Annotated in this window: 58 protein-coding genes and 3 tRNA genes (1 of these 61 cut by a window edge); 28 read left to right on the top strand and 33 right to left on the bottom strand. The window is 72.5% G+C overall.

Annotated elements, in window-relative coordinates; genetic code table 11:
* The 3 genes in view from hutH to ACFWYW_RS51780 are tightly spaced (at most 36 nt apart) and all read right to left on the bottom strand, a layout consistent with a single transcriptional unit that may run on beyond the window.
* Positions 1-128 carry the 5' portion of a histidine ammonia-lyase gene (hutH, locus tag ACFWYW_RS51790; protein ID WP_379617245.1) on the bottom strand. Its footprint begins 1423 nt before the window's first position, so 128 of the gene's 1551 nt are visible here — the first part of the coding sequence; the start codon lies at positions 126-128; its stop codon lies off the left edge, out of view.
* A 16-nt stretch (positions 129-144) separates the two neighbouring features.
* The gene (locus ACFWYW_RS51785; RefSeq protein ID WP_379617243.1) at positions 145-858 is read right to left on the bottom strand and encodes an ArsR/SmtB family transcription factor; all 714 of its coding nucleotides are present in this window, start codon (positions 856-858) and stop codon (positions 145-147) included.
* A 36-nt stretch (positions 859-894) separates the two neighbouring features.
* Positions 895-1659 (bottom strand): class I SAM-dependent methyltransferase, encoded by a 765-nt coding sequence (locus ACFWYW_RS51780; protein ID WP_379617241.1) that lies wholly within the window; start codon positions 1657-1659, stop codon positions 895-897.
* Positions 1660-1766: 107 nt separating this feature from the next.
* Between ACFWYW_RS51780 and ACFWYW_RS51775 the strand changes: the two genes are divergently transcribed.
* From ACFWYW_RS51775 to ACFWYW_RS51760, 4 genes are all read left to right on the top strand, one after another.
* Positions 1767-2294, top strand: coding sequence for a CGNR zinc finger domain-containing protein (locus ACFWYW_RS51775; RefSeq protein WP_379617239.1), 528 nt, complete (start codon positions 1767-1769; stop codon positions 2292-2294).
* Positions 2295-2353: 59 nt separating this feature from the next.
* Positions 2354-2425 (top strand) — tRNA-Gly (locus tag ACFWYW_RS51770).
* A gap of 15 nt (positions 2426-2440) precedes the next feature.
* A tRNA-Cys gene (locus ACFWYW_RS51765) sits at positions 2441-2514 on the top strand.
* An 11-nt stretch (positions 2515-2525) separates the two neighbouring features.
* Positions 2526-2600 (top strand) — tRNA-Val (locus tag ACFWYW_RS51760).
* A 50-nt stretch (positions 2601-2650) separates the two neighbouring features.
* Here ACFWYW_RS51760 and ACFWYW_RS51755 read toward each other — a convergent pair.
* From ACFWYW_RS51755 to ACFWYW_RS51745, 3 genes are all read right to left on the bottom strand, one after another.
* Complete coding sequence (locus ACFWYW_RS51755; protein ID WP_379617237.1) at positions 2651-3613, bottom strand: cation diffusion facilitator family transporter; 963 nt, start codon at positions 3611-3613, stop codon at positions 2651-2653.
* A gap of 107 nt (positions 3614-3720) precedes the next feature.
* Positions 3721-4191, bottom strand: coding sequence for an SRPBCC family protein (locus tag ACFWYW_RS51750; RefSeq protein ID WP_379617235.1), 471 nt, complete (start codon positions 4189-4191; stop codon positions 3721-3723).
* 47 nt (positions 4192-4238) lie between these two features.
* A complete protein-coding gene (locus ACFWYW_RS51745; protein ID WP_379617233.1) occupies positions 4239-4658 on the bottom strand; it encodes a MerR family transcriptional regulator in 420 nt (139 codons plus the stop codon).
* Between the two features lie 28 nt (positions 4659-4686).
* On the opposite strand from ACFWYW_RS51745, the gene ACFWYW_RS51740 reads away from it, so the two are divergent.
* The 4 genes from ACFWYW_RS51740 (at position 4687) to ACFWYW_RS51725 (ending at position 9513) form a co-directional block, all read left to right on the top strand.
* Complete coding sequence (locus tag ACFWYW_RS51740; RefSeq protein WP_379617231.1) at positions 4687-5622, top strand: NAD(P)/FAD-dependent oxidoreductase; 936 nt, start codon at positions 4687-4689, stop codon at positions 5620-5622.
* A 5-nt stretch (positions 5623-5627) separates the two neighbouring features.
* Positions 5628-6950 carry an MFS transporter gene (locus tag ACFWYW_RS51735; RefSeq protein WP_379617229.1) on the top strand — a complete coding sequence of 441 codons (1323 nt, stop codon included), beginning with the start codon at positions 5628-5630 and terminating at the stop codon, positions 6948-6950.
* Between the two features lie 260 nt (positions 6951-7210).
* Positions 7211-8095, top strand: a complete 885-nt coding sequence (locus ACFWYW_RS51730) for a sulfotransferase family protein (RefSeq protein WP_379617227.1) — start codon at positions 7211-7213, stop codon at positions 8093-8095.
* Between the two features lie 62 nt (positions 8096-8157).
* Complete coding sequence (locus ACFWYW_RS51725) at positions 8158-9513, top strand: arylsulfatase (RefSeq protein ID WP_379617225.1); 1356 nt, start codon at positions 8158-8160, stop codon at positions 9511-9513.
* 67 nt (positions 9514-9580) lie between these two features.
* Here ACFWYW_RS51725 and ACFWYW_RS51720 read toward each other — a convergent pair whose 3' ends face one another.
* Positions 9581-10339 carry a helix-turn-helix domain-containing protein gene (locus ACFWYW_RS51720; protein WP_379617223.1) on the bottom strand — a complete coding sequence of 253 codons (759 nt, stop codon included), beginning with the start codon at positions 10337-10339 and terminating at the stop codon, positions 9581-9583.
* A gap of 70 nt (positions 10340-10409) precedes the next feature.
* On the opposite strand from ACFWYW_RS51720, the gene ACFWYW_RS51715 reads away from it, so the two are divergent.
* Both ACFWYW_RS51715 and ACFWYW_RS51710 read left to right on the top strand, forming a co-directional pair.
* On the top strand, positions 10410-11216 hold the full coding sequence (locus tag ACFWYW_RS51715; protein ID WP_379617221.1) for a phytanoyl-CoA dioxygenase family protein: 807 nt from the start codon (positions 10410-10412) through the stop codon (positions 11214-11216).
* Entirely contained in the window at positions 11213-11476 is a 264-nt protein-coding gene (locus ACFWYW_RS51710) for a hypothetical protein (protein WP_184962033.1), read from the top strand. The genes ACFWYW_RS51715 and ACFWYW_RS51710 overlap by 4 nt, the downstream gene beginning before the upstream one ends.
* Here ACFWYW_RS51710 and ACFWYW_RS51705 read toward each other — a convergent pair.
* Positions 11465-12727, bottom strand: a complete 1263-nt coding sequence (locus ACFWYW_RS51705) for a phytase (protein ID WP_379617277.1) — start codon at positions 12725-12727, stop codon at positions 11465-11467. The two genes, ACFWYW_RS51710 and ACFWYW_RS51705, sit on opposite strands and share 12 nt — an antisense overlap.
* Before the next feature lie 5 nt (positions 12728-12732).
* Positions 12733-13872 carry an ROK family transcriptional regulator gene (locus ACFWYW_RS51700; RefSeq protein WP_379617218.1) on the bottom strand — a complete coding sequence of 380 codons (1140 nt, stop codon included), beginning with the start codon at positions 13870-13872 and terminating at the stop codon, positions 12733-12735.
* A gap of 105 nt (positions 13873-13977) precedes the next feature.
* Between ACFWYW_RS51700 and ACFWYW_RS51695 the strand changes: the two genes are divergently transcribed.
* From ACFWYW_RS51695 to ACFWYW_RS51675, 5 genes are read left to right on the top strand one after another with little or no spacing between them, the layout of a single operon-like run.
* The gene (locus ACFWYW_RS51695) at positions 13978-14706 is read left to right on the top strand and encodes an amino acid ABC transporter ATP-binding protein (RefSeq protein ID WP_379617216.1); all 729 of its coding nucleotides are present in this window, start codon (positions 13978-13980) and stop codon (positions 14704-14706) included.
* Positions 14707-14723: 17 nt separating this feature from the next.
* Positions 14724-15641 (top strand): glutamate ABC transporter substrate-binding protein, encoded by a 918-nt coding sequence (locus ACFWYW_RS51690; protein WP_379617214.1) that lies wholly within the window; start codon positions 14724-14726, stop codon positions 15639-15641.
* Positions 15641-16285, top strand: a complete 645-nt coding sequence (locus tag ACFWYW_RS51685; protein WP_379617212.1) for an amino acid ABC transporter permease — start codon at positions 15641-15643, stop codon at positions 16283-16285. The genes ACFWYW_RS51690 and ACFWYW_RS51685 overlap by 1 nt, the downstream gene beginning before the upstream one ends.
* Entirely contained in the window at positions 16282-17079 is a 798-nt protein-coding gene (locus ACFWYW_RS51680) for an amino acid ABC transporter permease (protein WP_379617210.1), read from the top strand. Before ACFWYW_RS51685 ends, ACFWYW_RS51680 begins: the two co-directional genes overlap by 4 nt.
* Positions 17072-18013 carry an asparaginase gene (locus ACFWYW_RS51675; protein WP_379617208.1) on the top strand — a complete coding sequence of 314 codons (942 nt, stop codon included), beginning with the start codon at positions 17072-17074 and terminating at the stop codon, positions 18011-18013. Before ACFWYW_RS51680 ends, ACFWYW_RS51675 begins: the two co-directional genes overlap by 8 nt.
* Positions 18014-18035: 22 nt before the next feature.
* On the opposite strand, the gene ACFWYW_RS51670 is transcribed toward ACFWYW_RS51675, so the two are convergent.
* Positions 18036-18944, bottom strand: coding sequence for a PHP domain-containing protein (locus ACFWYW_RS51670; RefSeq protein WP_379617206.1), 909 nt, complete (start codon positions 18942-18944; stop codon positions 18036-18038).
* 83 nt (positions 18945-19027) lie between these two features.
* On the opposite strand from ACFWYW_RS51670, the gene ACFWYW_RS51665 reads away from it, so the two are divergent.
* The 3 genes from ACFWYW_RS51665 to ACFWYW_RS51655 are packed head-to-tail and all read left to right on the top strand — an operon-like array spanning position 19028 to position 21836.
* Complete coding sequence (locus ACFWYW_RS51665; RefSeq protein ID WP_379617204.1) at positions 19028-20125, top strand: LLM class flavin-dependent oxidoreductase; 1098 nt, start codon at positions 19028-19030, stop codon at positions 20123-20125.
* 35 nt (positions 20126-20160) lie between these two features.
* Positions 20161-21237: an LLM class flavin-dependent oxidoreductase gene (locus ACFWYW_RS51660; protein WP_379617275.1), complete on the top strand. Its 1077-nt coding sequence runs from the start codon at positions 20161-20163 to the stop codon at positions 21235-21237.
* A complete protein-coding gene (locus tag ACFWYW_RS51655; protein WP_379617202.1) occupies positions 21234-21836 on the top strand; it encodes a CE1759 family FMN reductase in 603 nt (200 codons plus the stop codon). Before ACFWYW_RS51660 ends, ACFWYW_RS51655 begins: the two co-directional genes overlap by 4 nt.
* Before the next feature lie 126 nt (positions 21837-21962).
* On the opposite strand, the gene ACFWYW_RS51650 is transcribed toward ACFWYW_RS51655, so the two are convergent.
* The 6 genes from ACFWYW_RS51650 to ACFWYW_RS51625 are packed head-to-tail and all read right to left on the bottom strand — an operon-like array spanning position 21963 to position 26792.
* Positions 21963-22871 (bottom strand): SGNH/GDSL hydrolase family protein, encoded by a 909-nt coding sequence (locus ACFWYW_RS51650; protein ID WP_379617200.1) that lies wholly within the window; start codon positions 22869-22871, stop codon positions 21963-21965.
* 37 nt (positions 22872-22908) lie between these two features.
* The gene (locus ACFWYW_RS51645) at positions 22909-23595 is read right to left on the bottom strand and encodes a type 1 glutamine amidotransferase (RefSeq protein ID WP_379617199.1); all 687 of its coding nucleotides are present in this window, start codon (positions 23593-23595) and stop codon (positions 22909-22911) included.
* On the bottom strand, positions 23588-23995 hold the full coding sequence (locus ACFWYW_RS51640) for a DUF5655 domain-containing protein (RefSeq protein WP_379617197.1): 408 nt from the start codon (positions 23993-23995) through the stop codon (positions 23588-23590). Before ACFWYW_RS51640 ends, ACFWYW_RS51645 begins: the two co-directional genes overlap by 8 nt.
* Positions 23992-24654: a hypothetical protein gene (locus ACFWYW_RS51635; protein WP_379617195.1), complete on the bottom strand. Its 663-nt coding sequence runs from the start codon at positions 24652-24654 to the stop codon at positions 23992-23994. The genes ACFWYW_RS51640 and ACFWYW_RS51635 overlap by 4 nt, the downstream gene beginning before the upstream one ends.
* Before the next feature lie 53 nt (positions 24655-24707).
* On the bottom strand, positions 24708-25445 hold the full coding sequence (locus tag ACFWYW_RS51630; RefSeq protein WP_379617193.1) for a sulfite exporter TauE/SafE family protein: 738 nt from the start codon (positions 25443-25445) through the stop codon (positions 24708-24710).
* A gap of 45 nt (positions 25446-25490) precedes the next feature.
* Entirely contained in the window at positions 25491-26792 is a 1302-nt protein-coding gene (locus ACFWYW_RS51625) for an ABC1 kinase family protein (protein ID WP_379617191.1), read from the bottom strand.
* A 71-nt stretch (positions 26793-26863) separates the two neighbouring features.
* Between ACFWYW_RS51625 and ACFWYW_RS51620 the strand changes: the two genes are divergently transcribed.
* On the top strand, positions 26864-29599 hold the full coding sequence (locus ACFWYW_RS51620) for a hypothetical protein (protein ID WP_379617189.1): 2736 nt from the start codon (positions 26864-26866) through the stop codon (positions 29597-29599).
* Here ACFWYW_RS51620 and ACFWYW_RS51615 read toward each other — a convergent pair.
* Positions 29596-30075 carry a DUF488 family protein gene (locus ACFWYW_RS51615; protein WP_379617273.1) on the bottom strand — a complete coding sequence of 160 codons (480 nt, stop codon included), beginning with the start codon at positions 30073-30075 and terminating at the stop codon, positions 29596-29598. The two genes, ACFWYW_RS51620 and ACFWYW_RS51615, sit on opposite strands and share 4 nt — an antisense overlap.
* Positions 30076-30152: 77 nt before the next feature.
* Positions 30153-30548, bottom strand: a complete 396-nt coding sequence (locus tag ACFWYW_RS51610; RefSeq protein ID WP_379617271.1) for a RidA family protein — start codon at positions 30546-30548, stop codon at positions 30153-30155.
* Between the two features lie 126 nt (positions 30549-30674).
* Here ACFWYW_RS51610 and ACFWYW_RS51605 point away from each other — a divergent pair, with 126 nt between their 5' ends.
* The gene (locus ACFWYW_RS51605; RefSeq protein ID WP_379617187.1) at positions 30675-31649 is read left to right on the top strand and encodes a helix-turn-helix transcriptional regulator; all 975 of its coding nucleotides are present in this window, start codon (positions 30675-30677) and stop codon (positions 31647-31649) included.
* Here ACFWYW_RS51605 and ACFWYW_RS51600 read toward each other — a convergent pair.
* On the bottom strand, positions 31641-32900 hold the full coding sequence (locus ACFWYW_RS51600) for an FAD-dependent oxidoreductase (protein ID WP_379617185.1): 1260 nt from the start codon (positions 32898-32900) through the stop codon (positions 31641-31643). The genes ACFWYW_RS51605 and ACFWYW_RS51600 overlap by 9 nt on opposite strands.
* A 349-nt stretch (positions 32901-33249) precedes the next feature.
* On the opposite strand from ACFWYW_RS51600, the gene ACFWYW_RS51595 reads away from it, so the two are divergent.
* From ACFWYW_RS51595 to ACFWYW_RS51585, 3 genes are all read left to right on the top strand, one after another.
* Complete coding sequence (locus ACFWYW_RS51595) at positions 33250-34044, top strand: Cof-type HAD-IIB family hydrolase (RefSeq protein ID WP_379617183.1); 795 nt, start codon at positions 33250-33252, stop codon at positions 34042-34044.
* 108 nt (positions 34045-34152) lie between these two features.
* The gene (locus ACFWYW_RS51590; RefSeq protein ID WP_379617181.1) at positions 34153-34545 is read left to right on the top strand and encodes a hypothetical protein; all 393 of its coding nucleotides are present in this window, start codon (positions 34153-34155) and stop codon (positions 34543-34545) included.
* An 18-nt stretch (positions 34546-34563) separates the two neighbouring features.
* Positions 34564-35652, top strand: a complete 1089-nt coding sequence (locus tag ACFWYW_RS51585; RefSeq protein ID WP_379617179.1) for an alpha/beta hydrolase — start codon at positions 34564-34566, stop codon at positions 35650-35652.
* Between the two features lie 10 nt (positions 35653-35662).
* Here the strand turns inward: ACFWYW_RS51585 and ACFWYW_RS51580 are convergent, their stop codons facing one another.
* Positions 35663-36133 carry a DUF2283 domain-containing protein gene (locus ACFWYW_RS51580; protein ID WP_379617177.1) on the bottom strand — a complete coding sequence of 157 codons (471 nt, stop codon included), beginning with the start codon at positions 36131-36133 and terminating at the stop codon, positions 35663-35665.
* A 134-nt stretch (positions 36134-36267) separates the two neighbouring features.
* Here ACFWYW_RS51580 and pyrF point away from each other — a divergent pair, with 134 nt between their 5' ends.
* Positions 36268-37074, top strand: a complete 807-nt coding sequence (gene pyrF / locus ACFWYW_RS51575) for an orotidine-5'-phosphate decarboxylase (RefSeq protein ID WP_379617175.1) — start codon at positions 36268-36270, stop codon at positions 37072-37074.
* Between the two features lie 12 nt (positions 37075-37086).
* Here pyrF and ACFWYW_RS51570 read toward each other — a convergent pair whose 3' ends face one another.
* Positions 37087-37614, bottom strand: coding sequence for a helix-turn-helix domain-containing protein (locus tag ACFWYW_RS51570; RefSeq protein WP_379617173.1), 528 nt, complete (start codon positions 37612-37614; stop codon positions 37087-37089).
* 100 nt (positions 37615-37714) lie between these two features.
* Between ACFWYW_RS51570 and ACFWYW_RS51565 the strand changes: the two genes are divergently transcribed.
* The gene (locus ACFWYW_RS51565) at positions 37715-38641 is read left to right on the top strand and encodes an alpha/beta hydrolase family protein (RefSeq protein ID WP_379617171.1); all 927 of its coding nucleotides are present in this window, start codon (positions 37715-37717) and stop codon (positions 38639-38641) included.
* Positions 38642-38646: 5 nt separating this feature from the next.
* On the opposite strand, the gene rbsK is transcribed toward ACFWYW_RS51565, so the two are convergent.
* From rbsK to ACFWYW_RS51515, 10 genes are all read right to left on the bottom strand, one after another.
* Positions 38647-39534, bottom strand: coding sequence for a ribokinase (gene rbsK / locus ACFWYW_RS51560; protein ID WP_379617169.1), 888 nt, complete (start codon positions 39532-39534; stop codon positions 38647-38649).
* Complete coding sequence (locus tag ACFWYW_RS51555; RefSeq protein WP_379617167.1) at positions 39531-40874, bottom strand: ADP-ribosylglycohydrolase family protein; 1344 nt, start codon at positions 40872-40874, stop codon at positions 39531-39533. The genes rbsK and ACFWYW_RS51555 overlap by 4 nt, the downstream gene beginning before the upstream one ends.
* A complete protein-coding gene (locus ACFWYW_RS51550) occupies positions 40871-42010 on the bottom strand; it encodes an ADP-ribosylglycohydrolase family protein (RefSeq protein WP_379641337.1) in 1140 nt (379 codons plus the stop codon). The genes ACFWYW_RS51555 and ACFWYW_RS51550 overlap by 4 nt, the downstream gene beginning before the upstream one ends.
* Positions 42007-42975 (bottom strand): ADP-ribosylglycohydrolase family protein, encoded by a 969-nt coding sequence (locus ACFWYW_RS51545; RefSeq protein ID WP_379617163.1) that lies wholly within the window; start codon positions 42973-42975, stop codon positions 42007-42009. The genes ACFWYW_RS51550 and ACFWYW_RS51545 overlap by 4 nt, the downstream gene beginning before the upstream one ends.
* Before the next feature lie 6 nt (positions 42976-42981).
* Entirely contained in the window at positions 42982-43977 is a 996-nt protein-coding gene (locus ACFWYW_RS51540; RefSeq protein WP_379617161.1) for an ADP-ribosylglycohydrolase family protein, read from the bottom strand.
* Positions 43974-45290 (bottom strand): ABC transporter substrate-binding protein, encoded by a 1317-nt coding sequence (locus ACFWYW_RS51535; RefSeq protein WP_379617159.1) that lies wholly within the window; start codon positions 45288-45290, stop codon positions 43974-43976. The genes ACFWYW_RS51540 and ACFWYW_RS51535 overlap by 4 nt, the downstream gene beginning before the upstream one ends.
* 9 nt (positions 45291-45299) lie before the next feature.
* Positions 45300-46118, bottom strand: a complete 819-nt coding sequence (locus ACFWYW_RS51530) for a carbohydrate ABC transporter permease (RefSeq protein ID WP_379617157.1) — start codon at positions 46116-46118, stop codon at positions 45300-45302.
* Positions 46115-47029 (bottom strand): carbohydrate ABC transporter permease, encoded by a 915-nt coding sequence (locus ACFWYW_RS51525; RefSeq protein WP_379617155.1) that lies wholly within the window; start codon positions 47027-47029, stop codon positions 46115-46117. The genes ACFWYW_RS51530 and ACFWYW_RS51525 overlap by 4 nt, the downstream gene beginning before the upstream one ends.
* Positions 47026-48129, bottom strand: coding sequence for a LacI family DNA-binding transcriptional regulator (locus tag ACFWYW_RS51520; RefSeq protein ID WP_379617153.1), 1104 nt, complete (start codon positions 48127-48129; stop codon positions 47026-47028). The genes ACFWYW_RS51525 and ACFWYW_RS51520 overlap by 4 nt, the downstream gene beginning before the upstream one ends.
* 752 nt (positions 48130-48881) lie before the next feature.
* A complete protein-coding gene (locus ACFWYW_RS51515) occupies positions 48882-50102 on the bottom strand; it encodes an MFS transporter (protein WP_379617269.1) in 1221 nt (406 codons plus the stop codon).
* Between the two features lie 52 nt (positions 50103-50154).
* Here ACFWYW_RS51515 and ACFWYW_RS51510 point away from each other — a divergent pair, with 52 nt between their 5' ends.
* A complete protein-coding gene (locus ACFWYW_RS51510) occupies positions 50155-51357 on the top strand; it encodes an ROK family protein (RefSeq protein ID WP_379617151.1) in 1203 nt (400 codons plus the stop codon).
* Here ACFWYW_RS51510 and ACFWYW_RS51505 read toward each other — a convergent pair.
* Positions 51326-52156, bottom strand: a complete 831-nt coding sequence (locus tag ACFWYW_RS51505) for an alpha/beta fold hydrolase (RefSeq protein WP_379617149.1) — start codon at positions 52154-52156, stop codon at positions 51326-51328. The two genes, ACFWYW_RS51510 and ACFWYW_RS51505, sit on opposite strands and share 32 nt — an antisense overlap.
* Positions 52153-52695, bottom strand: a complete 543-nt coding sequence (locus ACFWYW_RS51500) for a PadR family transcriptional regulator (protein ID WP_379617147.1) — start codon at positions 52693-52695, stop codon at positions 52153-52155. The genes ACFWYW_RS51505 and ACFWYW_RS51500 overlap by 4 nt, the downstream gene beginning before the upstream one ends.
* 195 nt (positions 52696-52890) lie before the next feature.
* Between ACFWYW_RS51500 and ACFWYW_RS51495 the strand changes: the two genes are divergently transcribed.
* Positions 52891-53295: a heme-binding protein gene (locus ACFWYW_RS51495; RefSeq protein ID WP_379617145.1), complete on the top strand. Its 405-nt coding sequence runs from the start codon at positions 52891-52893 to the stop codon at positions 53293-53295.
* 95 nt (positions 53296-53390) lie between these two features.
* On the top strand, positions 53391-53696 hold the full coding sequence (mihF, locus tag ACFWYW_RS51490) for an integration host factor, actinobacterial type (protein WP_184962109.1): 306 nt from the start codon (positions 53391-53393) through the stop codon (positions 53694-53696).
* The last annotated feature ends 44 nt before the right edge of the window (positions 53697-53740 follow it).

Genomic DNA, 53740 nt, shown 5'->3' with positions numbered 1-53740 from the left:
CGGGCCGCGGAGATCGCCGCGATCGCGTCGTCGGTCAGGCGTACGGCGGCGCCGTCACGGGCCACGCGGATGACGTCCTCGAAGCTCAGCGGCTCCGGGCCGACGTTCACGACTACGTTGTCGCGCATGCTGCCACTCTCTCGTTTAAGGGTGTTGGGTAACCGGCGTATGCGATGTTAGCTCCTTACCATCAAACAACTCCCTTCTGCCCTCTTCTGTCACGGTCACCGCGCGGGGGATGCTCCCGCGGGCGATCCAGCCCCGCTCGAACAACACGTCGGTCAGCGCGGCGCCGAGCGCTCCGCCCAGGTGGGCCCGCCGTTCCGTCCAGTCGAGGCAGTCGGGCGCGAACCTCCTGCGTGTCCTGCGCACCGCGTCCACGTCCACGCCGAGCAGCTTGAGCGCCCGCTCCCCCGCCGCGGTGAGCTCGCCGCCGTCGAGGTGCCCGTCGGCGCGCAACCGGTCCAGCAGCGCCACGCCCGCCCGTCCGGCCAGGTGGTCGTAGCACGTGCGGGCCTCCTCCAGCAGCCGCGCCTGGCGTGACTGCCGCAGCGACCGTACGGCGGGCCGCGCGCTGACCCGGGCCAGCACCTCCAGGACCTCGGCCACGTCGTGCCCGGCCAGGCGGTAGTAGCGGTGGCGGCCCTGGCTGACCACCTCCACGAGGCGGCCCTCCAGCAGCTTGGCCAGATGGGAACTGGCGGTGGCGGCGCTCACGCCGGCCAGCCTGGCCAGTTCCCCGGCCGCAAGGGCTCGGCCGTCGAGCAGCGCGTTGAGCATGGCGGCCCTGGTCGGGTCGGCGATGAGCGCGGCGACCGGTGCGATGTCGGCGTCGCGGGTGAGATGTTCTGCGGCCATGATGCGACGCTAACCCACCGACGTTTCGGCCCCGGTCTAAGCATCGGTGCTTTTCACCGCGCACAGGAGACGGTTGTTGCCGCGCTGCCACAGCGTTCCCACCTCGGCGAACCCGGCCGTGCGCAGGGCCCGCGCGTGCGTGGACAGGAGCTCGGACTCCTCCCCGTTGTGCGTGGTGCCCTGGTCGTGGCGGGCGGTGTTGAGCTCGGCCAGATCGGGGTCGGCGACGACGGCGCGCCACCACTCCTGCCAGTCCTCGGGCCGGTTCTCGCGGAAGCGGCGCTCGGTCTCCTTCTCGTGGATCGCGCGCTCCAACTCGGCCAGGGCGGGGGTGGCGTCGTCGCTGTTGAGGTGGTCACCGTTGAGGAGCACGCCGCCCGGCCGCAGTACCCGGTGCACCTCGGCGTAGACGCCGGCCAACTCGGAGCCGGTGATCCAGTGCAGCGCGGTCGTGCTGACCGCGGCGTCCGCGGGGCGGTCCAGGCCGAGCCCGTCGCTCCAGCCCCGGGCCCGCAGGTCCCGGGAGACGAAGGTCAGTCGCGGGTACGCGGCGCGGCCCAGGCCCAGCAGGAGCGGGTCGGCGTCGATGGAGATCACCGTGGCCTTGGGCAGGCGCTCAAGCAGGCGGGCCGAGAGCGAGCCGGGGCCGCAGCCGAGGTCCAGCACAAGGGGGTCGGGACGGCCGAGGGACTCAACGGCGTCGATCAGCGCGGTGAAGCGCTCCTCGCGGTCGGGCAGGTATCCGGCCTGCTGCAGGTCCCAGCGGTCGATCCATTGACGGGCGGCGTCATAGGTAAGCACAACCGGCTCCTTGTAACTGTCGTCTACACTTTGGATAGTCACAAACTAATCGAGAGGTTGTAACCGGTCAAGTGAACTTCAACAGTCACACGGACAGTGTCACGCGGGTGACGGTGAGCTTCGTCAACGCGCTGACGCCCGGCATGCGGCGAGGACGTCCCTTCACGCCCGCCGTCCTGGACGAGGCCGCCACGGCCGGCGCCCGCGAGGTCTATCCGGCCCACCGGCCGTTCACCGCCCCGGAGGCGGAGGAGCTGGCGGGCGTGGCCGTACGGCTGCGCGCGGTCTTCGAAGCGGTGGCCGCCGAGGACAACGACACCGCCGCCGCCCGGCTCAACCGCCTGCTCGACGACCACAACGCCCGCCCCCGCCTCGACCGCCACGACGGCGAGCCGTGGCACCTGCACTTCCACGGCCCCGGCGGCACCGTGGCCGGCGACTGGGGCGCCAGTTGCTCGACGGCGCTGGCGATCGTGCTGGGCAGCGAGTTCGCCGACCGGCTCGGCGTGTGCACGGCGCCCGCCTGCGACCGCGTCTACGTGGACGTCTCCCGCAACGGCACCAAGCGCTTCTGCTCGACCGCGTGCCAGAACCGGGTGAAGACGGCCGCTTTCCGGGCCAGGGCGAAGAACTGAGTTGGGGGAGAGGGGGAAGATTCGCTACAGTTCTCTCGTCGCCGCCGATCGCGGCGGACGCGGAAGTGGCTCAGTGGTAGAGCATCACCTTGCCAAGGTGAGGGTCGCGGGTTCAAATCCCGTCTTCCGCTCTAGGCTTTCGGCTCGGTGGAGTGGCCGAGAGGCGAGGCAGCGGCCTGCAAAGCCGTCCACACGGGTTCGAATCCCGTCTCCACCTCCAGTTGAATACCCGGACGATTAGCTCAGCGGGAGAGCGCTTCCCTGACACGGAAGAGGTCACTGGTTCAATCCCAGTATCGTCCACCAGCATTTTCCGGTCAGGCCAGCCCTGCGGGACAAGGCTCGGCCGAGCGCTTTCACCGGTGGGTGATCAAGGGCGCGTGGTGGTCGGTGTCGGGTGGGCCGTCGGGGTCGGCGTGGACCGTTGCGGCCCTCAGGCGGGGCAGGTCGTGGATGAGGCGGTGTTCGGCCTCCACCGCCACCGCGTGGGCTTCGATCAGGGTCAGGTCGTGGCTGACCCTGATGTCCACCTCGGCGCGTAGCGTGTGGCCGATCCAGCGCAGGCGGACCGCGCCCACGCCTTTCACGCCGGGTACCGCGGTCAGGATCTGCTCGGCCTGGGTGATGAGGGCGGGGTCCACGGCGTCCATCAGGCGGTGGTAGATCTCCCTGGCGGCGTCGCGCAGGACGAAGCAGATCGCGACCGTGATGAGCAGGCCGACGATCGGGTCGGCCAGGGGGAAGCCCAGGGCGGCGCCTCCCGCGCTCAGCAGGACGGCCAGGGAGGTGAAGCCGTCGGTACGGGCGTGCAGGCCGTCGGCCACCAGCGCGGCCGAGCCGATCTCGCGGCCCACCCTGATGCGGTAGCGGGCCACCCACTCGTTGCCGATGAAGCCCACGATGCCGGCGGCGGCCACCAGGCCCAGGGCGCGGATGTCTTCGGGGGTGATCAGGCGTTTGATGGCCTCATAGGCGGCCAGTGCGGCTGAGGCGGCGATCAGGGTGACGATGATGATGCCGGCCAGGTCCTCGGCGCGGCCGTAACCGTAGGTGAAGCGGCGGGTGGCGGCGCGGCGGCCCAGGGAGAACGCGATCGCCAGCGGGACGGCGGTCAGGGCGTCGGCGAAGTTGTGCAGGGTGTCGCCGAGCAGGGCCACCGAACCCGACAGCGCGACGATGACGGCCTGGATGAGGGCGGTGACCATGAGGACCGCGAAGGAGATGGCCAGCACCCGCATGCCACGGCTGCTGGACTCCAGGGCCGCGTCGGTTCTGCCGGCGGTGTCGTGGCTGTGGGGTTTGAGGAGGCTGCCCAGCATCGACCGGGCGTGTCCGTGGCCGTGGGGCGGGGGGCCGGGGTGCGTCATCGTGTCCCCTCTCGGTGGCCCCCGCATTATATATATTCATGTACGCATGTAACAACGGATCAGGGCGGAGCCGGGTGGTGGTCGGAGACGGCGTTGAGTTCGATGCCGTGCTCCAGCAGGGCCTTCAGCGCGCACAACACCGTGGTGAAGCCGCCGACGGTGTCGTTGACCCACTGGATGGTGTCATCGCCAGAGCCCTGGAAACCGGTCTCGGTGACCTCGACGAACGTGCCGTCGGCGAGTGGGGTGAAGCGCATCTCCACCGTGGTCGGCTGCTCGTAGTTGCCCCACTCGAACCGGATCAGGCTCCCCTCCTGCACCGCCTTGACCCAGACCTGGACGCTCGCGCCGTACGTCTCCCACTCCCAGCGCAACTCCGCCCCCGGAAGCATGGGGCCGCTGCTCTTGGAGTACCACAGGCGCGTGGTGACGGCCGGGTCGGCGAAGGCCCGGAACGCCGTCTCGGCGGGCGCGCGGACGATCATGCACGCGTACGCGGCGGGGGCCTGGGTGAGCTGGAGAGTCTGCATGGCCAGGAGTGTGCCCCCATGGACCTGCTCGCCGTACCCCGGCACGTTCAAGAATTGCCCACGCAGTCGGAGAGGCCGACCGCGGTTTCCACCATGCGCCGGTAGTCCGGGCATTGGGTGAAGTCCTCCGCGCCGCATTCCATGAGGTGTTCGATCAGCCGCTTGGACGTCGTGATCTCCGCGAGCCGCCGCTCCAGGTCCGCGTGGTGCCGCTGGAGCAGCGTCCGGCGTTCGGCTCGGCCGGTGGCCGACAGGACCTCGCCGATCTGGTCGAGGCTCATGCCGCCGCCCTTGGCGCGGATGATCGTCATGACGCGGATGACGTGGTCACGGGTGTAGCGGCGGCGGCCGTTCACGCGGGCGGCCGGGGTCAGCAGGCCCATCGCCTCCCAGTGCCGCAGGACGTGCGTCCCGAGACCGAAGCGGTCGGCCAGTTCCCCGATGCGCATGTCCTCGCTTGACTTCATGTTGACATTAACTTGCAGACTTTCCCGCATGTCAACCAACGACGTCGTCATCATCGGCGGCGGACCGGCCGGGCTGGCCGCCGCCCTCACCCTCGGGCGGGCGCACCGCCGCGTGCTCCTGCTCGACGCCGGGCACGGCCGCAACGCCCCGGCCGAGGCCGTTCACAACTTCCTGACCAGGGACGGCACGCCGCCGGCCGAGTTGCGCGAGCTCGCCCGCGAGGAGCTGTCGGCCTACCCGTCGGTCGAGATCCGGGAGGAGACGGTCACCGATGTCCGTCCCGGCTTCCGGGTGGAGCTGTCGGGAGGGGGAACGGCGGGCGCGCGCCGGCTCCTCCTGGCGACCGGTCTGTCCGACGACCTTCCCGGCCCGCCCGGTGTCGAGGCGCTGTGGGGGCGATCGGCCTTCCACTGCCCGTACTGCCACGGGTGGGAGGTCACGGGCAGGCCGGTCGCGGTGATCGGGGCCTCCCCCGCCCGGGTACGGCTGGCGCTGCAACTGAGCCGCTTCGCCGACGTGGCCCTGTGCACCGGCCGGGAACCGCTCGACCCGGCCTCGCGGGCGAAGCTCCTGGCCCAGGGCGTCGCTGTGAGGGACGAGCGGATCGCCCGCCTGGAGTCGGCCGGCGGCAGGCTGGAGCGGATCGTGTTCGAGGACGGCCCGCCGCTGCCCCGGCAGGCGGTGTTCGTGGTCAACGTGCCGCGCAGGCCCAGGACGGACCTGGCCGCCCGGCTGGGCTGCGCCACGTTCACCGACGGCTGCGTGGAGGTGAACGAGTTCGGCCGGACCAGCGTCCCGGGCGTCTACGCGGCGGGCGACACGGCGCGCAGGGCCACCGTCCCGGTCCCGCTGGCGGCGGTCATAGCCGCGGCGGCCAGCGGAACCGTCGCCGCCGCGGCCATCGACCAGGACCTGCTGAGCACCGACTTCGGCCTGCCCGCGTTCGCGGGCCCGAAGGGCTGAGCGCGATGTCCGTGAACCTGACCAGGAAGGCGATGGCCACCGTCGGCCTGCTCCTGGGCATGCTGCTCTCGGTCCTGGACCAGACCGTGGTGGCCATAGCGCTGCCCGCCATCACCGGAGACCTGGGCGGCATGGACACGATCGGCTGGATCGTCACCTCCTACGTCCTGGCCTCGACCGCGACCGGCGCCCTCTACGGCCGCGTCAGCGACCGCTTCGGCCGGCGCACGGTGTTCCTGGTCGCGCTGGCCGTCTTCGCCGCCGGTTCCGCGCTGTCCGGCCTGGCCCAGACGACGCCCCAGCTGATAGCTGCCAGGACGCTCCAGGGCATCGGGGCCGGCGCGTTGTTCGTGATCCCGGCGGTGGCCCTGTCCGAGCTGTATCCACGTCACCTGCGCAGCCGCGTCCAGGGCTTCACCGGCGGCGTGTTCGCCCTGGCCAGCGTGGGCGGCCCGCTGGCGGGCGGCCTGATCACCGACGCCGCGGGCTGGCGCTGGATCTTCTACGTCAACCTGCCGCTCGCCGCAGTCGCCATGGCCCTGACCGGGTACGCGCTGCGCCTGCCCAAGCCGGATGCCGCGGGCAGGCTCGACCTCGCCGGAGCGCTGCTGATCGCGGGCACCGCCGTCAGCCTGCTGCTGGTGACCGAGTCGCCCGCGGGCGCGGGGGCGGCCTTCGCGGTGCTGCTGACGCTGTCGGTGTGGTGGCAGCGCCGCGCGCCCGACCCGATACTGCCTCCCCGGCTGTTCGCCGTCCCGGTGCTGCGCGTGGTCCTGCCCGCCACCGCCCTGCTCGGCGCGCTGCTCGGCGGCTCGCTCGTCTACCTGCCCACGTTCGTGCAGGCCGCCTACGGGGTGGGTGCGACCGCGGCGGGGCTGGCGCTCACGCCGTACGTCCTGACGTTCACGGCGGTGTCGTTCGTGGCGGGCGCCCGGGTGGGGACCCGGTTCAAGCCGTTCCTGCTGGCCGGGGCCTTGATCGTGGTCCTGGGGTTCGTCCTGCTGAGCCGGATGGAACCCGGCACGCCCTATGCGCTGCTGGCCGTCACGCTCGGCGTGCTCGGCGCCGGGTTCGGGCTGCTGATGCAGAACCTGGTGGTCGTCGCGCAGAACGCCGCGGCCCCCGCCGACCTGGCCGCCACCACCTCGGCCACGATGACCGCGCGCGGCCTCGGCCTCTCGCTCGGCGTGGCCGTCTTCGGCGCCCTGCTCACCCGCGGGCTCGGGAGCAGCCCGCAGGCGACGGCCGCGGCCGTCCCCGAGGCTCTGGCCTGGGGGATACCCGCCGCCGTCGTCCTGGTCGCGCTCCTCGCGTTCCTGCCCCGCTAGATGTGCCGGAGGAACTCCGCCGTGTCCAGCAACCAGATCAGCCCCCACATCGCCACGACCCACAGATGACCGGATCCCCGCCCGGACCCACCCCAGGTCCGCATGTCCACCAGCCCCCTCGACGGTGCTATGCCGCCCAGTGTGCGCGCCTTTCCCCCCAAAGCGCGGCATGTCAGGAAAAGTGGTGAATGGCGGCAAGCCGAACACGTTCTCAGCCGGGGTTAACGCGTGGTTAACCGGCTCCCTCTACGGTGCCGGGCATGAACTGGAAGTACCGAGCGAACGCCACGCTCGAAGGCCTCACCGGGTACACGCTCTCGCGGGCCACCCGCGTGCCCCGCCCGGTGCCCCCGCCGAAGCCGCACCCCGCGCTGGTACGGCTGCCGGACGACGAGGTCAGGGGCCCCGCCGACCCGGCGCACGACCGGCTGCTGCGGGCTCCGGTCTTCCTGTTCTCGTCGGTGCGCTCGGGCTCGACGCTGCTGCGGGTCCTGCTCAACAGCCACTCGCTGATCCACTCCCCGATCGAGACACACTTCCGCCGCGTGACGGCCGGCTTCCCCACCGATCCGGTACGGCAGGCCGTGGCCGCCCTCGGCCACACCCACAGCGACGTGGAGCACCTGATCTGGGACCGCCTCCTGCACCGGGAGCTGGCCCGCAGCGGCAAGCGGATCATGGTGGAGAAGACGCCGAGCAACGTCTTCGCCTGGCGGCGCATCGCCACCTGCTGGCCGGACGCCCGCTTCCTGTTCCTGCTGCGCCACCCGATGTCGATCGCGCAGTCCTGGCACGAGGCCGACCCGGACAACCGGCCGATGGACGAGGCGGTCAGCCGTACCCTCAACTACATGGTCTACCTGCAGGAGGCCCGCGAGCACCTGCCCGGTCTGACCGTCACCTACGAGGACCTGGTCGCCGAGCCGGGCCCGGTGCTGCGCAAGGTCTGCGACTTCCTGGAGGTCGCATGGGAGCCCGCCATGCTGGAGTACGGCTCGCGCGACCACGGCGGTTTCGTCAAGGGCATCGGCGACTGGCGGGACAAGATCCGCACCGGCAGCGTGGTGGAGGGACGGCCGCTGCCGGCGCCGGACGAGGTTCCCGAGAAGCTCTGGGAGATCTGCCGCCGGTGGCGCTACCTGTGAGTTCGCCCGTGGTTCACGGGTCGTTGGCCCGGCGTTCCCCCACGGCCTCCAAGGTGTGCGACATGATCTCCGGGCCCTCTCGCCGCACCCTGCTCACCGGCGCCATGGCCGCCCCCTTCCTGGGCGGCCCGGCCACTCACGCGAGCGCCGGACCGCCCGCGCGGCCGAACGTGGTGGTGGTCCTCGCCGACGACCTGGGCTGGGGCGAGGTCGGCTTCCAGGGGCAGCGCACGATCGCGACCCCGCACCTGGACCGGCTGGCGGCCGAGGGCGTGCGCTTCGAGGCGGCCTACTCGGGCGCGCCCCTGTGCGCGCCCTCGCGCTGCGCGCTGCTCACTGGGCTGCACGCCGGGCACGGAACGGTCAGGGAGAACCCGGAGGGCGGCCCCCAGCGCTCGCTCACCGACGCCGACCTGACGTTCGGCGGGGTGATGCGGCTGGCCGGGTACGACACCGCGTGCATCGGCAAGTGGGGCTTCGGCCCCGACCTGCCCGGCCAGCCGTCGCACCCCAACGAGCGGGGTTTCGGGGAGTTCTTCGGCTTCATCGGGCACCGGGCCGCGCACCGCTACTACCCGCAGCGGCTCTGGCACAACGACCGCACCGTGCCCTTGAACGGACGTTCCTATGCGCCCGACCTGTTCAGGGAGCGGGCCGTGCGCTTCATCAAGAAGGAGCGCGAGCGGCCGTTCCTGCTCTACTTCCCGACCACGCTGCCGCACTCGCCGAGCGTGGTGCCCGGCGGCGACGCGGGGCCGTACGAGGACCGGCCGTGGACCGGCCCGAACCGGCGGCACGCGGCGCAGGTCGGCCGCCTGGACGCGGACGTGGCCGCCCTGGTGCGGGCGCTGCGCGACAGCGGGCAGGCCGAGCGCACGGTGGTGCTGTTCACCAGCGACAACGGGCCGCACAGCGAGAAGGGCGTGACGCCCGCGCTGTTCGACTCCAACGGTCCCTTCCGCGGCGACAAGCGCGACCTGTACGAAGGCGGCATCCGGGTGCCGATGATCGCCTGGTCGCCGGGGGTGAAGGCGCGGGTGGAGCGGCGGCCGGTGGCGTTCTGGGACGTGCTGCCGACGCTGGCCGACCTCGCCGGGATGCCGGTGCCCGAGGGGCTGGACGGGGTGTCGCTGCGCGGCGCGCTGACCGGGGCGGGGGTGCCGAAGCGGCGGCAGCTGATCTGGAACCGGCCGCGCAAGATCCAGGCGATCCGGCGGGGGCGGTGGAAGGTGGTCAGGTTCGCGCCGGGCATCGCGGGGGCGGGGCCGGGCGGGCGGGTGGAGCTGTACGACCTGCGGGAGGATCCGGGCGAGCGGCGCGACCTCGCGGCCTCGCGGCCCGGCCTGGTCGCGGACCTGCTGGCCCGACTCGACGGCGCGATCGGGCCGGACCCGCGCCGGCCGTACGCACCGCTCTAGAACGCACCGCACAGGGACGCGCCGCCCTAGGACGCGCCGCTCAGGGACGCACCCACGCAGGGAGGTGTCAGCCCGACTGGCGGATGGCGCGGGGGGCGGCGCCGAGTTCGCGGCGGCAGGCCTTGTTGAAGGCCTGCAGGTCGGCCAGGCCCACGGCGGCGGCCACCGCCGGGATCGGCAGCGTGGTCTCGCGCAGCAGGTGACGGGCCTGCTCCAGGCGGCGGCGCCGGATGTAGGCGACGACGGTGTCGCCGGTCTCGGCGCGGAACAGCCGGGTCAGGTGGTTGTGCGAGATGCCCGCGGCGCCCGCCACCTCGGGCACGGTCAGCGGCTGGGCCAGGTGTGACTCGATGTGCGCGATGGCCAGCCGCACCGCGGCGTGCGGGCCCTCCGACTCGGCCAGGCGGGCCACCCGCCACAGCACCGTCCAGGCCGCGGCGGCGGCCATCGCGGGCGTCGCGGGAGCGGCGGTGATCGCCTGGCGCAGCAGGTCGCGCAGGAACGGGGTGTCGGCGCCGGCGTCCTGCATCAGCGGCACCGTCACCGGCGCGCCCTCCTCGGGCAGGCGCAGGTGGGCGTAGAGGTGCTCGGAGCGGCCCTCGTAGAAGTACTGGACGAGCTCGCCGGGCGGGATCAGGCTCACCCGGCCCGGCCGGATCTCGTGGGTGCGGCCGCCGACGGTCAGCCGGGCGGAGTAGGAGTACAGGTGCAGCTGCCACAGGCCGCGCAGGCGGAAGATGTCGCGGCGGCGGCCGACCCCGTGCACGCCCACCCCCGCGTTGGCCACCTCGGGCGGCGCGCCGAGGTGGGGGGTCACACGGTCCATGGTGAGAATCTACCAGTAATGGTGAGCCAGACCCACGAACGAGCAGGGCCTGTGATCCTACGGTTGACGTATGGAAACCACTCTTCTCACCTCGGTGGAGGTGGCGCGGTTCGTGGCCCAGGGGTTCCTGAGGCTGGACTCCGCGGTGCCGGAGGAGCTCAACGCGGAGGCGATCGGCGTGCTCTCCGCGGGCATCCCCCCGGTCCCGTACGGCACGCCGCTGCCGCTGGCCTTCCCCGAGGGCTCGTTCGCCCGCCGCCTGGTCGAGGTCCCCCGGGTGGCCGGCGCACTGCGCAGCCTGGTCGGGCCCGACCCCACCGTCGACCACCACGCCGTGCACGTGCGCGAGCCCCAGGGCGGCAGCGCCCAGCCGCTGCACGGCGACGCCATCATCGACACCCGCACCGACGCTTTCGACGTGCAGCTCATGTACTTCCCGCACGAGGTGAGCGCGGCCATGGGCGGGACGTTGCTGGTGCCGGGCAGCCACCTGCGGCGGACCAACGAGAGCGACACCGGCCGCTACCAGAACCTGCGCGGCCAGATCAGGCTGACCTGCCCGGCGGGCACCGTGCTGCTGCTGCACCACGGCATCTGGCACGGCGGGCGGCGCAACGACAGCGACGAGCGGCGTTACATGTTCAAGATCCGCTTCAACCCCACCGTGCGGCAGGTGCGTCTGTGGGACACCGCCGACCTGGACGACCCGGCCGTGCCGGCGGAGTTGTCCACCCGCTTCCCCTGGTACGAGCCCGCGACGGGCCGGCTGGAGGTCTACAACCGGGTCGCGATGTGGCGTGCGATGACCGGCTTCGACGGATTCGACGTCGACCACTGGGCCACCCGTGTCAGCAACCGCCCCCGGAGGATCGCGTGAAGCAGCAGGTTCTGGTTCTGTACCTGGCCACCTCGGCCCTGGACGCGCCCGTGGTCGGCTGGGCGTCCTACGACGGCACCGGGCGCACCACCCCGACGACGGGCGACGGCGACGAGCCGCCCTACGACAGCGGGGTGGCGGCCCTGCGGGACGGCTGGCGGCTGTTCCAGGCCTCCCAGCTCATCCCGCCCTATCCCGGGCACGAGTACGACACGTCGTTCCTCAAGCACGAGTTCTTCTTCGAGAAGCTAGCGGACTAGCCGCGCGTCCCAGGGGACGAACTTGAAGTTGGTGTTCTCCCGCTCGCCGTCCACCGGGGTGTTCTGCCCGTCGTGGACGACCAGCAGGCCCTCGCGGAACCGGCCGAGCGGCTCGCCGACCACCATCGCGCCGTCGCTGTGCTCGGTGGCGTCGATGCCCCGGCCGGTTCCGACCCGGAACGAGCCGAGGTAGGCGTTGCGGCCCTCGCGGCGGTAGGCGGCGAAGGTGTTGTCGCCCTGGCTGGAGGCCAGCAGGTAGCCGGCGCCGCCCTTGCCGTACCAGATGGTCAGGCCCTCGGCGTCGGCGGCCAGGTGCTCGCCGCCGTGGCCGCGGTCCTCGCCGGGCAGGCACTCCTCGGTCTTGGGGTCGTAGGTGTCCTGCCGGCCGTACTCCTTGACCTTGTCGACCAGGACGGGCTCGCCGGACAGGTCGGCGGGCAGCCGCCAGATGCCGACGTCCTCCTGCGCGGCGTAGAGCACGTCCCGGCCGTGGTCGACGACCATGCCCTCGACCTGGGCCAGCTCGCCGGGCTCGCCGCACGGCCGCCAGCGGGAGCCGTCGGGCAGCTCGAACGCGCGGGGCAGGTCGAGGGTGCGCACCAGCCTGTAGCTCACCTTGCCGCGGCGCTCGGTCAGCCTGGCCAGCCCGATCCGGGTCTGGTGGCGGCGGCTGACCAGCGCGTAGTCGCCGCCGCCGTCCTGCCAGGTGGCCAGGCCGTAGGCGGTGCGGGCCTCGTTGACCTCCTTCTGCTCCTTGTTGAAGACGTACGGCGCCGCCGGGTCGCTCACGTCGGCCAGTCGCAGCGTGACCGGGTCGATGGCGTAGAAGCGGAGCTGGTCGCGGCCCCGGTCGGAGACGACGGCCAGGTCCCTGCCGTGGAAGCCGTAGACGAGGTCGACGTTGTTGAAGCGGCCGGGCTCGTCGTCCTTGCCCGGCGCGGGCGGGGCGGCGATGTGCTGGAGCTGCCTGCCGTCGAGGTCGTAGACGTAGAGGCCGCCTTCCTTGGCGGTGGCGATCACCAGGCTGCGCGCGGAGTTCTTCTTGTTGACCCAGATGGCGGGGTCGTCGCCGTTGGCGTTGCCGCCGGCCGCGTCGTCGAACAGGGCCGGCGTCTCGGCGAGCGGGGTCGCCCGCGGCGGGTCGGCGGCCAGCGCGGGCGCCGCGCTGACGGCGACCAGCGCGAGGCTGAGCAGGAGGGTTCCATGCGCGGAGTGTGGCGCTCGCGCGGGAACGGCCGGTGAACGGCGGATGACGGCTAGAGGACGGCGTCGAGCAGGAGCGCTCCACCGCCCAGCAACGCCGCGTCCTGGCCGGCACGGGCGGGGGCGATCTCCAGTTCGCGGGTGGCCAGCGGCAGGCAGCGCTCGTAGACGGCGGCCCTGATCGAGGCGATGAGCGGCTCGGCCGCGGCCAGGCTGCCGCCGACGGCGATCACGTCGGGGTTGAAGAAGTTGACCAGGACGGTGAGCACCTCGCCGATCATGCGCCCGGCGGTGCGGACGAGGCTCGTGGCCTCGGGTACCGCGTCGTCCACCAGGCCGACGATGTCGGCGGGCCGCTCGACGGCGATGCCCGCCTCGGCCAGGGCCGCCTGGAGCGCGGCGCCGCTGGCGTAGGCCTCCAGGCAGTCGCGGTGGCCGCAGGCGCAGACGATCGAGGAGTCGGTGCGGACCCTGACATGGCTGATGTCACCGGCGGCGCCCCTGCCGCGGTGCAGGCGGCCGTTGACGACGACGCCGCAGCCGATGCCGGTCCCGGCCTTGAGGACCATGAGGTTGTCGGCGCCTGGCCAGGAGCGGGCCTCGCCGACGGCCATGAGGTTGGCGTCGTTCTCGACCAGGACGGGCAGGTCGTAGCGGGCGCGCAGGTGGTCGGCGACGGGGAAGTTGTTCCAGCCGGGCATCCGCGAGGGGCCGACCACGCGTCCCGTCGCGGGGTCGACGGGGCCGGGGATGCCGGTGCCGACGCCGCGCAGCGGGACTCCGGGCGGCGCGTGCGTCTCCAGGAGGTCGTCGAAGGCGTCGGCCAGCCAGTCGAGGACCGCTTCCGGCCCAGCTGTTATGTCGGCTTCACGCTCCTGTACGGCCAGCGGCGTCCCACTGAGGTCGAGCAGGCCGAGCCGTACGTGATGGGCCCCGAGGTCGGCGACGGTGAGCACGCCCGCGCTCGGCGACAGCCTGAGCCGGCGGGGACGGCGCCCGCCCCGCGAGGTGCCCGAGCCCTCCTCGACGAGCAGCCCGGCGTCGCGCAGCTCCTCCACGCGCAGCGACACGCTGGAGGCCGCGAGGCCCGACAGGCGCGCCAGTTCCGCGCGTGATTCGGCCTGCCCGGTGGCGACGAGCCGCAGCAGGTCCCCCTGCGCCCCCGTCACCGGCAGTCGCTCTTTGCCAGACATGTGGAGATGAATACCACGGTTCGGCTTTGTTCGACAACGTGTTGACTTCGCATGAAATCATCTATTACGGTCCGCTCTATCTTCGATATCGAAGGAAGTAGCTGGATGATTCGGGCAAGAGGGCTGAACAAGTGGTTCGGCGAGCACCACGTGCTGCGGGACGTCGACCTCGACGTCGCGCGGGGCGAGGTCGTCGTGGTGGTCGGCCCGTCCGGGTCCGGCAAGTCGACGCTGTGCCGCTGCCTCAACCGGCTGGAGACCGTCCAGCGGGGCGAGGTCGTCATCGACGGCGTGCCCGCGCCCCTGGAGGGCCGCGAGCTGGCGAAGCTGCGGGCCGACGTGGGGATGGTGTTCCAGTCCTTCAACCTCTTCCAGCATATGAGCGTGCTGGACAACGTCATGCTCGCTCCGGTGAAGGTGCGCGGCGTGAGCCGTACCGACGCCGAGAAGAGCGCGCGTGAACTGCTGGAGCGCGTCGGCATCGGCGCGCAGGCGGACAAGCTGCCCGCCCAGTTGTCCGGCGGCCAGCAGCAGCGCGCGGCCATCGCCCGCGCGCTGGCCATGAGGCCCAAGGTCATGCTCTTCGACGAGCCCACCTCGGCGCTCGACCCCGAGATGGTCGGCGAGGTGCTCGACGTCATGACCGGGCTGGCGGCCGACGGGATGACCATGGTCGTGGTCACCCACGAGATGGGCTTCGCGCGCAAGGCCGCCGACCGTGTGGTGTTCATGGCCGACGGCCAGATCGTCGAACAGGGCGCTCCCGCGGCGTTCTTCGACTCCCCGCAGACGGACCGGGCCAGGGACTTCCTGGCCAAAGTACTGACTCACTAACGCAAGGGATGGTGTCCATGAGAAAGATGGTCGCTGTCGTCGCCGTGTCGCTGCTCGGCCTGGCCGCGTGTTCCAGCACCGGTGGCGGCTCGAACCCAGCCGTACCCGGGGAGGCCAAGCCCGCCGCGAGCGGCCTGCTCGCGAAGGCGCCCGTCGCCGACGCCGCCGCGATCGTGCCCGGCTCGACGATGGACAAGATCAAGAAGCGCGGCGAGCTGCTCGTCGGCGGTTCCCTCGACGCGCCGCTGCTGTCGCAGCAGAACCCGGTCAACGGCGAGGTCGAGGGCTTCGACGCCTCGATGGGCAAGGCGCTGGCCAAGTACATCATCGGCGAGCCCAAGGTGAAGATCGTCAACTCGGCGTCGGAGACGCGTGAGGCTCTGATCGGCAACGGCACCGTGGACGTGGTCTTCCAGACGTACACGATCACGCCGGAGCGGGCCAAGCAGGTCGCGTTCGCCGGGCCGTACTACACCTCCGGGCTGTCGATCGCGGTCAAGAAGGGCACCACCGGCATCGCCAAGCCCGAGGACCTCAACGGCAAGAAGGTCATCGCGGGCGCCAACACCCCGGCCATCGCGGCCATCAAGAAGCTGGCGCCGCAGGCCGAGATCATCACGTTCGGCTCCGACCCCGAGTGCATGCAGGCGCTCAAGCAGGACCGGGGCGTGGCCTACGTCCAGGACGAGACCCTGCTGGCGGCCAACGCGCAGAAGGACCCGACCGTCCAGGTGATCGGCAACCCCTTCACCGAGGACCCCTACGGCATCGGCCTCAAGCACGGCGACGAGCAGTTCAAGAAGTTCGTCAACGACTGGCTGAAGAAGATGCAGGACGCCGGGGTCTGGCAGCAGGCGTGGAAGGACTCCCTCGGCACCGTCGTCAAGGGTGAGGCCCCCGCGCCGCCGGCGATCGGCTCGGTGCCGGGTTCCTGATGTCCGTCCTCCTGGACTACCTGCCGGAGTTGTGGCAGGGCCTCCTCGTGACGCTCCAGCTCACCGTCGCGTCGTTCGTCGGCGCGGCGGTGCTCGGGGTGCTGGTCACGGCGATGCGGGTGAGCCCGGTTCCCGTGTTGCGGGCGCTGGGCACCGCCTACGTCGAGACATTTCAGAATCTGCCGTTGCTTGTGCTTCTTGTCCTGGTCTTCTTCGGACTGCCGGAGATCGGGATCCAGGGGCCGCCGATGGCGACCGCGATCGTGGTGATCGCCGTCTACCAGGCCGCGTACATGGCCGAGGCACTGCGGTCCGGCGTCAACTCCGTGTCCAAGGGCCAGGCTGAGGCGGCCCGCGCGCTCGGGCTGACCTTCGGCCAGTCGCTGCGGCTGGTCATCCTGCCCCAGGCGCTGCGCACGGTCGTGCAGCCGCTCGGCAACCTCACCATCCAGCTCATCATGTCCACCGCGCTGGCCGGGGCGATCAGCGTCGTCGACCTGACCGAGGCGGCCAAGCGGGTCAACCTCCAGGAGGCCCAGCCCATCGCGATCTTCGTGGGCTCCGGCCTCGCCTACGCGGCCATCGCCGCGGCGGTCGGCTTCGTCACCGGACGGCTGGAGCGGCGGCTGGTGATCGTGCGATGAGCACCGTCCTGTTCGACGAGCCGGGACCGCGCGCCAAGCGGCGGATCCGGATCGCCACCGTCCTCGGCGTGCTGGCCACGCTGGCGCTGGCCGCCCTGGCCGTGCGCCAGTTCGCCGCCAACGGGCAGCTCGCGGCCGAACGCTGGCAGCCGTACGCCACCTGGCCCATGTGGCGGTACCTGCTCGACGGCCTGTGGTCGACGGCGCTCTCGGCCGTCGTCGCGGCGGCCCTGTCGATGGCGCTGGGACTGCTGCTCGCGGTCGGCAGGCTGTCCTCGCGCCGATGGCTGCGCGGGCCCGCCACCGCCTACATCGAGGTCGTGCGGACCATCCCCGCGCTACTCCTCGTCTACGTGGTGCTGTTCGCGCTGCCCAAGTACGGCCTGGACCTGCCGCTGTTCTGGAAGCTCGTGGTCCCGCTCACGGTCTCCAACGCCGCCGCCTTCGCCGAGATCTTCCGCGCCGGCATCCTGTCCATCGAACGCGGCCAGACCGAGGCGGGCCTGGCCGTCGGCCTCACCCGCGGCCAGACCCTGCGGATGATCGTGCTGCCCCAGGCGGCCCGCCGCGTCCTGCCGTCCATCGTCAGCCAGTCCGTCGGCCTGCTGAAGGACACCTCGCTCGGCTTCATCGTCAGCTACGGCGAGCTGTTCTACTCGGGCAAGGTCCTCGTTGCCTACAACGGCCTGCTCATCCAGACCTACATCGTGATCGCGCTCATCTACCTCGTGGTCAACGCCTCCCTGTCCAAGCTCGCCAGGGTTCTGGAGCGAAGGAGTTCCGCACGTGCCTGATTTTCCCGCACTCGCCGAGGTCGTCCGCTCCGGCTTCGTGGAAAGCGTCCACTACGGCAGCGCCGTCGGCCTCGGCCCCGACGGCCGTCCCGAGGTCGTGCTCGGGCCGGTGGACGCGCCGGTGCTGCCGCGTTCCTCGGCGAAGCCGTTCCAGGCGCTGGCCTGCCTGACCTCGGGCGCGGCCCTGCCGGGCGCGCGCCTGGCCATCGCCGCGGGCAGCCACACCGGCGAGGACTTCCACGTGCGGCTCGTCACCGAGCTTCTCGAGGAGTACGGCCTGCGCCCCGCCGACCTGCTCTGTCCCGAGGACTGGCCGGAGGACGAGGCGACCCGGCTGCGCCTGATCCGCGAGGGCGGCGCCAAGACCCGCGAGCGCATGAACTGCTCCGGCAAGCACGCCGCCATGCTGGCCGCCTCGGTGGCCAACGGCTGGGACACCGCCTCCTACCTCTCCCCCGGCCACCCGCTCCAGCTCGCGGTCCGCGCCGCCGTCGAGGAACTGTCCGGGGAGAAGGCCACGGCGGTGGCCGTGGACGGGTGCGGGGCGCCGCTGTTCGGCATGTCGCTGGCCGGGCTGGCCCGCGCGGTGCGGGCCCTGCTCCTGGCCGCGCCCGGCACCGCGCCCCGGCAGGTGGCCGACGCGATGCGCGAGCACCCCGAGTACGTGGGCGGGACTGGGCACCAGAACACCGACCTGATGCGCGCGCTGCCCGGAGCCGTGGTGAAGGGCGGCGCGGAGGGCGTCCTGGTCGCGGCGCTCCCGTCGGGGCACACGGCCGCGGTCAAGGTCATCGACGGCAGCCCGCGGGCCACGTCGGCGATCGCCGTGTCGGTGCTGGCGCGGATGGGGTGCGACGTGTCGGGGGCGGAGTCCTTCACCCGGATCCCGGTCTACGGCGGCGGAAAGCCGGTCGGCGAGATCCACGCCCTCTGAACCGGCTCTCGACCGGCGCCGCTCAGGGGGACCCGGTAGCCGTCCGGGGAGCGCTCGGCGTCGTCCCAGGGGCACTCGGCGCCGTCCCAGGAGCGCTCGGCGTCGTCCCGGAGTTCGTGGCCGCGGCGCGGAGGGTCTCGTAGGCCTCCTCGGTCGTGCTCTCGCGGCCCAGACGGTGGCCGGTCAGGTCGCCGTGGTCGTCGCTGGAGCCGGTCACCACCAGCCCGAGGTCGGCGGCGAGGCCGCGCAGCTGTGTGCGGGCCTCGTCGTCGTGGTCCGGGTGGTCGGCCTCCAGGCCGGTCAGCCCGGACGCCGCCAGCTCGGCGATCCAGGCGTCCGGCATCTCGTGGCCGCGCCTCGGGTGGGCGAGGACCGCCGCGCCTCCGGCGGCCCGGACCAGGGCCACCGCGCGGGCCGGGTCGGGGGCGTAGCGGGTCACGTGGGCGCGGCCGCCCGTACCGATCCATTCCGGGGTGAAGGCGCCGGCGGGAGTGGCCACCACGCCCAGCGTGGCCAGCACCCGCGCGATGTGCGGGCGCCCGACCACGCCTCCGTCCGCCACGGCCGTGACCATGTCCATCGTGATCGGCACGCCCAGCTCGGCCAGCCGCCCGACCATGGCCGCCGCCCGGCCGTCGCGCGCCTGCCTGATCAGCTCGCACTCGCGGACCAGCGCGTCGTTCCCGGGGTCGAACCAGTACGCCAGCAGGTGCACGCTGCGCCCGTCGCGGCGGCACGACATCTCCATGCCGGGTACCAGCAGCAGGCCCGCCTCGCGCGCGGCGCGCCCGGCCGCCGCGTGCCCGGCCGTGGTGTCGTGGTCGGTCAGCGCCAGCACGTCGACTCCGGCCGCGCGCGCCCGCCGTACCACCTCCTGGGGCGGCGAGGTGCCGTCGGAGGCGTCGCTGTGGCTGTGCAGATCGATGCGCATGACCTGATTGTGGCGGACGGGAATAAGGCGGGAGAGGCCCGCGCTAAAGTCACCAAAATGGATCGTCAAGATTGGTGACTAAAATGCAGTTCGGCATTTTCAGCGTGGGCGACGTGACGGCGGACCCGAACACGGGCCGCACGCCCACCGAGTACGAGCGGATCAAGGCAATCACCCAGATCGCGGTGAAGGCCGAAGAGGTGGGGCTGGACGTCTTCGCGATCGGCGAGCACCACAACCCGCCCTTCATCCCGTCGTCGCCGACGACGCTGCTGGCCCATGTCGCGGCGCGGACGTCGCGGCTGGTGCTGTCCACGTCGACCACGCTGATCACCACCAACGACCCGGTGAAGATCGCGGAGGACTACGCGATGCTCCAGCACCTGGCCGACGGCCGGGTGGATCTGATGATGGGGCGGGGCAACACCGGCCCCGTCTATCCGTGGTTCGGCCAGGACATCCGGCAGGGGATCCCGCTCGCGATCGAGAACTACGCGCTGCTGCACAAGCTCTGGCGCGAGGACGTCGTGGACTGGCAGGGGCGCTTCCGCACGCCGCTCCAGGGCTTCACCTCCACCCCGCGTCCCCTGGACGGCGTCCCGCCGTTCGTGTGGCATGGCTCGATCCGCTCGCCGGAGATCGCCGAGCAGGCCGCGTACTACGGCGACGGCTTCTTCGCCAACAACATCTTCTGGCCGAAGGAGCACTTCCAGCGCCTGATCAGCCTGTACCGCGACCGCTTCGAGCACTACGGGCACGGCACCCGCGAGCAGGCCATCGTCGGGCTCGGCGGGCAGGTCCACGTCGCGGCGAGGTCGCAGGACGCGATCGCGGAGTTCCGCCCCTACTTCGACAACCACCCGGTGATGGGGCACGGCCCGTCGCTGGAGGAGTACATGGCCGAGACGCCGCTGACCGTCGGCAGCCCGCAGGAGGTCATCGACAAGACCCTGACCTTCCGCGACTCGTTCGGCGACTACCAGCGGCAACTGTTCATCGTGGACGGCGGAGGCCTCCCGCTGCCCAAGGTGATGGAGCAGTTGGAGATCCTTGGGGAGCGGATCGTGCCGGTGCTGCGCAAGGAGTTCGCGATCGGCCGGCCCGCGAACGTGCCCGGCGCGCCCACCCACGCCTCGCTCCTGGGGAATAAGGGGCTGGCCATCGGCGCTCAACGGCAGTAGAGTTGAACGTTCAATAGTCAAGGTTGGTGATGAAAGTGCAGTTCGGCATCTTCAGTGTGGGCGACGTGACGACCGACCCGACAGACGGCCGGACTCCCACCGAGCATGAGCGCATCAAGGCGATGGTCGCGATAGCGCTGAAGGCGGAGGAGGCCGGGCTCGACGTCTTCGCGACGGGCGAGCACCACAACCCGCCGTTCGTGCCCTCCTCCCCCACGACCATGCTCGGCTACATCGCCGCGCGGACCTCGCGGCTGATCCTCTCGACCGCGACCACGCTCATCACCACCAACGACCCGGTGAAGATCGCCGAAGACTACGCGATGCTCCAGCACCTGGCCGACGGCCGGGTGGACCTGATGATGGGGCGGGGCAACACCGGCCCCGTCTACCCGTGGTTCGGCCAGGACATCCGCCAGGGCGTCCCGCTCGCGATCGAGAACTACGCCCTGCTCCACAAGCTCTGGCGCGAGGACGTCGTCGACTGGAAGGGCCGCTTCCGCACCCCCCTCCAGGGCTTCACCTCCACCCCGCGCCCCCTGGACGGCATCCCGCCGTTCGTGTGGCACGGCTCCATCCGCACCCCGGAGATCGCCGAGCAGGCCGCGTACTACGGCGACGGCTTCTTCGCCAACAACATCTTCTGGCCCAAAGAGCACTTCCAGCGCCTCATCAAGCTCTACCGGGAGCGGTACGCCCACTACGGCCACGGCACGCCGGAACAGGCGATCGTCGGGCTCGGCGGGCAGGTGTTCATGCGGGCCAGGTCACAGGACGCCGTACGCGAGTTCCGTCCCTACTTCGACAACGCCCCCGTCTACGGCCACGGCCCCTCCCTGGAGGAGTTCACGGCCGAGACGCCGCTGACCGTCGGCAGCCCGCAGGAGGTCATCGACAAGACCCTGACCTTCCGCGACTCGTTCGGCGACTACCAGCGCCAGCTGTTCCTCATGGACCACGCCGGCCTGCCGCTGAAGACCGTGCTGGAGCAGATCGACATCCTCGGCGAGGAGGTCGTGCCCGTGCTGCGCAAGGAGTTCGCGATCGGCCGGCCCGCCGGCGTCCCCGACGCGCCCACCCATCTGTCCCGACTTGGAGAGAAGAACTCATGAAGCTCGCCGCCGTCTCGGCCGGACTCACCCAGCCGTCCTCCACCCGCCTGCTGACCGACCGGCTGGTGGAGGCCACCGTGCGCGCCGTGGGCGAGGAGGTCAACGTCGAGGAGGTCGAGGTCGAGGTCGTCGAGCTGCGCGACCTGGCCACCGAGATCGCCAACAACTTCGTCACCGGCTTCGCGGGGCGGGCGTTGCGTACCGCGCAGGAGGCGGTCACCTCGGCCGACGGCCTGATCGCGGTCACCCCGATCTTCACCGCCTCCTACAGCGGGTTGTTCAAGTCGTTCTTCGACGTCCTGGACCCCGAGGCGCTGGAGGGCAAGCCGACGCTGATCGCGGCCACGGGCGGCACGCCCCGGCACTCGCTGGCGCTGGAGCACGCGTTGCGGCCGATGTTCGCCTACCTGCACGCGGTCGTCGCCCCGACCGCCGTGTACGCGGCGGCCGAGGACTGGGGCAACGACGACGGCCTGCCCGACCGGATCCGGCGCGCCGCCACGGAGCTGTCCGGCCTCATGAGCCACCGCGCCCCGGCCCGCGAGGAGCGTCTGGTCCCCTTCGCCGAACAGCTCGCCGCCCTCACCCGCGAGCCCTGACCGCCCGCGCCCACCCGGTCGCGGGCGCGGGCCTCGAAGACACACCTCGGGTACGGCGGCGCGAGCCGTACCCGCTCAGAGGTCCGCAGGTTGACCCTCCGGTACGGCGGCGCGAGCCGTACCCGCTCAGACGTCCGCGGGTTTGACCAGGTTGTAGACGACGCGCGCCTGGTGGTCGGCGCCCCGCTGGTTGGGGTGGAAGGGGATGACGGGGCCGAGCGGGTCGGTGGACAGCGGGAGCAGGCCCTCGACCCACCGGACCCCGGGGCGGCGGCAGACGTCGTGGCCGCGGCTGGTGGTGTAGGTGTCGGCCAGGCGTACGCCGGTGGTCCTGGCCACGCGGGTCAGCATGGCGTTGAGCTCGCGGAGCTTGGCCGACAGCCAGTCCATGTCGAGGTCGGTGATCTGGACGTAGGGGTAGCAGCCGCCGACGTCGGGCAAGCCGGCGAGGTAGTCGACGAGGAGGATCTCGGCGCGGGGCGAGCGCTGCTTGATGCCGTTGACGGCCGCCACGACCTTGGGCTCCGTTGCACGGATATTTCCGGACATGCGGTCAACGCCGTCCACCACCCACCGCTTCTTGCACGGCGCCCCGAACGGCGCGGGCAGCGTGCCGCCGGGCAGCGTCAGCGTGGGCAGCAGGCTGATGCAGTCGCCGACCGCCGCGGCCAGCCCCGCGTCGTTGCCGCCGATGCCCAGCGTCACCAGGTCGGTGGTGGCGCTCAGCCGGTCGAACTGCGGCCGGTTCACCCCGTCGATCAGGCCCCTGATCCGCGTGACGTCGTGGGACCTGGTCATGTGGTCGGTGGTCGCCCCGGCGCACGTCGCGTCGCGGAACACGGTGACGCCGAGGGCGGCGGCGACCTGCTTGGGATAGTTCTTGGAGCTCTGCACGCACCCGCTCGGCACGTGCTTGGTCGTGAGGTGGACGATGGAGACGTCGGCGCTCCACGAGTCGCCCAGCGCGACGTACTCGCGGACACCGGAGGCGGGCGCCGTGACCAGGCCCGCCACGAGGATCAGAGGTAGCAGCACCCGCCCATTGTGACGGTCACCCTATGCATCTGTCCGGTTACTGTACGGATACCAGCGTGGCGAACCGGGTGGCCACCGTGTGCCAGATCGGCGTGGAGACGGGCTCGTCGGCGACCGCCCTCGCGTACACCTCGCCGGGGTCGAAGCCGTCCACCTCCCACTGCCTGATCCGCTCGGGCAGCACCTCGGGGTGGAACTGCACACCCCACGCCCGGTCTCCTACCCGAAAGGCCTGGTAGGGGCAGCGTTCCGTGGAGGCCAGCCACGCCGCGCCGGGCGGCAGGGCGGTGACGGCGTCCACGTGGTGCTCGATCGCGGGCACCACCTCCGGCAGTTCGTGGAAGAGCGGGTCGGCCGCGGCCTCGGGGCGGATCGTCACGGGGGTGCTGCCGTTCTCGGGCGCGCCGGCGTCGGCCGTCACCACCCCGCCCGCCACGTGCGCGAGCAACTGCCCGCCCAGGCAGATCCCGAAGTACGGCACCGCCCGCTCGATCGCCTGCACCGCCAGCTTGCGGGTCCGGGCCAGCCAGGGCGCGCGGGCGTCGTCGTCGGGTAGGTAGCCGCCGCCCAGCACGACCATCGCGTCGTGCTCCAGCGTCTCGGGCAGCGCCGCGCCCTCGTGAGCGTGCACGACCTCCGGCCGCAACCCCGACGCGGCCAGCCAGTCGCCGAACCGGCCGGGGCCGCCGCTCCGGCTGTTCTGCACGATCAGGACGTCACGCATCGTAGGCCTCCGCCATCCACTCGAGAATCTGCCCGTCCACGTCCTCGGGGCGGGTGAACTTGAAGAAGTGCGCGTAGCGGCCGGAGCCCATGGCGAAGCTCCGCGCCAGCAGGGGGTGCGCGATCAGCCGGGCGAGGGTGATCTCCACCTGCAGACTGCGCGCCTTGGGGCGGATCTCGGCGAACTTGCGCTCGGCCTTCAGGAACACCCCGACCCCGACCGCGTCCTCGTGCAGCGGGCCGAGCGGGCCCAGCGGCTCGACCAGGCGATCGTAGATCTCCCGGTAGGCCTCGGGCCACGGCGCGAACACCGCGTCGACGGTGACCCCGGGCACGCACACGTGCGACTGCCGCTCACGTCCGAACTCACGGTCGCAGCGGGGGCAGGCCCATCTGGTCATTCGCGGTGCATCGGACGCGTGGCGTCCTCGCCGCCCGGGGGCTGCTGGGGCTGGAAGACCGAGCCGGGCTCCTGGCCTGGCGGCCGCTGGAAGGCCGACGGCTGCTGCTCCTGCGGCTGGAAGGCCGAGGGCTGGCGTTCCTGCGGCTGGAAGGCCGGGGGCTGCTGGTAGGACTGCTCTGGGCCGGCCGCGGGCTGGTAGGCGCCCGGTCCGTACGGCCCCGCCGTACCGTGGGCTGCGTGCGCGGCCCGCCGCGGTCCCCGCCAGCGCGAGGGGAAGAACGACGCCACGAGCATCCCCACGCCGAGCGTCAGGAGGATGCCGGTGTACATCAGCGTGTTCAGCCCCCGGCTGAACATGCCGGGCAGGAAGTCGGGCAGCAGCCGCATCCGGAGCGACATCTCCAGGATCGGGAAGAGGCCGACGACGGTGTACATGAGCCCGCCGATGAGCGTGGCGACCGGCGAGATCCGCGAGCTGAACAGGAAGGCCACGACCACGCCCGCGGCCGCCATCACCGCGAGCCCGGTCCACGGGGGCGTGAAGGTCCGCATGGCGTGGGTGAACCCGTCCAGGCCGAACGCGAGCACCACCACCAGCAACGGCGCCAGCAGGAGCCCCGCCACTACTCCGAGTCCGTGCCGCGCACCGTTAGACATCTCTGACCCCCGTTCCGGTTAGTGCCATAACCTACCCCGTTGTCCGGCGCCGGTCACGGGGAGGTGTAGGTGTCGTAGCCGAGCTTGGCGGCCACCGCGAGCCCGCACGCGGCGGCGAGATAGCGCAGGCTCTGGCCGGGCAGCCGCCTGGCGATCTTGGGCCCGACCCACCCGCCCAGCAGGAACCCGGCGGCCAGCGGGCCCACCGCGACCCAGTCCACCGGCCCGAACACCGCGAACCCGATCGCCGCCACCGCGTTCGCCAGCCCGGTCAGGACGTTCTTCACCGCGTTGACCTTGGCCGCGGGATGGTCGAGGACGGCCGAGAGGATCGCGAACATGAGAATCCCGCCCGCCGCCCCGAAGTAGCCGACGTAGACGGCGACGGCGTACATGGCCAGCTTGGCCATCACCCCGTGCTCGTGGAGCCTGCTCGCGGTGGGCGGGCGGACCAGCACCAGCGAGGCGCCGGCGATGAGCCACGGCATGATCAGCTCGAACGTCCTGGCCGGGGTGACGAGCAGCAGGGCCGCCCCGGAGGCGCCGCCCAGCGCGGTCAGCCACCCCAGCCGCAGCACCCTGGCGCCCTCGCCGCGCAGCTCGGGGCGGGACCCGGCGGCGGCGCCGACGCCGGTGAAGAGCAGGGCCACGGTGTTGGTGACGTTGGCGGTCAGCGGCGGCAGGCCGAAGGCGAGCAGGGCCGGGTAGGAGACGACCGAGGCGAGGCTGACGACCGTGCTGACGATTCCGGCGGCGATCCCCACCCCGAGCAGTCCCAGCACCTCGATCACCCCCGACATGCTAGGAGGTGGCCGCCGGCTCGCCCGCGCCGGGGGTCAGGAGGTGAAGCCGGGGATCCAGCGTTCGGCCTCCGCGCGGAAGGGGGCGGTGGCCTCCAGCTGGCTCAGCAGGCCGTAGCCGGCGGTCAGCACGCGGAAGCTCATCACGTAGTCGGGCGGCACGTTGAGCGTGCGGAAGATGCTGGTGCCGTCGCCCAGCATGTACAGGCCGCGCTCACGCATCCAGTCGCGGGTGAAGGTGAACGACTCGGCGGCGATCGGCTCGGCGTACGGGCGCACGAAGGAGCCCAGGGCCTCCAGGTCGATCTCGGCGCCGTCGCGGATGACGCCCTCCTCGCGGAAGACCCGGGCGACGCCTTCGATGTCGTCGGCGGCGCCGTACCGGAGCATGGGTCCGACGGCGGGCGGGTGGCCGTCGGGATAGGCCTTCACGGCGCCGAAGTCCAGCACCCCGAGGCGCCCGTCGGGGGTGACGCGGAAGTTTCCGGGGTGCGGGTCGCCGTGCAGGTAGCCGCAGCGGACCGGCGCGGAGAAGGAGAAGCGGACCAGGCGCAGCGCCGCGCGGTCGCGGACCTCCTGCGGGCCGTCGGCGATGATCCGGGCGAGCGGGATGCCGTCGAGCCACTCGGTGACGATCACGTGCTCCGAGGCGGCCACGACGGGCGGGACGGCGATGTCGGGGTCTTCGGCGTACTCGGTGGCGAAGGCGTGCCAGGCCTCGGCCTCCTTGCCGTAGTCGAGCTCCTCGGCGACGCGTTCCTGGAGTTCCTGGACGAAGGAGCGCACGTCGAGGCCGGGCAGCAGGATGCCGAAGAGCTTGGCGACCCGGCCGAGCTGCTTGAGGTCGCCGCGCAGGGCCTTGGCGGCGCCGGGGTACTGGACCTTGACGGCCACGGGCCGGCCGTCGGACCACAGGGCCCGGTGCACCTGGCCGATGGAGGCGCTGGCGGCGGGTTCGTCGTCGAAGGCGGCGAAGTGCGCGCGCCAGTCGTCGCCGAAGTCCTCGGCCAGGACCTTGTGCACGGTGGCGGCGGGCATGGGCGGCGCGGAGTCCTGCAGCTTGGTGAGCGCGGCCCGGTAGGGGCCGATGACGGCGGGCGGCAGCGCCGACTCCAGCACCGACAGGAGCTGCCCGATCTTCATGGCGCCGCCCTTGAGCTCGCCGAGCACCTTGAACAGCTGCTCGGCGGTGCGCGCCTGCACCTCGGCCGCGATGAGCTCGGCCGGTCTGCCGAGCGCGCGCTTGCCGAGACCGAGCGCGGTACGGCCCGCGTATCCGAGAGGAAGGGCGGCGAGCTTCGCCGTCCGGGCCACCGCCGACTGCGGAAGATCAGACATGTCCTTATCTTTTGGACTCAATGCCAATAAGGCAACGTGACAGTCGCCACATCGGATGCAACCCTCAATGCATGGAGGAATTGATCACGGCGCTGACCGAGGGAAACAGTGGTCTCATCGCGGTCGTGCCGGAGATCGACGGCCTGGAGGGCGCCGGTGTCACCACCGCCGCCACGAGGGCCTGCGAGGATCCCCGCGTACGCGCCCGCTTCCCCGGCGGCATCGCCTGGCTGACCGTGGGCGCCGACCCCCGCCAGTCGCTCGGCGACCAGCTGCTGGAGCGGGCACTGGAGGTCAGCGGCGGCGCCGACCCGGCCGACTGGATCGAGGTGCTGCTGACCGCCGACGAGCTGACCGCCGCGCCGGGCGACGGGCTGGTCGTGCTGGACGGCGTGCGCGCGCCGCACGTGTCCATGCTGGCGATGATCGTCGCCCACCGCGCCAGCGTCCTGGTCACCGCGCGCACCGCCCGCGGCCTGCCCGGCAGCGCGACGGTCGTGCGGCTTCCGGTACGGCGCTGGCCGCTCCTCGACCGGCTCGCCGCGGCGCTCAAGACCCGCCCCGCCCGCGAACCCGACCTGCGCGAGCCCGCCTCCCGCGAGAGCGCGGTGCACGAGCTGCTCGACGCCGGACTGGTGCGGGCGGAGCTGCCCGACAGCGTCGCCCGCCTGCTGGAGCTGGGCGCGTTCGCCACCGACCGCAACATCCCGACCGGCCTGGCCCGGCTGCTGTGGGCGCGTACCGCCGAGCTGAGCCCGATCGAGTCGGACCTGACGCTGGCCGGGCTGAGCGCGCTCGGCCTGCTCGCCGAGGCCCCCGACCGCGAGGTGCTGCTCGTGCCCGACGTGGTGCGCGGCTACCTGCGCGCCGCGCTCGGCCCGGACGGGCTGCGCCGCGTCAACCGGGCCCTGGTCGAGGCCATCGACCGGGGCGCCGACGGCGAGGCCGCCCACGAGGACATCGCGTACGTGCTCGCCCGGCTGCCCGGCCACCTCCGGCAGGCCGGCATGAACGTGGCCGAGCTGGTCTGCGACGGCGGCTGGATCGCGACCAAGCTGCAGAGCTTCGGCGTGGCCGCCGTCGAACAGGATCTGGAGCTGGCCGCGACGCCGCTGGCGGGGCGGCTGCGCCGTACGCTGGCGCAGAGCGCGCTGGTGCTGGCCAGGACCGAGCACGCCGCGCCCGCCGCGCCCACGGCGGCGGCCACTCTCGCCGGGCGGCTGTTCGCGGTGCCGGCGACCGCGCGGGAGATCGCCGCGCTGCTCAGCGGCTCGGGCTCGCCGTGGCTGGAGTGCCTGTGGGCGCCGCCGGACCTGCCGCCGCCCGCGCTGCGCCGGATCATGGGCGCCCGCGGCGAGGAGCGCTACGGCGTGGCGATCAGCCCCTGCGGCGACTGGATCGTCACCGCCGACGAGATCTGCACCGCGACGATGTGGAACCTGGACGGCACCGTCCGCACCGTGCTGACCGGCCACGAGGACGACGTCACCTGCGTGGCCGTCGCCCCCGACGGCACGTGGCTGGCGACCGGCAGCGACGACGGCACCGTGCGCTTATGGGCCCCTGACGGCACCCAGCGGCAGGTGCTCGAAGGCCACGACGACCCGGTCAGGCACGTGGTGATCGCGCCGGACGGCTCCTGGCTGGCCTCGTGCGCCGAGGACCTGATCGCGTGGGCGCCGGACGGCCGCCTGCTGTGGCGGGCGGCGACGGCCGAGGACGGGCCGGCGCCCGTGATCACCCCCGACAGCGGCACGCTCGCCTGCCGCGAGAGCACCTGGACCCGCGACGGCCTGCCCGCGGCCGGCACGGCTCCCCCACCCGCCGACCCGCTGGCGGACGTGCGGGCCGCCGAGCACTTCGACCGGCTCGGCGTCACCGGCGTCGCCTTCGCCCCCGACCGCAGCTGGCTGGCCAGCGTCAGCCTCGACGGCAGCATCCGCCTGTGGGACGCCGCCCCCGGCCTGCCCGCGCCCGACGAGCACCTGCGCCGCCGCCCGCTGCGCGCGATCGCCGCCGTGGCCGACGGCAGCGCCCTGGTCACGGCGGGCGGCGCACCCGGCCTGACGCTCTGGGACGAGGAGGGCAGCGCGCGGCGCACGCTGCACGAGCGGGTCACGTTCACCGCCGTGGCGAGCTCCGAGGACGGCGCCCTGCTCGCCGCCACCGACGACGAGGGACTGCTGTGGCTGCTGGACCGCCACGGACAACCCCTCCATCGCGTACGGCTGCGCGGCCCCGCCCGCTCCGTGGCCATGGCGCCGGACGGTTCCTGGCTGGCCACCGCCGCGCGGGACGCGGTGCAGTTCTGGCGGCCCGACGGGCAGCTGAGCGCCGAGACCTCGATGAAGGATCCCGGCCACCTGGCCATGGCGCCGGGCGGCGCGTGGGTGGCGGCGGGCGGCGAGTCCGTGCTGCTGCTCGACCCGGCGGGCCGCAGGATCGCCCCCGTGCTGACCCCCGGCTCCCCGGTGACCGGCCTGGCCGTCGCGCCCGGCGGCGCCTGGGTGGCCGCCTCCTCCACCAACGGCGCCATCCGGCGCTGGGACCGTACCGGCCGCCTGCGCGACGAACTGGAGGAGCAGACCGCCGCGGTGGGGCTGGCGGCGGGGCCGTTCGGGTCCTGGCTGGCCACGGCGACCGAGGACGCGGCCGTGCGGGTGTGGGACGTGCGCGCCGGCCGGTGCGTGGCCGCCATCCACCTCGACGCCGAGCTGACCGGGTGCGCGTGGACGCCGGGCGGCACCCGCCTGTACGCGGTGGGCCCCGCGGGCCTGTACGGCTTCCGCCTCCACCTGCCCCGCTAAGGCTCCGGGAGCAGGTGGCCGACCGTGACGTGGTGCCGCTCGGCCAGCCGCCGGGCGATCAGCGAGCGGTGGCAGGCCACGGCGTCGCGCTCGACGCAGAGCAGCGCCGCCGTCCCGCCGCCGGCCAGCTCCGACACGATCGGCGTGAGGTCGGCCCGGTCGAGGATCTCGGTGGTGTAGCGGCGGGTGTACTCGGCGGCGAGTTCGCGGCGCGAGCGCTTGCCGACCCCTTGGCGCTCGTCCTCGGCGTATTGGAGGTGGCGCAGCTCGGTGGTCGGCGCGAGCTCCCGGTGGTGCTCGTAGCCGATCCCGGCATCGGCGAGGGCCGCCTGCAGCCGCCGGGAGTTGGCCCAGGCGTACTCGGGGCCGCGCACGCCGCGCCGCTGGCGTACGTCGAGCAGCAGGCGGACGTCCGCCCGCCGCAGCCGCCGCAGGAAGGACTCGCCGTCGAAGCCGTAGACGCCGACCGTCACCATTCTGAGCACCGGACAATCACCCGCCTTCCCGTTTCTGGTGCCGCCTCCGGCCGTCCTGCCGGAGGCGGCGGGCCGTGTCACGCGACGGCGGTTCCCTCAAGCTCGACCAGCAGGTCGGGGACCGCCAGCCGGGTCACCCCGAGCATCGTGGTGGACGGTGCCACCCGGGCGGCGCCCAGCCGCCCCGCCAGCACGCCGTAGTGCTGGAAGAGCCGGTCGACGTCGGTGGTGTAGACGTTGAGCCGGACCAGGTTCGCGAGGGACATGCCGGCCTCGCCGAGCACGGCCTCCAGGTTGTCGAGGCTCAGCGCCAGCTGGGCCGCCATGTCATCGGCGTGCTGGGGCTTGCCGTCGGCGCTCATCGCGGTCTGCCCGGAGCAGTACAGGGTCCTGGTCTGCCCGGAGACGACCTCGCCCTGGTTGTAGCCCAGCTCCGTCGACCACGCCCACGGGTTGACCGCCGTTCGCTCGATTGCCATATCCGCTCCATTCGCTTCGTTTCATCACATGCGCCGATCGGCTCGGTGGCCGTCGTCGTGCTCATCAGCCTCCCGGCAAATCACGACATCCTCTGTCGCGTATTCCTGTTAAGTTTTCGTATGCGCGCCGACCGGTTGGTCTCGCTGGTCCTGCTGCTGCGGCAGCACGGCCGGCTGTCCGCGGTCGCGCTCGCCCGCGAGCTGGAGGTCTCGACCCGCACCGTGCTGCGCGACATCGAGGCGCTGTCCGCGGCCGGGGTCCCGGTCTACGCCGAACGCGGCCGGCACGGGGGCTTCGCGTTGCTGCCCGGTTTCCGTACCGAGCTCACCGGGCTGAACCACGACGAGGCCCTCGCCCTGCTGGTCGCCGGATCTCGGCGCGGCGCGCAGGCGTTCGGCCTCGGTTCCGCGCTCGCGTCGGCGATGCTCAAGGTGGTCGACGCGCTGCCCGACAGCTATCGCGACACCGCCGCCGGGGCGGCCGAGCGCCTGCTCATCGACCCGGAGACCGACCTACTCTCGCGCCGCCTCGTCGACGAGGAGGTGCCCGACGCGATCGCGGCCGAGGTCCTGCGCGCCGTGTTCGCCGGGCACAAGCTGCGGATCCATTACGCGGCCGTGGGCCAGACCCCGGAATGGCGCACGGTGGACCCGATCGGCCTGGTCACCGTCCGCGACCGGGGCTACCTGCTGGCCACGAAGTCCGGCGCGGACCGCACGTACCGGCTGTCGCGGGTCCTGGCCGCCAAGGAGCTCGACGAGCCCGCGCAGCGACCGGACCGGGTCGACCTGGACCGGGCCTGGCAGGAGCGCAGCACGCGGTTCCGGGCCGGCGGCGACCAGGTCGCCGTGCTGGTCCGGCTGAACCCGGCTCGGCGGGAGGACCTGGTGGGCACCGCGCTGGCCGTCCTGTCCGAGGAGAGCGGCGCGGACGGCCGGCTGCTCATGGAGGTGACCTTCCAAGATCGGAGACACGCCGAGTGGGCGCTGTGGCAGCTCAGCACGAGCGCCGAAGCCCTGACCCCGCAGTGGCTGCGCGACTCGCTGCGCGAGCGTGCCACCGCGATCGCCACCCGCTACGGAACGTCAGCCTGAGCGGGACCGCAGGCGGCGTACCAGAAGTGCCGACAGGGCCGCGGCGCCCAGAGCCGCGCCGGCGGCGAGCCCGCGCTGGCGCGCCACCCAGCGCTCCACCTGCGAGTACGGCGTGGTGGAGAAGGAGACCAGCTCATAACGGGAGACGTAGCGGCCCGGCAGCGCCCGCTCCAGCACGTGTTCGAGGCGCTTGCCGGCCAGGAACGCCTTCGAGCCGACCTTGTCGCGCATCTCCACGAAGTTGTCCAGCGCGAGGCGGGCGATGACGTCGGTGTCCGCCCGGCGGCGTTCGAAGCGGTCCAGGGCGGCCGGGAAGTCGTCGCCGGTCTCGTCCAGGCACCGGTCGAGCTCGACGCAGTCCTCGAAGCCGCAGTTGGCGCCCTGGCCGTAGAAGGGGACGATCGCGTGGGCGGCGTCGCCGATCAGGCCCACGGTGCTCCCGCCGACGCGGGCGTGCCAGGGCGCGCAGCGCATCGTGACCAGGTGGCCCACCGGGTTGGCGCGGAAGCCGGACACGAGCGCGGGCAGGTGGGCGTCGGGGTAGTGCTCGGCGAAGTACGCCTCGATCTGTTCGGCTGTGCGCAGGCGGGCGAAGATCTCGTGCGGCCAGAACAGCGTGCAGGTGAACGAGCGGTCCGGGTTCGGCAGCGCGATCATCATCGAGCGGCCGCGCGGCCAGATGTGCAGCGCTCCGGGCTCCATCGCCCAGTCGCCGTCGCGCGGCGGGATGGACAGCTCCTTGTAGCCGTAGTCGAGGTAGGACTGGCTGAAGTCCACGCCCGGCAGCGCCCGCAGCTTCGCGCGGACCGCGCTGTGGGCGCCGTCCGCGCCGATCACCACCGCGCCCGGCGGCAGGTCCGCCTCCACCCGGTGGCCGAAGGTGACGGTGACGCCGTCGTGCTTCTCGGCCGCGTCGAGGAGCTTGTGGTTGAGGTCGGCGCGGCTGATGGAGTTGATGGCGTGGGTGCCGGCGGCGCTGTAGGGCTGGAAGGTGAGCGAACCGTCCACGGCGTGCATCATCCGGCCCGGCATCGGAATCGCCCGCGCGAGCACCTCCCCCTCCAGCCCGAGGCGGCGAAGCGCGTCGATGCCCCGTTCGGAGATCGCCAGATTGATCGAACGCCCCCGGTCCGCGCCCTCGACCCGCGGGTCCGGGCGGCGCTCGTAGACGGTGACCCGGTGGCCTCGGCGCGCCAGGAAACAGGCGAGCAGACACCCGACCAGCCCGGCACCGACGACGGTAACCTCCATCTTTCCTTGGTACGGCCCGGCATCCCCGATGTCCAGAACCCCTCACCCCGCCCACCCTCGGGAACCCGCACCCGGCCCCACCTCCGCCCCGGCCTTGCGCGAGGCCGGACTTCCAGGTCCGAACCGGCGCGCACCAGGCTCCCGGGACCGGACCGGCCGGGACCGGGACCTCCAGGACCCGGACCTTTCAGGGGCCGGACCGACGGGCTGAACCCCTCGGTCGCCCCCGCGACCGGACCTCCGGGGGCGGACCTCCGGGGGCGAGGGGGCCGCTGGGCGGAGGGTGGGGGCGGAGTTGTGATGCTTGGTGGTTGGTGGCTGTTTGGGTGGGTTGGTGATACTTGGGCAGGTGACTCCTCCTCGCCTCGTGGCCACCGACCTTGACGGCACCCTCCTGGACTCCACCGGCTCCCTCACCCCCCGCACCCGAGCGGCCCTGCGCCTGGCCGAGCGGGCCGGCGCCGAGATCGTGTTCGTGACCGCCCGCCCACCACGCGGCGCGGAGCGGGTGGCGGCCCTGGCCGGGGTGGCGGGGACGGCGGTCTGCAGCAACGGCGCGATCGTCTACGACCTGGCCGGCCGTACCATCACCGAACGCGTCGACCTCGACCCGGCCATCCTCCGCAAGATCATGGCCGCGCTGGCGGAGAGCGTGCCGGGTATCGTGTTCGCCGCGGAGACGGGGCACGGCGTCCTGTGCGAACCCGGCTACTCCCGGCGTATCGCCGAAGACCTCGACTTCTACCGCGACGTCCCCTCCGTCTGCGAGGCGGGTGAGCCGGTGGCCAAGCTGCTGGCCTGGGCGGCCGGTCACCCGGTGGACGAGCTGGCGAGCCTGGCCGTGGCCGCGGTACAGGACCAGGTCACCGTCACCCACTCCGGCGGCCGGAGCCTGCTGGAGATCAGCGCCACCGGCGTCGACAAGGCGGCCGCCCTGGCCCGCGTGTGCCGGGCCCGCGGCGTGGACGCCGCCGACGTGGTGGCCTTCGGCGACATGCCGAACGACCTGGCCGTCCTCGCCTACGCCGGCCACGGCTACGCGATGGGCAACGCCCACCCCCTCCTCCTGGAGTCGATCGGGCGCCGCACCCTGTCCAACGACGAGGACGGTGTCGCCGCCGTCCTGGAACGCCTGTACGGCTGAGCCCCGCGTACCCCATCTGTAGTACGGACGATCGCGACACCGGGCGGATGCCGGGCGGCGCGGGACCCGCGAGGCTGGCGGTCTCAGCCGAGATCGAAGGAGAACCCCGTGGTCACCCAGCAGGTCGTCAAGGAGCGCGGCGGGCTCAGGGCCGCCTTCAAGGTCGCCATCGTCCTCAACGCGCTCGCGGTCCTGGCCCAGGGGGTCACGGCCGGCCAGCTGCTCAGCGGCTCCGGTACCGCCGCGCACGGCATGGGCGCCGGCGCCGTGCACGTCGCGGGGCTGCTGGTGGCGATCACCGGGGTGCTCGCGTGGAAGCCGGGACGCGGCGCGGGCTGGCCGGCGCTGGTGGGGGTGGGAATCCTGCTGCTGGGGTTCGCGCAGTCGATGACCGGCGGGTCGGGCGCCACGGCGGTGCACGTGCCGCTGGCGCTGGCGATTTTCGGGCTCAGCGTGTGGCTGGCGGTATGGGCGTTCAGCCCTCGCATGTCGCGTATGTGAACAAGTACTGTCGGACTCGTGAGTGACGTGCGCGTGGTCGTGGGGCCGGGGGTCGTCGCCGATCCCACCCTTCTGTCGGAGGTCGCCGAACGCGAGTTCGCGGCCCTGGGGGTGAAGGGCCACATCAGGTACGCCCGCACCGTCGGCGAACTGCGCCCCGACGGCGGCATCCCGGTGATCCTCCCGGGACCGGACCCGGCGGCGCGGGCCCTCATGAGCGAGCCGGTGGGCCCGGTCGTCTGGCTGGACCTCACCCGCGACGACCGGGTGAGTCCCGGCAAGGACGCCCGCCACCTGCACGGACGCGGCGTGGACGGCCTGGCCTGGGCGATCAGGCACGCCGTGCACCGCACCCGCCACAGCGCCCGCCGCATCCCCTACGGCCCCCACCCCGACCAGTGGGCCGACCTCTACCTCCCGCCCGCCGAAGCACCCACCACCGGATCGCCCACCGCCGCCGTGTCCTCCGGCGGCCTGCCGGTGATCGTGCTGGTGCACGGGGGCTACTGGCGGTCGATCTGGGCCGCCGACCTGATGGAGCCGCTCGCCGCCGACCTGGTCGGGCGCGGGTTCGCGGTGTGGAACCTGGAGTACCGCCGCCCCGACCTCCACGGCTGGCGGGCCACGACCGCGGACGTGGCGGCGGGCGTCGACGCCCTGGCCGGTGCCGCGGAGCCGGCGCTGGACCTGAGCCGGGTCGCGGTGGCCGGGCACTCGGCCGGCGCCCAGCTGGCACTGCGTGCGGCGGCCGACGGCGCGCGGGTGGCGCTGGCCGTCTCCCTGGCGGGCGTCCTGGACCTCGTGGAGGCCGGGCGCCGGTGGCTGAGCTCGGGCGCGGTGGCCTCCGCCCTGGGTCCGGACACCCAGGTGTACGGCGAGGCCAGCCCCCTGGCCAGGCTCCCCCTGAAGGTACGCCAGCTGGTGGTCCAAGGCTCGGGCGACGACCTGGACCTGGTCGACTTCAGCCGCCGCTATGCCAGAGCCGCCAAGGAGTCCGGCGACGACCTCACGTACCTGGAGATGTCCGGCGACCACTTCGCGGTCATCGACCCCGCCACCCCCATCTGGCGCACCACCGCCGTGGCCATGGCCAACGCCCTGCGCTGAGACCGGGGCGTCAGGCGCGCATCTCGGAGGGCAGGGCGGTGTCGGCGTTCAGGAGTTCCACGCCCAGCAGCTCGCCCGACTCGCCGAAGTCCAGGACCACGTCGTCCGCGACCGCCTGCCGTACCGCCTCGCCCGGGGCGATCTCCCGCTTCATCGCGATGTACGCCGCGTTGACCTCGTGGTCCATCCTCAGGTAGACGGTCCTCGGGCCGGACGGTTCCTCGTCCCACGACAGCAGGCCCTCGCGGCCCTCCGGCGAGTTGGCCACCGCCGTACGCAGGACCCCGAGCACCATCTCCACGACCTTCACCGCGTCCGCCTCGGTGACCTTGCGCTCGTGTTCCCATCCGTCCAGGCCGTCGATCCGGTAGGGGCACGACCACTCCCCCGTCGGCTCCTCGTACGGCAGGCCGACCGTGATCGTCACCTCCCTGGGCGGCATGGTGCGCAGGGTGAGTGTGCGGCTGGCGATCTCGTACATGCCTGCGACCTACCCACGAGCGGGCCCCCGCATCCGGCCGGGTCCGTACCCCCCGACTCATACCGTGGTCGTCTATTCCGTTCTGCCCGCGCCGCGAACCAGTTAGGCTGCGGCGCGTAAGGGGGGTCACTGTGATGGAAGAGACGTTCGGGGCGCGCCTGCGCTCCAGACTGGATAAATACGGACCTCTGTGCGTCGGCATCGACCCGAGCCCCGCGCAGCTGCTCGCCTGGGGCCTGGACGACTCACCCGCGGGCCTGGAGAAGTTCAGCCGCACGGTCGTGGAGGAGATCTCCGACGTCGCCGCGGTGGTCAAGCCGCAGTCGGCGTTCTACGAGCGCTGGGGCAGCCGCGGCGTGGCGGTGCTGGAGCGCACGGTCCGCGACCTGCGCGCCGCCGGCCCGCTGGTCATCCTGGACGCGAAGCGCGGCGACGTGGAGTCCACCATGATCGCGTACGCCGAGGCCTACCTCGACCCCGGCAGCCCCCTGGCCGCCGACGCCCTGACGGTCAGCCCGTACCTGGGCCTGGCCTCCCTGGCCCCCGCGATCCGGCAGGCCCACACCAACGACGCCGGCCTGTTCATTCTGGCCCGCACCTCCAACCCGCAGGCCGAGCGGCTGCAGTCACGCGTGGCCGGCCAGATCTACGACGCGGTGACCGGCCTGAACCAGGGCGCGACCCCGCTGGGCTCGATCGGCGTGGTGGTCGGCGCCACGGTCGCCGACGCCGGCTTCGACCTCTCCCGCCTGAACGGCCCCGTCCTCGCACCGGGCCTGGGCGCCCAGGGCGCCTCTCCGTCCGACCTCGCGCGCCTGTTCGCCGGGGTACGGCAGGCCGTCATCCCCTCGGTGTCGCGCGCGGCGACGGAGAACCCGGCCAGGATCCGCGAGATCACCCTGCGCTACCGCGACGACTGCGCCCACCACCTGGCCTCCTGACGGGCGGGCCCCTCAGTCCTCCAGCGGAAACTGGATCGGGCTGATGAGGTAGCGGCGCCGTCCGGGCGCCGACTCGTTGCCCAGGTGGGGAACCAGGGCGGCCCGCACACCGGCGATCACCTGCTCCAGCTCCGCCGGATCGAGCCACACGGCATGCTGCCGGTATCCGACCGCGTCGGCGATGGGATCGGCGTTGTCTCGCTCGACGTAGGCGCCGAACTCCGCGAGCAGCGTGGCGACGGCGGCGGCGAAGACGCGGCGGTGCTCCTCGGGTGACAGCGCGGCCATCGCCTCCGGCTCGACGGCGGCGTGCTCGCGGCGCAGCCGGTAGCGGCGTTCCACCGCGCCCCGCACCCGCTCCTCCCCGTCGACCTCCAGGATTCCGGCGTCGGCCAGGACGCCGACGTGCCGGTACACGGTCGCCTTCGACACGTCCGGGATGACCTCGCAGAGCTGGGCGGTGGTCAGGGTCCGCTGCCCGGCCATGGCGTGAATGACGCGCAGCCGTACCGGATGGGCGAAGAGTTCCAAGGCGTCCACGGATCTATGGTTTCATGTCGTGCGACTATTCTCAACTATTGCGAACGTTCGCATCGAGCGATAACGTAAATGCGACATATCGTGAAGACCGGGAGTACCCATGTACCGAGACCTGAACCTGACCATCGACGGCGGCCTGTCCCTGTCCGGCACGCTGACCCTGCCGGACGGCGACGGCCCGCACCCCGCCGTCCTCCTGCTCATGCCGGGCAAGCTCGACCGCGACGGCAACCTCGGCAAGGGCCGCGTCGAACTGGGCGGCCCGCTCGCGGCCGCCCTGGCCGCCAAGGGCGTCGCCTCCTACCGCTACGACCGCCGCGGCGTCGGCGCGACCCCGGGCGACTGGCAGGCGACCGGCTTCTACCAGCACCGCGCCGACGCCGCCGCGGCCCTGCGCGAGCTCGCCAAGCTCCCGGAGATCGGCGCCGTCGGCGCCATCGGCTACAGCGAGGGCGCGCTGCACGCCGCGGCGCTCGGCGCGCACGAGGGCGCCGCGGCGGTGGTGATGATCTCCGGCCACACCATGACCGGCGAGGAGACGCTGCTGTGGTTCGCCGGGCTCAAGGACGCCGAGGGCCTGTCCTGGCCGATACGGCTCGTCGCGCTGCTGCTCGGGCAGCGCACGATGCGCGGCCTGGCCGCCAAGCTGTCGGCCAGGATCAAGGCCACGAAGGGCGACGTGGCGCGGCTGTACGGCTTCAAGATCCCCGCGCGGTCGATGCGCGAGTTCCTCACCTACGACCCCAAGAAGGACCTCGCCGAGGTCCGCGTGCCCCTGCTGGCCGTCACGGGGGCCAAGGACGTGCAGGTCAGCCCCGACGACCTCGACGTACTCGCCGAAGTGGTCCCGGGCCCCGCCGAGGTCCGCCGCCTGCCCGACCTCACGCACCTGCTGCGCCGCGACCCCGGCCCCGCCTCACAGAGCACGTACGGCAGGCAGTACGCCAAGCCCGTCGACCCCGGCCTCGTCGAGGAGGTGTCGGCCTGGATCGCCGCCGGCCTGACGACCCGCTCCCCCCACCCCTGAGGGCTTCAGCCGCGCAGGAAGGCGTCGATCTCGGCACGGGCCGGCATCGAGGTACTGGCCCCCTCCCGCTGCACCGACAGTGCGGCCGCCGCCGACGCGAACCGCAGCGCCCGCGCCGGATCCAGCCCCTCCCCCCGAGCCACCGCCAGCGCCCCCACGAACGTGTCCCCCGCCGCCGTGGTGTCCACCGCCTTCACCGGCACCGCCGCCACCCGCAGCCGCTCACCGGAGCGCGAGCCGTACAGCGCCCCGGCCGCCCCGAGCGTGATCACCGCCTCGGGCACCCGCTTCAGAAGCGCGTCGAGCGCCTCATCGGCCCCGGAGGCGCCGGTAATGGCGGCGGCCTCGTGCTCGTTCGGGACGATCAGGGTCACGGCGTCCAGCAGTTCGTCCGGCAGCGGCCGGGCGGGCGCCGGGGTGAGGATGACCGGCGCACCGGACACCTGCGCCGCCTCGGCGGCCCCGATGACCGCCTCCATGGGCAGTTCGAGCTGCAGCAGCAACGCCCGCGAGGCGGCGATCACGGCGAGATCGTCCCCCGAGGGCGCGCTGACGGTGCCGTTGGCGCCGGGGACCACGATGATCGAGTTGCCCCCGTCGTCATCGACCACGATGTGCGCGATGCCGCTGGAACCGGGCACCTGCCGCAGCCCCCTGACATCCACCCCGGCCTCGGCGAGCGTGGCCCGCATCTCGGCCCCGAACCCGTCGTCGCCCACCGCCCCCAGGAACGCCACCCGGCCACCCGCCCGCGCCGCGGCGATGGCCTGGTTGGCCCCCTTGCCACCGGGAATCGTACGGAAGGCACGCCCGGTGATGGTCTCCCCGGTTCTGGGAGCCTGCGCCACATACGCGACCAGGTCCATGTTCGCGCTGCCGAAGACCGAGATCATGCCTTCATCATCTCCTGGGTACGGCGGGCCAGCTCTGCCAGCCCCACTCCATCGAAGCCGGTGAGGCTGGTGGACAGGCGGTCCCGCATGAGCCACTGCTCGGGCACCCGGCCGGCCAGCGCACCGGCGATCGAGCCGACGGTGGCGCCGGCCGAGTCAGTGTCCCAGCCGCCGGCGACGGCCCCGGCGATGGCCCGGGTGAAGTCGCCGCGGCTGTGGACCAGGGCGGCGGCGGTCAGGGCGGCGTTGTTGATCGTGTGCACCCAGTGCAGGCCGCCGTGCCGCTCGTACAGGCCGTCCACGACCTGCTCGAAGTCGCCGGCCGAGCGGGCCGCCTCGACGGCCTGCCGTACCGCGTGATGCAGGCGGGAGCGGGCGGGCACGACGGACAGGCCCGTCTCCACGACGTCTTCGGCGTCCGTGCTCACCAGGGCGCGGGCGCACATGGCGGCGACGAACATCGCGCCGTAGAGCCCGTTGGCGGTGTGGGTCAGGCGGGCGTCGCGGTAGGCGTGGATCGCGGCCGACGCCGGGTCGCCCGGGTTCACCCATCCGTAGACGTCGGCCCTGATGAAGGCGCCGATCCACTCGCGGAACGGGTTGCGGTGGGTCGCGGTGTCCGGAGGTTCCAGGCCGTCGAGCAGGTTGCGGTAGGCGACGCGCTCGGCGGTGAAGGTACGGCCGGCGGGCAGCTCGTCCAGCCACAGTTTGGCCACGTCGTCGGTGGTGAACCCGTGGCCGTGCCGCTCCAGGACGGTGAGCGCGAGCAGCGGGTAGTTGAGGTCGTCGTCCTCGGGGATGCCGTCGATGTTCTCGGCCAGCGAGTTGACGGCGCTGCGCCGGTTCCACGGCCACCGGCCGGCCACCTCGGCGGGCAGGCCCTTCGCGGTGAACCAGCCCCGGATCGGCCAGTTCCCCGTGGCCTCGGCGATCTCCCTGATGCCCGCGCGCGGGATCTTCTCCACCGGCTTGCCGAGCACGCACCCGGCGGCCCGGCCCTGCCAGGCGGCCAGCAGGCGCGCCGGGTCGGGTTCCGCGGGCCGCGGTGCGGGCCAGGCGGGGCAGGCGGCGATGATGTCGGTCAGCTCGCCGGGCTCCTCCAGCGGTGAGGTGAGAGCGGCGAGCCGGTCCATCAGCTCACCGGCCAGCCCGCGCAGCCGCGCAGCCTGCGGCTCGGAGGCGCCGGCGCGCGGCGGGGCGTCGTGCCCGCCCGCCGCGTGCCACTCGCCGGTGATGCGGGCGAGCTGGGCGGGGTGGGCGGCGGCCCGCCCGTCCTCCCCGGCCTGCCGGAGCTCGTGCCCGATCAGGTCCTCCGGCTGTATCCAGGTGAGGCGGATCATTCGCCCGCCAGCTCGGCGAAGGCGTCCTCGTGGGCGCGCCTGCGGGCCAGGTCGGCGGTGTGGACGCGCTTGGCCACCCGGGCGATCGCCCGCCCCGGCGTCACGATGTCGGTACGGGTGGCCGTACCGACCGCCTCGACCCACGCGGCGGGCACGCTGTCGAGCCCGCCGAGCGCGCCCGCGATCGCCCCGCCCATGGAGGCGATCGAGTCGGCGTCGCGCCCGTAGTTCACCCCGCCGAGCACGGTCTCCCTGAAGTCGCCCTTGGCGATCACCAGGAAGGCCAGCGCCAGCGGCAGTTCCTCGATGCTGTGCACCCGGCTCGGCCGGCGCGCCCCGAGTCCCTGGTCACGGTAGGTGTCGGCGACGGTGTCGTAGGGCCGCATGGCGGCGCGCAGCCTCTCGAACGAGCCGTCCCAGTGCCCGAGATCCACCGCGGCGCCGCACACGGCCTCGATGGCGGCGCGGGTGCCGTCCTTGGCCAGGCGGATCGAGGTGGCGATCACGCTGTCCACGGTGGCGCCCGGCCGCATGGCCTCGGCGACCGCGGCGGCCATGATTCCGGCCGCCTCGCGGCCGTAGCTGGACTGGTGGGCGCCGGTCAGGTCGATCGCCTCGGCGTAGGCTGCGTCCGGGTCGCCGGCGTTGACGACGCCGACCGGGGCGACGTACATGGCGGCGCCGCAGTTCACGATGTTGCCCACACCGGCCTCGCGCGGGTCGGCGTGGCCGTAGTGCAGGCGGGCCACGATCCACTTCTCGGCCAGGAAGATCCGCTGCAGCGGCAGCGCCTCGGCCTCCAGTTCGGGGATCCACACACGCTCGCCCATCAGTTCCGGCACGAAGTGCTCGGCCATCGCGTACGCGTCGAGGTGGCGGCCGGCCTTCTCGTACACGCGGATCAGCGCGTGCGTCATCAGGGTGTCGTCGGTGATGTGGCCGTCGCCCTTGTGATACGGGGCGATCGGGCGGGCGTTGCGCCAGTCCTCGTTGTACGGCGGCACGATGCCCTCGACCGGCCCGCCGTACCTGGTGGTGATCTGCTCGGGAGTCCAGCCTTCCGTGGCGCCGCCCAGAGCGTCACCCACCGCGGCCCCCGCCACGCAGCCAGCGGCTTTGTCCTCAAGCGGCGTCATGTCAGTCCTTCCGTGAGTTCCAGGAGATCCCTGCCCGCCAGTTCTGGCAAGCAGCAACCGGCCAGCGTGCGAACCGGCGCGATCCACCCCTCCGGGATCGAGCCGTACCCCCCGCACGCTCCGGTGATCGCGCCCGCGAGCGCGGGCGCGGAGTCCGCGGTGGCGGCCAGGCACGCCGCCGCGGACACGGCCGGTCCGACGGCGCCGCCCGACGCCTCGGCCAGCGCGAGCGCGATCGGCACGGTCTGCGCCGCGCCCACCGCGTAGCTGTAGACGTGATCGAGCAGCGCCGCGTCCAGCGCGGGCACCGCGCCGAACGCCTCGCCCGCCTTCCTCCCGGCCTGTACGGCCAGCCGCGCGTTGTGCCCGATCGCGGTGTCCTCCGGCAGGACGGCCAGCGCCGCCTCGATCGCTTCCGAGACCGGCGCGCCACCGACCGCGGCCCCGATCGCCGCCGCGACCGCCTGGGCGCCGAGAACGCCGTCACCGGCGTTGGTCACCCGCGCGTCCTCGGCCGGGTCGAGCCCGGCCGCGCCGAAGGCCACCGCCCTGATCGCGGCGGCGTCGTCGAAGAAGTGCGGGTTGTCGTGGCCGCTGGCGGGCGGTTCGACGCCCTTGGCCAGGTTGTCCAGCGCGCTCGCCACCGAGATCCGGGCCCGGACGTCCTCCCGGCCGGCCAGCTCGCGAAACGCCTCGGCCCGCGGGCGGCGCAGCGTGAGAACGGTCCACGCCAGCCATTCGGCGTCGTCCGACGGGCCGAGCGCCAGCGGCGCGGTCGGCTGGTTCAGCGCGAACGGCACCGGCAGTGTCGTGATCCGGTGCTCCTCGGCGAAGAGGTCGAGCTCCCGGTGCAGCCGCCTGCTCCACGGCGCGTGCAGCGCCGACCTGTGGCGCGCGGCGGGCCACCCGGCGGCGTCTCCCACGGCGAGCCCGATGAAGGCTCCCCTGATCCTGTCCCCCGACATCGATGTTCAGCGTCCTTTCGCCAGGTCGTCGGCGACGTCCAGCACGTGTCTGCCCTTGACGACGGGCAGGCATTTCCCGGTGGCGGGGCCGATGCGCTCGGCCCAGCGCCTGGGTACACCCGCCTCGCCCTGGAAGGCGCCGGACATGGCTCCGGCGATGGCGCCGATCGTGTCGGCGTCCCTGCCCAGGCCGACGCCGAAGGTCACCGAGGCCTCGACGTCGCCCTCGCCGGCCAGGAACGCGGCCAGCGCCAGGGCGACGGCCTCCGGGGCGACGTCGGTCCAGGGGTAGTGCCGGACCACGACGGCCTCGTGCAACCGGCGACCGAGATCGCCGGGAATGCCGTCACCTGCCGTGCCTTGGCCTGCCGTACCGGAGATGTCGCCCAGGACGTCGCGGACCCGCACGATCGCGCGGGCCGTCCACGAGTCGGCGGGGATCACCGCGAGCGCGGCGTCCGCGACCTCCCGCGGCCGCGCGCCCGCCATCGCCGCGGCCACCGCGCCGGCGACCGCGCGGCCGCCGAGTATGCCCTCGCCGTCGCCGCTCACCAGCCCGTCCTGCTCGACCAGCCGCGCCGCCTCGGCGGGATCTCCCGGGCAGAAGATCCCGTACGGCGCCGCCCGCATGGCCAGCCCGTCCGACCAGCCGTGCGCGTGCACGCGGCCGGTCAGCGGCGGCTCAAGACCGCGCCGCAGCGCCTGCACCGTTCCCAGCTCGGAGAACCCGGCCCCGCGCATCGGCCCGGTCACCAGCGGGATGATCTCGGAGCGGTAGGCGGCGGCCACGTCGGCCGGGGTGAGCGCGTGCCCGTGGCGCAGCAGCAGGGAGGCGGCGAAGATGGCGTACTCGGTGTCGTCGGTGCCGCCGCCCTCGATCTCCGTGAGCCGGCCCCACCGGGCGGTGATCTGCTCGGGGGTCATGTTCTCCGCAGGGGCCCCGAGGGCGTCGCCGGCCGCGAGGCCGAGCAGACACCCGCGGGCCCTGTCGCGATGGTTCACTTCTGGTACCGCTCCAGCACCGAGTTGCCGTCGGCGACCAGCTTGTTCGCCGCCTCGTCGAGGCTGATCTTGTTGGCGAAGTACTGCTGGAGCACCGGCGTGGCCACCTTGCTCTTCCACTCGTCGAAGCCCTTCACCTTGAGGAAGGGCGCCACCACGAGGCTCTTGCCGGACGCGGTCGCCACGTCCCAGCCGTTCTCCTTCGTGGTCATGGACGGGTCGGCGGCGGCCGCCTGCGAGGTGGGCAGCAGCCAGTCGCCCTTGGCGAGCTTCGCCTGGTTCTTGCCGTTGAGGAAGAACGAGATGAACTTCAGCGCCGCGTCCGGGTTCTTGCTGTCCTGGGCGACCGAGAGCGTCTGGGAGACTGCGCCCTGCTCGGTCGTGGTGCCCTTCGGGCCGGGCAGCGTCACCCACTCGAAGCCTTCCGGCGCCTGCTCGACGACCTGCTGACGCAGGTAGACGCCGACCGGCAGCAGCGCGAACTTGCCCTTGTAGAAGGCGGGCAGCGGGTCGGCGGTGCCCTGGCCGAGCGCCGCCGGGTCGGCCGACTTGTCCTTCCAGAGCTGGTCGTGGATGCGCTGGAGCACCTCGCGCTCCTCGGGGCCGACCTTGACGGTGGTCTTGCCGTCGGCTCCGGTCTCGAAGAACTTGCCGCCGAAGTTGAGCGCCAGGTTCAGCGTCTTGTTGACCGGGGACTTCATCGGCCAGGCCACGCCGAAGTTGCCGTCCTTGGTCATCTTCTTGGCCGCCTCGGAGAACTCCTCCCACGTCCACGGGCTGTCCGCGGTGGGGATGCGCACCTTGGCCTCGTCGAGGAGCTTCTTGTTGGCGATGATGACCTGCGACTCCTGCAGGAACGGCACGCCGTACACGCCCTGGTTGCCCTTGCCGTCGTCGAACGTCGTGGTGTCCCACGAGGCCTGCGGGATGTCGCTCTTCAGCTCGGCCGGGATCTTGTCCTTGAGGTCGAGCAGGTAGCCGTCGGCGGCGAAGCCCGACAGCGCCGGGGAGTCGTTGTGGATGACGTCGGGGGCGGTGCCGCCGGCGAACTGGGTCACGAGCTGGTCGTTGACGTTGTCCCAGCTACCCTGGACGTAGGTGACCTGGATCGTGGGGTTGGCCTTGTTCCACTCCTCGACGAGTTCCTTGTTCGCCGCGAGCGACTCCTTCTGCCAGGCGAGGCTGAGGAAGTTCAGCTTGACCGGCTCGCCGGGCTTGGCCGCCTCGCCCTTGTCACCGCTGCCGCCGCTGCCGCAGCCGGCCGCGGCCACAGCGACGAGCGCCGCTGCCGCCAGAGCGGACTTGATTCGCATATGAGCCTCCTAGCCCTTGACGGCGCCGGCCATCAGGCCGGACCTCAATCGCCGCTGAATGATTGCGAAGAAGATCAGGCTCGGGATCGTCGCCATGAGCGACGCCGCGGCCAGCGGGCCGAGCCTGGCCACCCCCTCCGGGCCGGTGAAGCGCACCAGCGTCAGCGGGAGGGTCATCACGTCGGGGTCCTGAAGGATCACGAGCGCGAACAGAAACTCGTTCCATGAGGAGATGAACGAGAAGAGCAAGGTCGCCACCACACCGGGGGCGAGCAGCGGGGCGACGACGCTGACCAGCGCGCGCAGGCGGCCGGCGCCGTCCACGGACGCGGCCTCCTCCAGCTCCGGCGGCACCGCCCGCACGTATCCCTGGAGCATCCACAACGCGAACGGCAGCGTGAACGTCACGTGCACGACCACCAGGCCGGGCAGCGTGTTCACCAGCTCCAGCTCACGCAGCACCATGAACAACGGGATGATGATCAGGATGAACGGGAAGACCTGGCTGACCAGCACCCACCCGATCGCCACCCGGTTGACCAGGCTGCGGTAGCGGGCCATGGCGTACGCCGCGGGCAGCGAGATCAGCACGGTGATGAAGCTGCTGAAGACCGCCACGACCAGGCTGCGCAGGGCGGCGCCGGTCAGGTCCTGCTCGCCGAAGGCGTCGGAGAAGTTGGTCAGCGTCGGCTCGCGCGGGATCCACGTCGGGTCAAGCTGGGCCATCTCCTGCGGCGTCTTCAGCGCCGTCGACAGCAGCCAGACCAGCGGGAAGGCAAGGAAGACGATGTAGGCGAGCAGGGCCGCGTAGCTCGGCAGGCGCTTCACTTGGCCTCCTTCATCTGACGCCACAGGTACAGGCCGAGCACCGCGAGCACGACGATCGCGAACGCGACGCCGAGCATGGAGGCGTAGCCGAAGAAGCGGTAGCGGAACGCCTCCTCGTAGGCGAACAGCATCGGCAGCCTTGTCTGACCGCCCGGTCCACCGGCGGTGAGCACGTAGACCAGGCCGAACTGGTTGATGTTCCACACGAAGTCGAGCGAGGTGATGGCCACGATGACCGGGCGCAGCTGCGGCAGCGTGATGTTCCAGAAGCGCCGCCAGCGGCCCGCGCCGTCGACCTCGACCGCCTCGTACAGTTCCTTCGGCACGCTCTGCAGGCCCGCCAGCAGCACCACCGTCGTCTGCGGCATGCCCGTCCAGACGCCGACCACGATGATCGCGGGCAGCGCGAGCGAGAAGTCGGCCAGCCAGTTGACGTCGGTGCCGAGCATGCTGTTGAGGATTCCGGCGTCGGGGTGGTAGACGAGCTTCCACATGAGGCCGATGACCACCGGCGGCATCGCCCACGGCACCACGGCCAGCACCCGGGCCACGCCCCTGAACCTGAGGTTCTGGTTGAGCAGCAGCGCCAGGCCGAGCGCGGCCAGGAACTGCAGCACCGTCACCGACACCGACCAGATCAGGCCGATCTTGAACGAGGACCAGAAGTCGGCGTCGCCGAACAGTTCGTAAACGTTTTCCAGACCGGTAAAGCTGATGTCCCGGTTTCTGGTCGCGCGGGCGTCGGTGAAGGCGAGGCCCACGCCGTACAGCAGCGGTCCCACGCTGAACAGCAGGACCGGCACCAGCGCCGGCAACATCAGCACCCACATCTCGCGGTTGCGGCGCGAGCCGCCACCGCCGCGCCGCGAGCGCGGTTTGGGTGGCGCCGGTCTGGTCGCGGTCGCCGTCATCCGGCGCCTCCCTCCTGTGCCGAGCTCTTGTCGCCGGGAGCCGCCCCCGCCAGGGCTCCCGGTGGGTGGGTCGTGAGGTCGTACGGCAGCGCGGGCTCCTCACCCGAGGTCGAGGCGCGCACCACGAGGCGCGGCGGCACCGTCACCAGGCGCGGCTCGCGGTCGCCGCGCTGCAGCCGGTCGAGCAGCAGATCGACGGCGGCCTTGCCGCGTTCGGCCGAGCCCAGCGAGACGCTGGTCAGCGACGGGTAGGAGGCGGCGGCCAGTTCGGTGTCGTCCATGCCGACCACGGCCACGTCCTCGGGCACCCGCCGCCCCGCGGCGCGCAGCACGTCGAGCGCGCCGAGCGCGATGAGGTCGTTGGCGCACATGAGCGCGTCGAGGTCGGGCCGCCGGGCCAGCAGGGCGGCCACCGCCCGCGCGCCGTCCGCCCGGTAGAAGTCGCCGATCTCGACCAGCCCTTCGTCGTACGGCAGGCCGAGCTCCTCCAGCGCCTCGGCGTAGGCCGCCCCGCGGGACGCGCCGGGCACGGTGTCGAGCGGGCCGTTGACCAGCGCGATCCGGCGGCGGCCGAGCGCGTGCAGGTGGTCGAGCGCGAGCCGGACGCCGGTGCGCGAGTCGGCGCGTACGTTGTCGACCCGGGTGCCGTCCGGAACCGAGCCGATGATCACGACGGGGGCGCGGGCGGCCTTGAGCGTCTCCAGGTGCGCTTCCGTAACGCGCAGGGGGCTCAGGATGAGGCCGTCGACGTAGCGCTCGCCGAGGCTGTGCAGCACGTCGATCTCGTCGGCGGCGATGGCGTCGGTGGAGTGGAGTACGAGCCGGTAGCCGGCCGCCTTGAGCACGGGCTGGATCTGGCGGACCATGGCCAGGTAGACCGGGTTGCCGATGTCGGCCATGGCGAAGGCGACCTGGTTGGTGCGCCGGGACTTGAGGCTGCGGGCCACGGCGTTGCGCACGTACCCGAGTTCCTCGGCGGCGGCCAGGACCTTGCGGATGGTTTCCTGGCGGGTCGGCAGGCCGTTCAGGACCCGCGAGACGGAGGCGATCGAGACGCCCGCACGCTCGGCGATCGTGTTGATCGTGGGTCCGTCGGCCAAGGCTTTCCTTCCATGGGGTAAACGGTGACAGAAAGCCATCTGTAAACGTTTACTGAGTTGGCCACATGAAACCCGTATGTAACCTTGAGGTCAAGTCACGATAGAATAACACCAGGTCAGCCACTATTTGACCCTTTGTCACCCCACCAGTAGCCCAACCCAACTTTCCGTAACCCACCCCCGCCTCCCCCTCCCCAGCACCACCCGGCCACCGCCGTGACCACCCGGAAGGCCGTGGCGCGGAGTGACGCCAGGCGGCGGCGCTTGGGTGGCTGGGCGCCGTGCGCGTTGCGCCGGCTACGACCGCGCGGCTTCTCGCCGCACCGGCGCTCAAAAGCGTGGGTAGACGGCCGGGGATCGGTGGACTGGGCACCGTGCGCGTTGCGCCGACTACCGCCGCGCCACTTCTCGCCGCACCGGCGCCCAAAAGCGTGGGTAGACGGCCGGGGATCGGTGGGCTGGGCACCGTGCCCGTTGCGCCGGCTACGACCGCGCCACTTCTCACCGCACCGGCGCCCAAAAGCGTGGGTAGACGGCCGGGGATCGGTGGGCTGGGCGCCCTGCGCGTTACGCCGACTACGACCCCGCCACTTCTCGCCACACCGGCGCCCAAAGCGTGGGTAGACGGCCGGGGGTTGGTGGGCTGGGCGCCGTGCCCGTTGCGCCGGTACGGCGAGATGTGGCACGGACGGGACCGGCGCAGCACGTGCCGGGCCCGGCCGGCCGAGCGCCACGTCCCCACAGCAGTACAGCTAGTCGTGGGCGGGGACGGGGTCGGGGGTGGGGCGGGTGGTGAGGGCTCGGATGGAGGGGCTGCCGGCCAGGGCTACCACCGCCGCAAGCACTGCCGGGATCACCAGCGCCACCGGCAGGGAAGAGGCCTCGGCCACGAATCCCAGCACCGCGGGCCCGATCAGCAAGCCCGAGTATCCAAAGGCGGTGACCAGGGACAGCGCCTTGCCCACCGGCCCGCCGGCGGCGCCCACCGCGCTGAAGATGACCGGTACCACGGTGGCCAGTCCGACGCCCGCCAGCGCCCACCCCGTCCACGCGACCACCACTTGTGCCACTCCCTCGACGAGCGGTGCGCAGAGCACCAGCACGTATCCGCACGTGGCCAGCACGCCTGCCAACTGGATGGTCAGCACAGAGCCCAGCCGCGCCCGGATCGGGTCGCCGAGCAACCGCACCGTCGTCATCGCCACCGCGAAGATCGTGTAGGCCAGCGGCGCCGCCGCCGGGTCCGTGCCCAGGATCCAGCGGGCGTGCAGGGCGGCCCAGTCGATGGCCGCGCCCTCGGCCAGGTGCCCGGCGAACGCGGCCAGCCCCAGCAGCGCGATCAGCCCCCACCGCATCCCGACCGCCTTGCCGGGGGCGGCGGCCGTACCGGCGCCGGTGGAGGTGGAGGCGGTGTCGGAGGGCACGGACGGGAGCAGGCGCATCACGGCGGGCACGTACAGGAAGGGCACGATCAGGGCCGTGGCCACCAGCAGTGCCTGCCCGCTCACACCCAGCTTCAGCACCAGCGACGTGATCAGGCCGGCCGCCGCGCCGCCCAGGCTCCAGGTGCCGTGGAAGGCGGAGATGATCGGCCGGCCGTACACGCGCTCGACCTCGACGGAGTGGGCGTTGATGCCGACCTCGACCACCCCGATCCCGATGCCGAACACCACGGCCGCCACCGCGAGGAGGCCGTATGACGGCGCCACGGCGGGGGCGAGCAGGGCCAGCGCCGACAGCGGGCCGGCGAACCAGCACACCCGCCGGCTCGTCCACCGGTCGACCACGGGCCCGGCGACCAGCATCGACACCAGCGCCCCCAGGGAGATCAGCAGGAGCACGGTGCCCAGCCTGGCCGGGCCCAGGTCGAGCCGGTCGTTGAGCGAGGGCAGCCCGGCCGCCCACACGCCCACCACGAGCCCGCTGAGAAAGAAGAGTCCGAACACACCCTGCCGCGCACGCCTCGCCACCATTTTGTTCACGCCTAGAGCATAATAAGAACGAGGAGGCCGCCACAATGACGAGATGCGAACCGTGACCGGGGCCACAACCAGCGTCGAGCTCCGCGAGCACAACAGGGCGCGGCTGCTGCGCGCGGTGCACGACTGCGGCGCGAGCCGTACCCGATCACAGCTCACCAAGGACCTCGACCTCGCCCGCGGGACCGCGTCGGTCCTGGTCACCCGCCTGAGCGAGGACTCCCTCCTGCACGAGGAACCCTCCGCCGAGCACGGCCGCGGCCGCCCCACCCAGATCCCGGGACCGCACCCGTGCGGCCCCGTCGCCCTCGCCGCCGACCTGCGCGAGGACGGGTGGGAGATCGCCGCGGGCGAGCTCGGCGGCCGCATCACGCCGCTCGCCGCGCGCCCGCACGACGGCACGCCCGAGGGCGCGTTCGGTCCGCTCGCGGCAGCGTTGCGCACCCACCTTCAGCGGTACGGCTCCCGCGCCGTCGGCATCGGCCTGGCCGTCCCGGGACCGGTACGCGACGACCGCCTCGTCGACGTCTCCCACCTGGGCTGGCGCGCCGTGGACGCGTCGGCCGGGCTGGCCTGCGGCATCCCCGCGGGCACCCGGCTGCACGTGGGCAACGACACGGCGTTCGCGGCGCTGGCCGAGGCGCGCAGGGGGCGGATGGCGGGGGTCCGGATGGGACTGCACCTGCACGTGGACTTCGACCTCGGCGGCGTGCTGGTGGTCGGCGGACGGCCGCTGGGCGGGGCGACGGGCGTGGGGGCGGAGTTCGGGCACATGCCGCTGACCGGGCGTACCGATCCGTGCCCGTGCGGGGCCCGGGGGTGCTGGGGCATGGAGGTGGGGGCCAACGCGCTGCTGCGCCACCTGGGACTGGCCGCGGGCGGCGGCAGGGGGCGCGACCAGGCGCAGGCCATCCTGGCCAGGTCGGGGAAGGGCGACCCCGAGGCGGCCGCGGCGGTCGACGCGGGCGCGCGCGCCCTGGGCCGCGGCATCGCCGCCCTGGTCAACGCGCACGACCCGGAGATCGTCACCATGTCCGGCCTCGGCGTCGACCTGTTCACGCAGGGACGGGCGGCGTTGTCGGAGGCGTTCCAGGCCGGGCTGATGAGGATCCGGGCCGAGCGGCTGCCCGAGCTGGCGCCGTCGGAGCTGGGGTGGAGCGGGGCGCTGCTGGGGGCGATGGAGTCGGTGTTCGACGCGTTCCTGACCCCGGAGGGTCTCAGAACCTGGCGCCCCCGAGCACGGCCATAAGGGCTTCCTGATCGGCGAAGGGGGCGAAGTGGCCGCCGGGCAGGTACGTCGCCTCCACGCGTGGCAGGCGGGCGGCCAGGGACCGGGCCAGCGACACCGGGACCTTCGGGTCGTCCACGCCATGGATCAGGCGCACCGGGGTCGTCACCTCCTCCACGGCGATGTCCCAGGGGCGCAGGTGCCGGAGCAGGTCGTCGGCCATCGCCGCGCCGCCCTGCCTGGCGCTCTCGGTGGCGTCGGACAGGAAGGCGGCCTGGGCCGTACCGGCTCGGGCGCGGAAGACCGCCAGGTCGGCGGCGGGAAGGGCGCGCTCGATACGCGGGATGACGCGCGCGTCCGCCGACGCCATCGCGCGGGCGGACACGGCGCACAGGCGGCGCAGCAGCCAGGGCGCGCGGCGGGCCAGCCGCCAGTAGAAGGCGTCGGCCTTGGCGGCGGGCGACCACCTGGTGGCGGGTACCGGGGCCATGCCCGACAGCAGCGCCACACCCGTCACCAGGTCGGGCCGGGCGACGGCCAGGCGCAGGGCGGCCGAGGCGCCCATGGAGACGCCGGCCACCACCACCGGACCCACCTCCTCGGCCCGTGCCGCCACCCGCGCGGTCCACCGTTCCCGCGGCATCGGCGGCGTGCCGCCGTAGCCGGGCCGGTCCGGCGCGAGCACCCGGATGCCCTCCCGGACCAGCAGCTCGCCCGACAGCGTCCACCCCGCGGCCCACCGCGACGAGGCGTACCCGTGCACGAACACCACGGGCCGGCCCGCCGGATCGCCGAACTCCGCCCACCCGAGCCCGTTCACGAGCGCCCCTCCGCGACCGGCGCGGGCCAGTGGGAGACGGTCTCGATGGCCCATTCGGCCCAGGACACCATGGCCTCCAGCCGCCGCACGCCCGCCTCCACCCCGAGCAGGGCCGCCCGATCCTGCGCCAGCCGCAGGTCGAGCCCGTTGCGCAGGGCACGCAGCCCGCGCAGCCGCGCCCGGTGGTACTCCAGTTCCTCACGCAGGAAGTCCGCCGCCTCCCGCGGCGAGACGACCCACAGCGCGAACGAGCGCAGCACGGTCTCGTTGCGCTGCGCGTGGTCGGCGGAGGTGGTCACGAGCCAGTCCCGCAGTGCCCGCGTCCCCTCCTCGGTGATCTCGTACGGCCGCCGCCCCCGCGACCCCTCGGCCTGCTCCCTGATGAGCCCTTCGGCGGCCAGCCGCTTCAGCTCCGGGTAGACCTGCGTCGGCTTGGCGTGCCAGACGAACGTGAGGACGCCGTCGAATTCCTGCCCGATGTCGTACCCGCTCCGTGGCGCTCCGGCGATGAGCGTCAGCAGGGCCATGCGCAATGACATGTAACGACCATACTAAAAAATTTCACTATGGGAAGTGATTATCACCTGCCGCGACACGCCCGAGAATCGCGATGTGATGAAAACCACCGACAAGGGATGAACCACTCTTCCGAACTGGTGCTCGATGATCTTGCGTGGAGGTCGGCGCGAGCCGTACACATGGATCTGGAGATTTCGGGACTTGGGGAGAGTCGCGTGAACCTGGAGATCGCATTACGCATGTGTGAGGCGGCGTTGAAGCAGGCGGGGCGGGAAGGGGCCCGGGTGTCGGTCGCGGTGGTCGACGCGGGCGGGAACCTGGTGACGTTTCAGCGTATGGAAGGCGCTGAGATCGCAGGTCCCGTGCTTGCGCCCGGGAAGGCGTACACCTCGGTCGCCCATCGCATGTCCACCGCGCAGCTCGCCCCGCTGACGGCGCCGGGAGGCGAGCTTTTCGGGCTGGCCGGGGACCGATTCATCTGTTTCGGAGGTGGCATACCCCTGTGGGCGGACTACGGTGAGGAAGAACGCGTGGTCGGCGGGATAGGGGTCAGCGGAGGGACGGTCGCGCAGGACGTGGCATGCGCCGAAGCCGCCGCCGAAGTCTGGCGGACGGGCTGAGCGGCCACTTTCCGCAACACGAACCCCTGGTATCCGCCATGATTAGCCACTGCACTACGGGTAACAGTCCGTAAATCCCCGAGGAGAGAAATCCGATGGCACTTCCTACCCTTACCCCTGAGCAGCGCAAGGCAGCGCTGGAGAAGGCAGCGGAGGCTCGCGCCGCCCGCACCGCCCTGCTCGCCAAGGTCAAGGCCGGTGAGCTGTCGTTCGCTCAGCTGCTGGAGCGTGACGACGACATCGCCAAGAAGATCAAGGTCTCCCAGGCCCTTCGCGCGGTCAAGGGCGTCGGCCCGGCCAAGGCGACGGCGCTGATGGAGGAGGCGGGCGTCGACGAGAAGCGCCGCCTCGGCGGCCTGGGCGCCCAGCAGCGCAAGAAGCTGGTCGACGCGCTCGGCTAGACAGCCGAGCCGCCAGGGTCCGCTCGCCCTGCCGCGCGGACCGG

It is taken from the genome of Nonomuraea sp. NPDC059023 (assembly GCF_042740095.1).
Taxonomy (GTDB): Bacteria; Actinomycetota; Actinomycetes; order Streptosporangiales; family Streptosporangiaceae; genus Nonomuraea.
This window is presented reverse-complemented; position numbering and strand designations above follow the sequence as displayed.

What these genes read in the sequence shown, in the direction of transcription:
- ACFWYW_RS51725 (WP_379617225.1), top strand. Translation starts at nt 8,158, where the DNA reads ATGATCTCCGGGCCCTCTCGCCGCACCCTGCTCACCGGCGCCATGGCC.
- ACFWYW_RS51600 (WP_379617185.1), bottom strand. Translation starts at nt 32,900, where the DNA reads ATGGAGGTTACCGTCGTCGGTGCCGGGCTGGTCGGGTGTCTGCTCGCC.
- ACFWYW_RS51715 (WP_379617221.1), top strand. Translation starts at nt 10,410, where the DNA reads ATGGAAACCACTCTTCTCACCTCGGTGGAGGTGGCGCGGTTCGTGGCC.
- ACFWYW_RS51700 (WP_379617218.1), bottom strand. Translation starts at nt 13,872, where the DNA reads ATGTCTGGCAAAGAGCGACTGCCGGTGACGGGGGCGCAGGGGGACCTG.
- ACFWYW_RS51615 (WP_379617273.1), bottom strand. Translation starts at nt 30,075, where the DNA reads ATGGTGACGGTCGGCGTCTACGGCTTCGACGGCGAGTCCTTCCTGCGG.
- mihF (WP_184962109.1), top strand. Translation starts at nt 53,391, where the DNA reads ATGGCACTTCCTACCCTTACCCCTGAGCAGCGCAAGGCAGCGCTGGAG.
- ACFWYW_RS51670 (WP_379617206.1), bottom strand. Translation starts at nt 18,944, where the DNA reads ATGCGCATCGATCTGCACAGCCACAGCGACGCCTCCGACGGCACCTCG.
- ACFWYW_RS51620 (WP_379617189.1), top strand. Translation starts at nt 26,864, where the DNA reads ATGGAGGAATTGATCACGGCGCTGACCGAGGGAAACAGTGGTCTCATC.
- ACFWYW_RS51685 (WP_379617212.1), top strand. Translation starts at nt 15,641, where the DNA reads ATGTCCGTCCTCCTGGACTACCTGCCGGAGTTGTGGCAGGGCCTCCTC.
- rbsK (WP_379617169.1), bottom strand. Translation starts at nt 39,534, where the DNA reads ATGATCTCGGTCTTCGGCAGCGCGAACATGGACCTGGTCGCGTATGTG.
- ACFWYW_RS51515 (WP_379617269.1), bottom strand. Translation starts at nt 50,102, where the DNA reads ATGGTGGCGAGGCGTGCGCGGCAGGGTGTGTTCGGACTCTTCTTTCTC.
- ACFWYW_RS51640 (WP_379617197.1), bottom strand. Translation starts at nt 23,995, where the DNA reads ATGACCAGATGGGCCTGCCCCCGCTGCGACCGTGAGTTCGGACGTGAG.
- ACFWYW_RS51625 (WP_379617191.1), bottom strand. Translation starts at nt 26,792, where the DNA reads ATGTCTGATCTTCCGCAGTCGGCGGTGGCCCGGACGGCGAAGCTCGCC.
- ACFWYW_RS51565 (WP_379617171.1), top strand. Translation starts at nt 37,715, where the DNA reads ATGTACCGAGACCTGAACCTGACCATCGACGGCGGCCTGTCCCTGTCC.
- ACFWYW_RS51690 (WP_379617214.1), top strand. Translation starts at nt 14,724, where the DNA reads ATGAGAAAGATGGTCGCTGTCGTCGCCGTGTCGCTGCTCGGCCTGGCC.
- ACFWYW_RS51740 (WP_379617231.1), top strand. Translation starts at nt 4,687, where the DNA reads ATGTCAACCAACGACGTCGTCATCATCGGCGGCGGACCGGCCGGGCTG.
- pyrF (WP_379617175.1), top strand. Translation starts at nt 36,268, where the DNA reads ATGGAAGAGACGTTCGGGGCGCGCCTGCGCTCCAGACTGGATAAATAC.
- ACFWYW_RS51755 (WP_379617237.1), bottom strand. Translation starts at nt 3,613, where the DNA reads ATGCTGGGCAGCCTCCTCAAACCCCACAGCCACGACACCGCCGGCAGA.
- ACFWYW_RS51695 (WP_379617216.1), top strand. Translation starts at nt 13,978, where the DNA reads ATGATTCGGGCAAGAGGGCTGAACAAGTGGTTCGGCGAGCACCACGTG.
- ACFWYW_RS51525 (WP_379617155.1), bottom strand. Translation starts at nt 47,029, where the DNA reads ATGACGGCGACCGCGACCAGACCGGCGCCACCCAAACCGCGCTCGCGG.
- ACFWYW_RS51655 (WP_379617202.1), top strand. Translation starts at nt 21,234, where the DNA reads ATGAAGCTCGCCGCCGTCTCGGCCGGACTCACCCAGCCGTCCTCCACC.
- ACFWYW_RS51730 (WP_379617227.1), top strand. Translation starts at nt 7,211, where the DNA reads ATGAACTGGAAGTACCGAGCGAACGCCACGCTCGAAGGCCTCACCGGG.
- ACFWYW_RS51580 (WP_379617177.1), bottom strand. Translation starts at nt 36,133, where the DNA reads ATGTACGAGATCGCCAGCCGCACACTCACCCTGCGCACCATGCCGCCC.
- ACFWYW_RS51605 (WP_379617187.1), top strand. Translation starts at nt 30,675, where the DNA reads ATGCGCGCCGACCGGTTGGTCTCGCTGGTCCTGCTGCTGCGGCAGCAC.
- ACFWYW_RS51680 (WP_379617210.1), top strand. Translation starts at nt 16,282, where the DNA reads ATGAGCACCGTCCTGTTCGACGAGCCGGGACCGCGCGCCAAGCGGCGG.
- ACFWYW_RS51665 (WP_379617204.1), top strand. Translation starts at nt 19,028, where the DNA reads ATGCAGTTCGGCATTTTCAGCGTGGGCGACGTGACGGCGGACCCGAAC.
- ACFWYW_RS51500 (WP_379617147.1), bottom strand. Translation starts at nt 52,695, where the DNA reads ATGTCATTGCGCATGGCCCTGCTGACGCTCATCGCCGGAGCGCCACGG.
- ACFWYW_RS51720 (WP_379617223.1), bottom strand. Translation starts at nt 10,339, where the DNA reads ATGGACCGTGTGACCCCCCACCTCGGCGCGCCGCCCGAGGTGGCCAAC.
- ACFWYW_RS51750 (WP_379617235.1), bottom strand. Translation starts at nt 4,191, where the DNA reads ATGCAGACTCTCCAGCTCACCCAGGCCCCCGCCGCGTACGCGTGCATG.
- ACFWYW_RS51745 (WP_379617233.1), bottom strand. Translation starts at nt 4,658, where the DNA reads ATGAAGTCAAGCGAGGACATGCGCATCGGGGAACTGGCCGACCGCTTC.
- ACFWYW_RS51635 (WP_379617195.1), bottom strand. Translation starts at nt 24,654, where the DNA reads ATGTCTAACGGTGCGCGGCACGGACTCGGAGTAGTGGCGGGGCTCCTG.
- ACFWYW_RS51645 (WP_379617199.1), bottom strand. Translation starts at nt 23,595, where the DNA reads ATGCGTGACGTCCTGATCGTGCAGAACAGCCGGAGCGGCGGCCCCGGC.
- ACFWYW_RS51555 (WP_379617167.1), bottom strand. Translation starts at nt 40,874, where the DNA reads ATGATCCGCCTCACCTGGATACAGCCGGAGGACCTGATCGGGCACGAG.
- ACFWYW_RS51510 (WP_379617151.1), top strand. Translation starts at nt 50,155, where the DNA reads ATGCGAACCGTGACCGGGGCCACAACCAGCGTCGAGCTCCGCGAGCAC.
- ACFWYW_RS51545 (WP_379617163.1), bottom strand. Translation starts at nt 42,975, where the DNA reads ATGTCGGGGGACAGGATCAGGGGAGCCTTCATCGGGCTCGCCGTGGGA.
- ACFWYW_RS51735 (WP_379617229.1), top strand. Translation starts at nt 5,628, where the DNA reads ATGTCCGTGAACCTGACCAGGAAGGCGATGGCCACCGTCGGCCTGCTC.
- ACFWYW_RS51785 (WP_379617243.1), bottom strand. Translation starts at nt 858, where the DNA reads ATGGCCGCAGAACATCTCACCCGCGACGCCGACATCGCACCGGTCGCC.
- ACFWYW_RS51550 (WP_379641337.1), bottom strand. Translation starts at nt 42,010, where the DNA reads ATGACGCCGCTTGAGGACAAAGCCGCTGGCTGCGTGGCGGGGGCCGCG.
- ACFWYW_RS51535 (WP_379617159.1), bottom strand. Translation starts at nt 45,290, where the DNA reads ATGCGAATCAAGTCCGCTCTGGCGGCAGCGGCGCTCGTCGCTGTGGCC.